Source organism: Pseudomonas sp. m6p (assembly GCF_055760375.1).
On sequence record NZ_CM147084.1, the window covers coordinates 6,536,924 to 6,593,104 of the forward strand.

At 61.5% G+C, this 56,181-nt stretch carries 55 protein-coding genes (2 of these 55 only partly in view); 22 read left to right on the plus strand and 33 right to left on the minus strand.

Translation table 11 applies throughout. The features are described 5' to 3' along the window. The 3 genes from ACYZUM_RS29775 to ACYZUM_RS29785 all read left to right on the plus strand — a co-directional run. Positions 1-346: the final stretch of a transglutaminase family protein gene (locus tag ACYZUM_RS29775; protein WP_108181518.1), read on the plus strand. Its footprint begins 2,930 nt before the window's first position; 346 of the gene's 3,276 nt are visible here — the last part of the coding sequence; the start codon falls outside the window, past its left edge; its stop codon occupies positions 344-346. An 88-nt stretch (positions 347-434) separates the two neighbouring features. Then, positions 435-2,921 (plus strand): circularly permuted type 2 ATP-grasp protein, encoded by a 2,487-nt coding sequence (locus tag ACYZUM_RS29780; RefSeq protein ID WP_108181519.1) that lies wholly within the window; start codon positions 435-437, stop codon positions 2,919-2,921. Beyond that, complete coding sequence (locus ACYZUM_RS29785) at positions 2,921-3,811, plus strand: transglutaminase family protein (protein WP_108181520.1); 891 nt, start codon at positions 2,921-2,923, stop codon at positions 3,809-3,811. The genes ACYZUM_RS29780 and ACYZUM_RS29785 overlap by 1 nt, the downstream gene beginning before the upstream one ends. A gap of 153 nt (positions 3,812-3,964) precedes the next feature. Here the strand turns inward: ACYZUM_RS29785 and ACYZUM_RS29790 are convergent, their stop codons facing one another. Then, positions 3,965-4,156, minus strand: coding sequence for a hypothetical protein (locus ACYZUM_RS29790; RefSeq protein WP_041065655.1), 192 nt, complete (start codon positions 4,154-4,156; stop codon positions 3,965-3,967). A gap of 68 nt (positions 4,157-4,224) precedes the next feature. Next, positions 4,225-4,812 carry an LOG family protein gene (locus tag ACYZUM_RS29795; RefSeq protein WP_041065653.1) on the minus strand — a complete coding sequence of 196 codons (588 nt, stop codon included), beginning with the start codon at positions 4,810-4,812 and terminating at the stop codon, positions 4,225-4,227. A gap of 340 nt (positions 4,813-5,152) precedes the next feature. On the opposite strand from ACYZUM_RS29795, the gene azu reads away from it, so the two are divergent. Beyond that, positions 5,153-5,599 carry an azurin gene (gene azu / locus ACYZUM_RS29800; protein WP_108181521.1) on the plus strand — a complete coding sequence of 149 codons (447 nt, stop codon included), beginning with the start codon at positions 5,153-5,155 and terminating at the stop codon, positions 5,597-5,599. A 198-nt stretch (positions 5,600-5,797) separates the two neighbouring features. Here azu and nadE read toward each other — a convergent pair whose 3' ends face one another. The 3 genes from nadE to ACYZUM_RS29815 all read right to left on the minus strand — a co-directional run bounded on the left by nadE (position 5,798) and on the right by ACYZUM_RS29815 (position 8,958). Further along, positions 5,798-6,625: an ammonia-dependent NAD(+) synthetase gene (gene nadE / locus ACYZUM_RS29805; protein ID WP_108181522.1), complete on the minus strand. Its 828-nt coding sequence runs from the start codon at positions 6,623-6,625 to the stop codon at positions 5,798-5,800. Positions 6,626-6,629: 4 nt separating this feature from the next. Then, positions 6,630-7,853, minus strand: coding sequence for a nicotinate phosphoribosyltransferase (gene pncB / locus ACYZUM_RS29810; RefSeq protein WP_041065644.1), 1,224 nt, complete (start codon positions 7,851-7,853; stop codon positions 6,630-6,632). A gap of 199 nt (positions 7,854-8,052) precedes the next feature. After that, positions 8,053-8,958: a LysR family transcriptional regulator gene (locus ACYZUM_RS29815; RefSeq protein WP_041065642.1), complete on the minus strand. Its 906-nt coding sequence runs from the start codon at positions 8,956-8,958 to the stop codon at positions 8,053-8,055. A 164-nt stretch (positions 8,959-9,122) separates the two neighbouring features. Here ACYZUM_RS29815 and amaB point away from each other — a divergent pair, with 164 nt between their 5' ends. The 9 genes from amaB to ACYZUM_RS29860 all read left to right on the plus strand — a co-directional run bounded on the left by amaB (position 9,123) and on the right by ACYZUM_RS29860 (position 20,311). Beyond that, a complete protein-coding gene (amaB, locus tag ACYZUM_RS29820) occupies positions 9,123-10,613 on the plus strand; it encodes an L-piperidine-6-carboxylate dehydrogenase (protein WP_108181523.1) in 1,491 nt (496 codons plus the stop codon). 224 nt (positions 10,614-10,837) lie between these two features. Further along, on the plus strand, positions 10,838-12,121 hold the full coding sequence (gene amaA / locus ACYZUM_RS29825) for an L-pipecolate oxidase (protein WP_108181524.1): 1,284 nt from the start codon (positions 10,838-10,840) through the stop codon (positions 12,119-12,121). Positions 12,122-12,489: 368 nt separating this feature from the next. Then, positions 12,490-13,623, plus strand: a complete 1,134-nt coding sequence (locus ACYZUM_RS29830; RefSeq protein ID WP_041065631.1) for an ABC transporter substrate-binding protein — start codon at positions 12,490-12,492, stop codon at positions 13,621-13,623. Positions 13,624-13,864: 241 nt separating this feature from the next. After that, complete coding sequence (locus ACYZUM_RS29835) at positions 13,865-14,779, plus strand: ABC transporter permease subunit (protein ID WP_027613532.1); 915 nt, start codon at positions 13,865-13,867, stop codon at positions 14,777-14,779. 3 nt (positions 14,780-14,782) lie between these two features. Next, positions 14,783-16,084: a high-affinity branched-chain amino acid ABC transporter permease LivM gene (livM, locus tag ACYZUM_RS29840; RefSeq protein WP_041065627.1), complete on the plus strand. Its 1,302-nt coding sequence runs from the start codon at positions 14,783-14,785 to the stop codon at positions 16,082-16,084. Next, positions 16,081-16,953: an ABC transporter ATP-binding protein gene (locus tag ACYZUM_RS29845; RefSeq protein ID WP_041065624.1), complete on the plus strand. Its 873-nt coding sequence runs from the start codon at positions 16,081-16,083 to the stop codon at positions 16,951-16,953. The genes livM and ACYZUM_RS29845 overlap by 4 nt, the downstream gene beginning before the upstream one ends. Next, the gene (locus ACYZUM_RS29850; RefSeq protein ID WP_108181526.1) at positions 16,950-17,666 is read left to right on the plus strand and encodes an ABC transporter ATP-binding protein; all 717 of its coding nucleotides are present in this window, start codon (positions 16,950-16,952) and stop codon (positions 17,664-17,666) included. The genes ACYZUM_RS29845 and ACYZUM_RS29850 overlap by 4 nt, the downstream gene beginning before the upstream one ends. 845 nt (positions 17,667-18,511) lie before the next feature. Beyond that, a complete protein-coding gene (locus ACYZUM_RS29855; protein ID WP_047291000.1) occupies positions 18,512-19,276 on the plus strand; it encodes an SDR family oxidoreductase in 765 nt (254 codons plus the stop codon). Positions 19,277-19,405: 129 nt separating this feature from the next. Continuing rightward, complete coding sequence (locus tag ACYZUM_RS29860) at positions 19,406-20,311, plus strand: cation diffusion facilitator family transporter (protein WP_086794257.1); 906 nt, start codon at positions 19,406-19,408, stop codon at positions 20,309-20,311. A 176-nt stretch (positions 20,312-20,487) separates the two neighbouring features. Here ACYZUM_RS29860 and ACYZUM_RS29865 read toward each other — a convergent pair whose 3' ends face one another. The 7 genes from ACYZUM_RS29865 to ACYZUM_RS29895 form a co-directional block, all read right to left on the minus strand. Continuing rightward, on the minus strand, positions 20,488-21,621 hold the full coding sequence (locus ACYZUM_RS29865; protein ID WP_108181527.1) for an AGE family epimerase/isomerase: 1,134 nt from the start codon (positions 21,619-21,621) through the stop codon (positions 20,488-20,490). 254 nt (positions 21,622-21,875) lie between these two features. Continuing rightward, the gene (locus tag ACYZUM_RS29870) at positions 21,876-22,448 is read right to left on the minus strand and encodes a HupE/UreJ family protein (protein ID WP_047291003.1); all 573 of its coding nucleotides are present in this window, start codon (positions 22,446-22,448) and stop codon (positions 21,876-21,878) included. 27 nt (positions 22,449-22,475) lie between these two features. Further along, positions 22,476-23,090, minus strand: coding sequence for an urease accessory protein UreG (gene ureG, locus ACYZUM_RS29875; RefSeq protein ID WP_041065601.1), 615 nt, complete (start codon positions 23,088-23,090; stop codon positions 22,476-22,478). A gap of 11 nt (positions 23,091-23,101) precedes the next feature. Then, positions 23,102-23,776: an urease accessory protein UreF gene (locus ACYZUM_RS29880; protein WP_103368038.1), complete on the minus strand. Its 675-nt coding sequence runs from the start codon at positions 23,774-23,776 to the stop codon at positions 23,102-23,104. After that, positions 23,773-24,273, minus strand: a complete 501-nt coding sequence (gene ureE, locus ACYZUM_RS29885) for an urease accessory protein UreE (protein WP_003221180.1) — start codon at positions 24,271-24,273, stop codon at positions 23,773-23,775. The genes ACYZUM_RS29880 and ureE overlap by 4 nt, the downstream gene beginning before the upstream one ends. 244 nt (positions 24,274-24,517) lie before the next feature. Beyond that, the gene (locus tag ACYZUM_RS29890; protein ID WP_007966952.1) at positions 24,518-25,150 is read right to left on the minus strand and encodes a TetR family transcriptional regulator; all 633 of its coding nucleotides are present in this window, start codon (positions 25,148-25,150) and stop codon (positions 24,518-24,520) included. 173 nt (positions 25,151-25,323) lie between these two features. Further along, the gene (locus ACYZUM_RS29895) at positions 25,324-25,830 is read right to left on the minus strand and encodes a hypothetical protein (protein WP_041065594.1); all 507 of its coding nucleotides are present in this window, start codon (positions 25,828-25,830) and stop codon (positions 25,324-25,326) included. 385 nt (positions 25,831-26,215) lie between these two features. Here ACYZUM_RS29895 and ACYZUM_RS29900 point away from each other — a divergent pair, with 385 nt between their 5' ends. Beyond that, on the plus strand, positions 26,216-28,291 hold the full coding sequence (locus tag ACYZUM_RS29900; protein WP_108181528.1) for an AsmA family protein: 2,076 nt from the start codon (positions 26,216-26,218) through the stop codon (positions 28,289-28,291). 174 nt (positions 28,292-28,465) lie between these two features. Here the strand turns inward: ACYZUM_RS29900 and ACYZUM_RS29905 are convergent, their stop codons facing one another. Next, a complete protein-coding gene (locus tag ACYZUM_RS29905) occupies positions 28,466-28,999 on the minus strand; it encodes a ferritin-like domain-containing protein (protein ID WP_003221186.1) in 534 nt (177 codons plus the stop codon). Positions 29,000-29,090: 91 nt separating this feature from the next. Further along, positions 29,091-30,050, minus strand: a complete 960-nt coding sequence (locus ACYZUM_RS29910) for a LysR substrate-binding domain-containing protein (protein ID WP_262947766.1) — start codon at positions 30,048-30,050, stop codon at positions 29,091-29,093. Between the two features lie 109 nt (positions 30,051-30,159). Here ACYZUM_RS29910 and ACYZUM_RS29915 point away from each other — a divergent pair, with 109 nt between their 5' ends. The 3 genes from ACYZUM_RS29915 to ACYZUM_RS29925 all read left to right on the plus strand — a co-directional run bounded on the left by ACYZUM_RS29915 (position 30,160) and on the right by ACYZUM_RS29925 (position 32,085). Further along, entirely contained in the window at positions 30,160-30,798 is a 639-nt protein-coding gene (locus tag ACYZUM_RS29915) for an FMN-dependent NADH-azoreductase (protein ID WP_108181530.1), read from the plus strand. Further along, positions 30,799-31,104, plus strand: coding sequence for a DMT family transporter (locus tag ACYZUM_RS29920; RefSeq protein WP_108181531.1), 306 nt, complete (start codon positions 30,799-30,801; stop codon positions 31,102-31,104). A gap of 90 nt (positions 31,105-31,194) precedes the next feature. After that, entirely contained in the window at positions 31,195-32,085 is an 891-nt protein-coding gene (locus ACYZUM_RS29925) for an esterase/lipase family protein (RefSeq protein WP_108181532.1), read from the plus strand. A 108-nt stretch (positions 32,086-32,193) separates the two neighbouring features. Here ACYZUM_RS29925 and ACYZUM_RS29930 read toward each other — a convergent pair whose 3' ends face one another. Further along, positions 32,194-33,081 carry a DMT family transporter gene (locus ACYZUM_RS29930; RefSeq protein ID WP_108181533.1) on the minus strand — a complete coding sequence of 296 codons (888 nt, stop codon included), beginning with the start codon at positions 33,079-33,081 and terminating at the stop codon, positions 32,194-32,196. Positions 33,082-33,177: 96 nt separating this feature from the next. Between ACYZUM_RS29930 and ACYZUM_RS29935 the strand changes: the two genes are divergently transcribed. From ACYZUM_RS29935 to ACYZUM_RS29945, 3 genes are all read left to right on the plus strand, one after another. Beyond that, positions 33,178-33,972 carry an AraC family transcriptional regulator gene (locus ACYZUM_RS29935; RefSeq protein WP_108184359.1) on the plus strand — a complete coding sequence of 265 codons (795 nt, stop codon included), beginning with the start codon at positions 33,178-33,180 and terminating at the stop codon, positions 33,970-33,972. 63 nt (positions 33,973-34,035) lie between these two features. Continuing rightward, positions 34,036-34,341, plus strand: coding sequence for a PsiF family protein (locus tag ACYZUM_RS29940; protein ID WP_003221193.1), 306 nt, complete (start codon positions 34,036-34,038; stop codon positions 34,339-34,341). A gap of 169 nt (positions 34,342-34,510) precedes the next feature. After that, positions 34,511-35,524, plus strand: coding sequence for an AI-2E family transporter (locus ACYZUM_RS29945; RefSeq protein ID WP_108181534.1), 1,014 nt, complete (start codon positions 34,511-34,513; stop codon positions 35,522-35,524). Between the two features lie 135 nt (positions 35,525-35,659). On the opposite strand, the gene ACYZUM_RS29950 is transcribed toward ACYZUM_RS29945, so the two are convergent. Then, entirely contained in the window at positions 35,660-36,934 is a 1,275-nt protein-coding gene (locus tag ACYZUM_RS29950) for an Hsp70 family protein (RefSeq protein WP_108181535.1), read from the minus strand. A 291-nt stretch (positions 36,935-37,225) separates the two neighbouring features. On the opposite strand from ACYZUM_RS29950, the gene ACYZUM_RS29955 reads away from it, so the two are divergent. Both ACYZUM_RS29955 and ACYZUM_RS29960 read left to right on the plus strand, forming a co-directional pair. Next, on the plus strand, positions 37,226-38,176 hold the full coding sequence (locus ACYZUM_RS29955) for a DnaJ C-terminal domain-containing protein (RefSeq protein ID WP_041065895.1): 951 nt from the start codon (positions 37,226-37,228) through the stop codon (positions 38,174-38,176). 23 nt (positions 38,177-38,199) lie between these two features. Next, entirely contained in the window at positions 38,200-38,505 is a 306-nt protein-coding gene (locus ACYZUM_RS29960; protein ID WP_003221201.1) for a chaperone modulator CbpM, read from the plus strand. A 138-nt stretch (positions 38,506-38,643) separates the two neighbouring features. Here the strand turns inward: ACYZUM_RS29960 and ACYZUM_RS29965 are convergent, their stop codons facing one another. The 17 genes from ACYZUM_RS29965 to ACYZUM_RS30045 form a co-directional block, all read right to left on the minus strand. Continuing rightward, positions 38,644-39,771, minus strand: coding sequence for a sensor histidine kinase (locus tag ACYZUM_RS29965; protein WP_108181536.1), 1,128 nt, complete (start codon positions 39,769-39,771; stop codon positions 38,644-38,646). A gap of 147 nt (positions 39,772-39,918) precedes the next feature. After that, the gene (gene ureC, locus ACYZUM_RS29970; protein ID WP_108181537.1) at positions 39,919-41,619 is read right to left on the minus strand and encodes an urease subunit alpha; all 1,701 of its coding nucleotides are present in this window, start codon (positions 41,617-41,619) and stop codon (positions 39,919-39,921) included. Positions 41,620-41,800: 181 nt separating this feature from the next. Beyond that, complete coding sequence (locus ACYZUM_RS29975) at positions 41,801-42,109, minus strand: urease subunit beta (RefSeq protein WP_007966984.1); 309 nt, start codon at positions 42,107-42,109, stop codon at positions 41,801-41,803. Beyond that, complete coding sequence (locus ACYZUM_RS29980; RefSeq protein ID WP_108181538.1) at positions 42,106-42,642, minus strand: GNAT family N-acetyltransferase; 537 nt, start codon at positions 42,640-42,642, stop codon at positions 42,106-42,108. The genes ACYZUM_RS29975 and ACYZUM_RS29980 overlap by 4 nt, the downstream gene beginning before the upstream one ends. Before the next feature lie 6 nt (positions 42,643-42,648). Beyond that, on the minus strand, positions 42,649-43,182 hold the full coding sequence (locus ACYZUM_RS29985) for a GNAT family N-acetyltransferase (RefSeq protein ID WP_108181539.1): 534 nt from the start codon (positions 43,180-43,182) through the stop codon (positions 42,649-42,651). A gap of 9 nt (positions 43,183-43,191) precedes the next feature. Next, the gene (gene ureA / locus ACYZUM_RS29990; protein WP_003221215.1) at positions 43,192-43,494 is read right to left on the minus strand and encodes an urease subunit gamma; all 303 of its coding nucleotides are present in this window, start codon (positions 43,492-43,494) and stop codon (positions 43,192-43,194) included. A gap of 149 nt (positions 43,495-43,643) precedes the next feature. Beyond that, a complete protein-coding gene (locus tag ACYZUM_RS29995; RefSeq protein ID WP_108181540.1) occupies positions 43,644-44,483 on the minus strand; it encodes an urease accessory protein UreD in 840 nt (279 codons plus the stop codon). A gap of 30 nt (positions 44,484-44,513) precedes the next feature. Beyond that, positions 44,514-45,212, minus strand: coding sequence for an urea ABC transporter ATP-binding subunit UrtE (urtE, locus tag ACYZUM_RS30000; RefSeq protein WP_096794791.1), 699 nt, complete (start codon positions 45,210-45,212; stop codon positions 44,514-44,516). A gap of 120 nt (positions 45,213-45,332) precedes the next feature. Further along, complete coding sequence (gene urtD, locus ACYZUM_RS30005; RefSeq protein WP_007967933.1) at positions 45,333-46,202, minus strand: urea ABC transporter ATP-binding protein UrtD; 870 nt, start codon at positions 46,200-46,202, stop codon at positions 45,333-45,335. After that, positions 46,199-47,278, minus strand: a complete 1,080-nt coding sequence (gene urtC / locus ACYZUM_RS30010) for an urea ABC transporter permease subunit UrtC (RefSeq protein WP_041068203.1) — start codon at positions 47,276-47,278, stop codon at positions 46,199-46,201. Before urtC ends, urtD begins: the two co-directional genes overlap by 4 nt. Next, complete coding sequence (gene urtB, locus ACYZUM_RS30015) at positions 47,278-48,780, minus strand: urea ABC transporter permease subunit UrtB (RefSeq protein WP_108181541.1); 1,503 nt, start codon at positions 48,778-48,780, stop codon at positions 47,278-47,280. Before urtB ends, urtC begins: the two co-directional genes overlap by 1 nt. Before the next feature lie 249 nt (positions 48,781-49,029). After that, positions 49,030-50,295, minus strand: coding sequence for an urea ABC transporter substrate-binding protein (gene urtA / locus ACYZUM_RS30020; RefSeq protein ID WP_108181542.1), 1,266 nt, complete (start codon positions 50,293-50,295; stop codon positions 49,030-49,032). Between the two features lie 312 nt (positions 50,296-50,607). Continuing rightward, positions 50,608-51,618, minus strand: coding sequence for a FecCD family ABC transporter permease (locus ACYZUM_RS30025; RefSeq protein ID WP_108181543.1), 1,011 nt, complete (start codon positions 51,616-51,618; stop codon positions 50,608-50,610). After that, on the minus strand, positions 51,615-52,562 hold the full coding sequence (locus ACYZUM_RS30030; RefSeq protein WP_041068194.1) for an ABC transporter substrate-binding protein: 948 nt from the start codon (positions 52,560-52,562) through the stop codon (positions 51,615-51,617). Before ACYZUM_RS30030 ends, ACYZUM_RS30025 begins: the two co-directional genes overlap by 4 nt. After that, complete coding sequence (locus tag ACYZUM_RS30035) at positions 52,559-53,347, minus strand: ABC transporter ATP-binding protein (protein ID WP_108181544.1); 789 nt, start codon at positions 53,345-53,347, stop codon at positions 52,559-52,561. Before ACYZUM_RS30035 ends, ACYZUM_RS30030 begins: the two co-directional genes overlap by 4 nt. 172 nt (positions 53,348-53,519) lie before the next feature. Further along, complete coding sequence (locus tag ACYZUM_RS30040; protein WP_108181545.1) at positions 53,520-55,643, minus strand: TonB-dependent receptor; 2,124 nt, start codon at positions 55,641-55,643, stop codon at positions 53,520-53,522. 150 nt (positions 55,644-55,793) lie between these two features. After that, a protein-coding gene (locus ACYZUM_RS30045) for a PepSY-associated TM helix domain-containing protein (RefSeq protein ID WP_108181546.1) crosses the window boundary here: on the minus strand, positions 55,794-56,181 show its end. Its footprint extends 992 nt past the window's final position; the window shows 388 of its 1,380 coding nt (coding positions 993-1,380); its start codon lies beyond the right edge, outside the window — the gene reads right to left on this strand; its stop codon occupies positions 55,794-55,796.

The following is a 56,181-nucleotide window of genomic DNA, read 5'->3' on the forward strand; positions in this document are numbered from 1 at the left end:
CCCGGTGCCGCTGCAACCGACCGGGCGCATCGGCGAGTTCGTCGCCGGTGTGCGCTTTCGGGCCTGGCAACCGGCCAACTGTCTGCAACCGACCATCCCGGTGCACGCGCCGCTGGTATTCGATCTGCTCGACACCTGGATGCAGCGTTCGCTGGGGGGCTGTCAGTACCACGTGGCGCACCCGGGCGGGCGCAATTACGAAACGTTGCCGGTCAACGCCAACGAGGCGGAGAGCCGGCGCATGGCGCGGTTTTTCCGTATCGGACACACGCCGGGAAAACTTCCGATACCCAACCTGACAATCTCCGACGAGTTGCCGATGACGCTCGATTTACGACGTTTCTAAGTCCTGCACGACATGCGGATTTTTCGTATATCCGCACGTCATGTGCCTGCGTTAGTCTGACCGTTCCCTGCTGTCTGCCGAGCTTTCCATGCCTGACCTGCTAGACCGCTACCCGCGCACTGCGGGCACTTATCACGAACTGCTGGATGACAGCGGGGAAGTGCGCCCGCACTGGCGGCGGCTGTTCGATCAATTGCAGCGCAGCACCCCGGTGCAACTCGTGCAGCGGCAGGCGTTGCTCGCCCGACAGATTCAGGAAAACGGGGTCACTTATAACGTCTACGCCGATCCGAAGGGCGCAGACCGCCCGTGGGAGCTGGACCTGCTGCCGCATGTGATCGCTGCTGATGAATGGCAGCACCTGTCGGCAGGGATTGCCCAGCGTGCGCGTTTGCTCAACGCGGTACTGGCGGATCTGTACGGGCCGCAGCGGCTGATCCGCGAAGGGCTGTTGCCGGCGGAGCTGGTGTTCGGCCACAACAATTTTCTCTGGCCCTGTCAGGGCATCGCGCCACCGGAAGAGGCGTTTCTGCATCTGTATGCCGTGGACCTGGCGCGCACGCCGGACGGGCGCTGGTGGGTTACGGCGGATCGTACCCAGGCGCCGTCGGGCGCCGGTTATGCGCTGGAAAACCGCACCATCGTTTCACGGGCGTTTCCCGAGTTGTACCGCGATCTGAAGGTGCAGCACCTGGCCGGGTTCTTCCGCACCCTGCAGGAAACCCTCGCGCGTCAGGCGCCATGTGCTGACGACGCGCCGCTGGTGGTGTTGCTCACGCCGGGACGCTTCAACGAAAGCTATTTCGAACACCTTTACCTGGCACGCCAGCTCGGTTATCCGCTGGTGGAGGGCGGCGACCTCACCGTGCGCGATGCCACGGTGTACCTGAAAACCCTCAGCGGTCTGCGCCGGGTGCACGCGATCATGCGCCGGCTCGACGATGATTTCTGCGACCCGCTGGAGCTGCGCACCGACTCGGCACTCGGGGTGCCCGGCTTGCTGGAGGCGGTGCGTCAGGGCCGGGTGCTGGTGGCCAATGCGTTGGGCAGCGGCGTGCTGGAGTCACCAGGATTGCTCGGATTTTTGCCGAAGATCAATCAGTACCTGTTCGGCGAAGAACTGCTGCTGCCGTCCATCGCCACCTGGTGGTGCGGCGAGGCGCCGGTGCTGGCGCAGGCGCTGGAAAAACTGCCGGAGCTGCTGATCAAACCGGCATTTCCTTCACAAAGCTTCGCGCCGGTATTCGGCCGCGATCTGAGTGAACAACAGCGTCAGGCGCTCGCCGAGCGCATGCAGGCCCGGCCATACGCTTATGTCGCGCAAGAGCTGGCGCAGTTGTCGCAGGCGCCGATCTGGCAAGCCGAAGACGGCCAGTTGCAACCGCGAGCCATCGGCATGCGCATGTACGCCGTGGCCAGTCGCGATGGCTATCGCGTGCTGCCCGGTGGCCTGACCCGGGTGGCCGCCGAGGCCGATGCCGAAGTGGTGTCGATGCAGCGCGGTGGCGCGAGCAAGGACACTTGGGTGCTGGGCGAGCGTGCGCCGAGTGGCGAACAATGGAAAACCCAGCGTAACGTCGGCGTACACGATCTGGTGCGCCGCGATCCGTACCTGCCCTCGCGGGTGGTGGAGAACCTGTTCTGGTTCGGCCGTTACTGCGAGCGTTGTGACGACAGTGCGCGACTGCTGCGGATCATGCTCGCGCGTTATGTCGATGGTGATGATCCGCAAGCCTTGCAGGCAGCGGTGGCGCTGGGCGAGCGTCTTATGTTGTTGCCGGAGGAGGGCGAGTTGCCGGAGCGCTTGCTGGCGGCGCTGCTCGGCGAGGACTGGTCGTTCAGCCTGCGCTCCAACCTGCAGCGCTTGCAGTGGGCGGCCTCGCAGGTGCGCGGCAAGCTTTCGCGGGAGAACTGGCAGGCGTTGGTCGAGTTGCAGCGCGAGGCGCTGGAACTGGACACCGAGGAGCCGGATTTCGGCGAGTTGCTGGATTTCCTCAACCGGCTGGTGATGTCACTGGCGGCGTTGTCCGGGTTTGCCCTCGACGACATGACCCGCGACGAAGGCTGGCGCTTTCTGATGATCGGCCGACGCATCGAACGTTTGCAATTTCTCAGCAGCAGTCTGGCGGCGTTTCTGCGTGGTGCCGGGGCGTTCGATCAGGCCGGGCTGGAATGGCTGCTGGAACTGGGCAACAGCAGTATCACCTACCGTTCGCGGTACCTGGCGGTGGCGCAGTTGATTCCGGTGCTCGACCTGTTGCTGCTCGATGAGCAGAACCCGCATGCGGTGCTGTTCCAGTTGAAACTGGTAACCCGCACGTTAAAACGCTTGAACGATGATTTCGGCGTGCCTCGCGAGGCCGGGCTGGCGCAATTGGTCGAGCGTCTGGCGCGGTTCGATCTGGGCTGTCTGGAGAACCCGCTGTTCGGGGAGAACAGCGTGCGTGCGGCGCTCGATGGTCTGGCGGATCTGCTGCAAGCGATTGCCGAGGCCAGCGCTCAGGTGTCCGATCGTCTGGCGCTGCGCCACTTTGCCCATGTCGATGATGTCAGCCAGCGCACGGTGTCCGTCTGATGAGCGCCCTTTACCAGATCCTCCACGACACCTGTTACCACTACGACAGTCCGGTGTCGCTGGCGCAGCAATTGGCGCACCTGTGGCCGCGTGAGTGCGCATGGCAACGCTGCACCGAGCAGCAATTGCTGATCAGCCCGGAGCCGACCACGCGGCGCGATGAGCTGGATGTGTTCGGCAATCCGCTGACCCGGCTGGCCTTCGAGCGCCCGCACGACGAGTTGCAGGTCAACGCCCGGCTCACGGTTGAAGTGCTGGCGCGACCGCTGGCGGACTTCAATCTGTCCCCGGCGTGGGAGCAGACGCGCAACGCGCTGACCTACAGCAGCCAGCCGTTGTCCGCCGAAATGCTGGAGGCTTGTCGCTATCGCTTTCAGTCACCCTACGTGCATTTGAAGCGCAGCTTCGTCGAATTCTCCGAAAGCTGTTTTCCTCCGGGCAAGCCCCTGTTGCTGGGCGTGCAGGATTTGATGCAGAAGATTTTCAGCGAATTCACTTTCGACGCCGAGGCGACGCAAGTGGCGACGCCGCTGGTCGAGGTGCTGGAGCGCCGGCGTGGCGTGTGTCAGGACTTCGCGCATCTGATGCTCGCTTGCGTGCGCTCGCGAGGGCTGGCAGCGCGTTACATCAGCGGCTATCTGCTGACCCAGCCGCCGCCGGGCCAGCCACGGCTGATCGGTGCTGATGCTTCGCATGCGTGGGTGTCGGTGTTCTGTCCGGTATCGGGCTGGGTGGATTTCGATCCGACCAACAACGTGCAGCCGGCGCTGGAGCATATCACCCTGGCGTGGGGCCGGGATTTTTCCGATGTGTCGCCGTTGCGCGGGGTGATTCTGGGGGGCGGTTCGCATGATCCGGAAGTGCGGGTCACGGTGATGCCATTGGAGTAAGGAATTTCACTGGCGGGAGCCAATGTGGCGAGGGAGCTTGCTCCCGCTCGACTGCGAAGCAGTCGCAAAACAATTTGGGGTCGCTGCGCAACCCAGCGGGAGCAAGCTCCCTCACCACAGATCGCTCCCTCTGGGAGCGAGTCAGCAATCAGCTCAGGCGTCAGGCGCCTGGTCTTTCGGTGCATCAACATCAACTTCATCATCGAGGTCAGTCGCCACTTCACCGTCAGGGTTCAGTGCCGCTTCTTCAGCCATTTGTTTCTTGCGCTGAAGCTTTTCCTCTTTCTTCTGCTCCTTTGCCAGGTCTCGTTGACGTTTGGCGAAGGAGTAATTGGGTTTGGCCATGGGCGATCCTCTGGGGTCGAAGGTGAGGTTGAGCGGCGCGTATTCTGCCCTGTATCGGTGCCTGGCGGTTAGCCGGGTTTTTGGTCGACCCACTTGGGCGTGACGGTCGGCTTCCACTGATCGAGGGCGTCGAGCAGGGTTTGGGGCGATTCGCTCACTTGCAGCATGTCACGGTGTGGCGCGCGAACGAAGCCTTCGCCGACGATATGGTCGAGAAAAGCCGTGAGTTTGCTGTAAAAACCGTTCACTTCCAGCAGCCCCAGCGGTTTGCCGTGGTAGCCGAGCTGGCCCCAGGTCCAGACTTCGAACAGCTCTTCCAGCGTGCCGAGGCCGCCGGGCAATGCGATGAATGCATCGCTCAGTTCGGCCATGCGCGCCTTGCGCGCGTGCATGCCATCGACCACTTCGAGACGGGTCAGGCTTTTGTGGCCGATCTCCTTGTCCATCAGGCTTTGCGGAATGATCCCGATCACTTCGCCGCCAGCGGCCAGCGCGGCGTCCGCCACCAGGCCCATCAGGCCCACGGCGCCACCGCCGTAAACCAGCGTCAGCTGACGCTCGGCCAGCGCGCGGCCAAGGGCCTTGGCGGCTTCGGTGTAAGCCGGATCAGTGCCAGCGTTGGCACCGCAAAAAACACAAACGGATGTGAGAGACATGCCTTCCTCCTGGGTCAATCCGTCACAGGGTAATGGCTGGCACGCCTTGATCCAAGGACTAAACTTCGCGTTCCGGCGATTCAAAGGTACCGCTGGCGCCACAGGCGTAGGCGGCGAGCAAACTGCACAACAGACCGTTAAAGAACATGACCGGCACTCCGTTTCAGTAGATGCGCCGATCATAGGCCCGGCCGGGAAATCTGGCCGGTAGATTGTTTCGATGAGTGTCATAGCCTGAAAGTTGTATACAATTTTTGACTCAAGTCATAGGAACTTGCGAAGATTTCAGGCAGTCTTTCCATCATTCGTGTTTTTGTTAACCCTGCCTTGGAGATTCACCATGTTTTCCAAAGTTGTTGCGGTATCCCTGCTGGCGCTGGCCAGCAGCCAATTGATGGCTGCCGAGTGCAAAACCACCGTTGATTCCACCGATCAGATGTCCTTCAACACCCAGTCGATCGTGATCGACAAGAGCTGCAAGACCTTCACCGTCGAATTGACTCACTCTGGCAGCCTGCCGAAGAACGTCATGGGCCATAACCTGGTGGTCAGCAAAACCGCTGACATGCAGCCGATCGCTACCGACGGCCTGGCCGCTGGCATCGACAAGAACTACCTGAAAGACGGCGACGAGCGCGTTATCGCTCACACCAAGATCATCGGTGCCGGCGAGAAAGACTCGCTGACCATCGACGTATCGAAGCTGACCGCTGGCACTGACTACGGCTTCTTCTGCTCGTTCCCGGGCCACATCTCGATGATGAAAGGCACGATCACTGTTAAGTAATCAACGCCACCGCGTCATCGTTCTTCGCGAGCAGGCTCGCTCCCACAGGGTTTGTGTCGGTCACACATTTTGTGAACAACCGGGACACTGTGGGAGCGGGCTTGCCCGCGAAGAGGCCATCAGCATCGACAGGTGAACTGGCCAAAGAAAAGCCCGCCGAGGATCGCTCCTCAGCGGGCTTTTTCATTCGGTCGCTGATCAAGGCGCAAACGGCATCACACGCTTGTGATGAGTCTTATTGTACGTATTGACGATGATGTCGAACGCTTCCTGACGCACCGGCTCGCCGTGCAGGAAGGCGTCGATCTCGGCGTAGGTCACGCCGTGGGACGCTTCGTCCGGTTTGCCCGGCGACAGGTCTTCCAGATCCGCTGTCGGTACCTTTTCCACCAGCGATTCCGGCGCGCCGAAGCTGCGGGCAATCGCCCGGACCTGGTTTTTCACCAGACCGCTGAGCGGGGCCAGGTCGCAGGCGCCGTCGCCGAACTTGGTGAAGAAGCCCATCACCGCTTCCGCCGCGTGGTCGGTACCGATCACCAGCCCGTGGGCCGCGCCGGCGATGGTGTACTGGGCGACCATGCGCATCCGCGCCTTGGTGTTGCCGAGCACGAAATCCACCGACACCGCGTGTTTGCCTTCGAACGCCGCCACTTCACTGGCCAGCGACTTCACCGCCGGGCCAATGTTGACCGTGTGGCGCTCGTCCGGGGCGATGAAGTCCACCGACGCCTGGGCGTCGTGTTCATCGAACTGGGTTTCGTACGGCAGGCGCACGGCAATGAACTTGTAGGCGTGGTCGCCAGTGCGCTCGCGCAGCTCACGCATGGCGCGTTGGGCCAAGAGACCGGCGGTCAGCGAGTCGACGCCGCCGCTGACGCCCAGCACCAGGGTCTTGAGGCCGGAATTGACCAGGCAATCCTGGATAAAGGTGATGCGTCGGGCGACTTCCGCTTCGAGGGCCTGATGCCCGGCGAATGGCGGTTGCACCTTGAGCTGTTCAGCAATCTCACGCTGTACGGCTTGCATGAATTCACTCCTTGCTAGATAGGCTGGAAACGGCAGGAACCTGGAACACATGTCGCAAATAGGCGACGAAATTCGGGTCTTTACAGTGAGTCTTGCCGGGCTCGTCGGAGATCTTCGCCACCGGCTGGCCGTTGCAGGCGGTCATTTTAAGCACGATGCTCATCGGTTCGACACCCGGAATGTCACAGGTCAGGTTGGTACCGATGCCAAAGCTGACGTTGATCCGCCCGTGCAGCGCGCGGAAGATCTCCAGCGACTTGGGCAGGGTCAGGCTGTCGGAGAACACCAGAGTCTTGCTCATCGGGTCGATGCCGAGCTTGTGGTAGTGGGCGATGCATTTTTCGCCCCACTGCACCGGATCCCCGGAGTCGTGGCGCAAACCATCGAAGAGCTTGGCAAAGAACAGGTCGAAGTCGCCGAGGAAGGCGTCGGTGGTGATGCAATCGGTGAGCGCAATCCCGAGCAAACCACGGTACTCGCGCACCCAGCAGTCGAGCGCGGCGATCTGGCTGTCGATCAAGCGTGGGCCGAGTTGCTGGTGGGCCATGATCCATTCATGGGCCATGGTGCCCAGCGGTTTCATGTCCAGTTCGCGGGACAAGTGCACGTTGCTGGTGCCGACGAAGCGCCCGGGGAAATCGTGCTTGAGCACATTCACCACTTCTTCCTGCACGCGATACGAAAAACGCCGACGGGTGCCGAAATCGGCGACCTGCAATTGCGCCAGTTCGTCGGCCGAGGCGTTGGCGCTGAGCCAGTCGAACTTGCGATACAGCTGCTCACGCGCCTGCACCAGTTCGATTTCGCGGTAGCGATAGCGGTTGCGCACTTCGCTGACGATCGCCAGCAGCGGCACTTCGTAAAGGATCACATGCAGCCACGGGCCGCGCAGACGAATGAACAACTCGCCGTTCTCGATGCCGGTGTGGAGGTAGCGCAGGTTGAAGCGGAACAGTCCGAGAAAGCGCAGGAAATCCGGCTTGAGGAAGGTGATGCGCTCGAGAAAACTCAACTGGTCGGCGCTCAGGCTCAGCTCGGCCAAACGCTCGATCTGGTAGCGAATCTCGGCCAGATACGGCCGCAGATCCTCGCTGTTACGGCAACGAAACTCCCATTCGACTTCGACGTTGGGGTAGTTGTGCAGCACCGCCTGCATCATCGTCAGTTTGTAGAAGTCGGTGTCGAGCAGGTTCTGCACGATGCGATCGGCAAACACACTCTCGCTCATAAACGGGGTCTCCAGGTGCACCACGCAATGCGTGGGATCAATCAATGACGCTAGTGGCGCATATCAGCGGTGGGGATTGCCAGCAATTTTTGGCCTGTAGCGGATTTTGCTTAATGTAGGAGCTGCCGAAGGCTGCGATCTTTTGATCCTGAAAAACAAGATCAAAAGATCGCAGCCTTCGGCAGCACCTACAGGAGAATCAGTGGTCGTCGGGGCTATCGATCTGCTCCAGCATCCACTTCACAAAATCGCGCACCTTCGGCACTTCCGCCGCATGTTCCGGGTAGGCCAGGTAATAGGCGTCGGAGCTGGGCATTGCATGCTGCCAGGGAATGACCAGTTTGCCGTCGGCCAATTCCTCTTCCACCAGAAACCGTGGCAGCAGCGCTACGCCGCAGCCGACCTGGGCGGCGCGGATGCACATATAAAAGGTTTCGAAACGCGGCCCGTGGTAGCTGTGTTCGGTGTGGTAACCCTGACTGTCGAACCAGTCGTGCCAGGCCTGTGGACGCGAGGCGTTTTGCAGCAGCACCAGATCGGTCAGTTGCGTCGGATCGGTGAATGGCTGATCCGGCAGGCTGCCGGGCGCGCAGACCGGCACCAGCTCTTCGCCGAACAGCTTCAGGCATTCGGTGCCGGGGCGCGAACCCTGGCCGAAATAGAACGCCAGATCGCTGCGCCCCTGCAGCAGATCATCCGCCTCCTGCTCGTTGCACAGGTCGAGATGGATCGACGGGTGGCGCAGACGCCAGCCTTTCAGACGCGGAACCAGCCAGCGCGCGCCGAAGGTCGAGGGTGTGGAGACGCGCAGGACTTCGGTCTCGCCGCCGTAGGAACGCAGGTAATGCGTGGACATTTCCACCTGAGTGAGGATTTTTCGGACTTCCACCAGGTACAAATCCCCGGCCGGAGTCATCTGCAAACGCCGACGCACTCGGCGGAACAACAAGTGCTGCAACAATTCCTCAAGCTGCGCGACCTGTTTGCTGACGGCGCTCTGGGTCAGGTTCAGTTCTTCGGCGGCCCGGGTGAAGCTCAGGTGCCGGGTCACGGCCTCGAAGCACTGCAGCGCGGTGATCGACGGCAGGTGGCGTTTGTTCAGCATGGGTGGTCCTTTTTCTTGTCTTTCTATGCGCAGCATGAATAAACGGAATGATATCTCGCGTAAAGGTCGTTTGTTGCCTTGCCTTCGGGAAGCTACAACTAAAGGCCTGCCCGGTCGTGAACATTCGGCCGCACATATTCAGTTTTTCGCTTGAGGAGTGACCCATGGTTGCCGCATTGCTTGATCGTCTTGGTGTGAACCCGGCCCTGTACCAGAACGGCAAAGTGCCGGTGCATTCGCCCATCGACGGCAGCCGCATCGCCGCCGTGAACTGGGAAGGCCCGGCCGAAGTCGAGCAGCACATCAGTCGCGCAGATCATGCGTTCGAGCAGTGGCGCAAGGTGCCGGCCCCGCGTCGCGGCGAGCTGGTGCGTCAGTTCGGCGAGGTGCTGCGCGAATACAAGGCTGACCTCGGCGAACTGGTGTCGTGGGAAGCGGGCAAGATCACCCAGGAAGGCCTCGGTGAAGTGCAGGAGATGATCGACATCTGCGACTTCGCCGTCGGCCTGTCGCGTCAACTGTACGGCTTGACCATCGCCTCCGAGCGCCCGGGCCACCACATGCGTGAAACCTGGCATCCGCTGGGCGTGGTCGGCGTGATCAGTGCGTTCAACTTCCCCGTCGCGGTGTGGGCGTGGAACACCACGCTGGCGCTGGTCTGCGGCAACCCGGTGGTGTGGAAACCGTCGGAGAAAACCCCGCTGACCGCACTGGCCTGCCAGGCATTGTTCGACCGTGTGGTGAAGAACTTCACCGATGCGCCGGCGCACTTGTGCCAGGTGATCATCGGTGGCCGTGACGCTGGCGAAGCACTGGTGGATGATCCGCGCGTGGCGCTGATCAGCGCCACCGGCAGCACCCGCATGGGCCGCGAAGTGGCGCCGAAAGTCGCCGCGCGTTTCGCTCGCAGCATTCTTGAACTGGGCGGCAACAACGCGATGATCCTCGGTCCGAGCGCCGATCTGGACATGGCTGTACGCGCCATTCTGTTCAGTGCGGTCGGCACCGCCGGTCAGCGTTGCACCACCCTGCGTCGCTTGATTGCCCATGAGTCGGTGAAGGAAGAAATCGTCACCCGCCTCAAAGCCGCGTACGCCAAAGTGCGCATCGGCCATCCGCTGGAAGGCAATCTGGTCGGCCCGCTGATCGACAAACACAGCTTCGAAAACATGCAGGACGCGCTGGAGCAGGCACTGAGCGAGGGCGGGCGGGTATTCGGCGGCAAGCGTCAGCTCGAAGAACAGTTCCCCAACGCCTACTACGTGTCGCCGGCCATCGTGGAAATGCCGGAGCAGAGTGACGTGGTCTGCAGCGAAACCTTCGCCCCGATCCTCTACGTGGTCGGCTACCGCGACTTCCAGGAAGCGCTACGCCTGAACAACGCGGTGCCGCAAGGCCTGTCGTCGTGCATCTTCACCACCGACGTGCGCGAGGCCGAGCAGTTCATGTCGGCAGTCGGCAGTGACTGCGGCATCGCCAACGTCAACATCGGCCCGAGCGGCGCGGAAATCGGCGGCGCATTCGGTGGCGAGAAAGAGACCGGTGGTGGTCGTGAGTCGGGTTCCGACGCCTGGCGCGCGTACATGCGTCGGCAGACCAATACCGTGAACTACTCGCTGGAGTTGCCGCTGGCGCAGGGCATTACCTTCGACTGAGTTTGGAATGACGCAGATCCTGGGAGCGGGCTTTTGTGGAGAGGGGATTTATCCCCGATGGGCTGCGCAGCGGCCCCAAAACATGCAATCGCGGAGTTTCAGATACACCGCATGCACTGGTTTTACGGTTGCTATGCAACCGATCGGGGATAAATCCCCTCGCCACAGGGCTTTATCCCACAGGATCAGCAGTGTGTTTGGCAGGTTTCTGTTGGAGTCTGGCAATGCCGTTACGCGAAGAATGTCTGTGGGAAAAACTCACGCCGCAGCGCCCGGATAACACCGCGCTGCGGGGCGAGGTCAAAGTCGATGTCTGCGTGATCGGCGCCGGGTTTACCGGGTTGTCGGCGGCGCTGCATCTGTTGGAAAAAGGCAAAAGCGTCTGCGTGTTGGAAGCGCATCGCGCAGGTCACGGCGGCTCCGGGCGCAACGTCGGGCTGGTCAACGCCGGCATGTGGATCCCGCCGGACGAGATCGAGGCCGGGTTCGGCGAAGCGGTCGGCAGTCAGCTCAACCGCATGCTCGGGGCGGCACCGGCGCTGGTGTTCAGCCTTGTGGATAAATACCACATCGATTGCCAGTTGCGCCGCGAAGGCACCCTGCACATGGCGCACAACGCCAAGGGCGAGGCGGATCTGCGCAGTCGCGAGCAACAATGGAAGCGTCGCGGGGCGCCCGTCGAGTTGCTCACCGGCAAGGCCTGCGAGCAAGCCACCGGCACGCAAAAGATCGCTGCCGCGCTGCTCGACCGCCGCGCCGGCACGCTCAACCCGATGGCCTATGTCACCGGACTGGCCAACGCGGTGAAAGGGCTGGGCGGGCAGATGTTCGATCACTCGCCAGTGACCCGTCTCGAGCGCGTGGGCCAGCAATGGTCAGTGCAGACCGAGCACGGTTCGGTACTCGCCGAGCAAGTGGTGATCGCCTCCAACGCCTACACCGAGGGCGACTGGACCGAACTCAAGCGCAACTTTTTCCCCGGTTACTACTATCAGGTCGCCTCAGTACCGCTGACCGAAGACGCCGCCCATGACATTCTCCCCGGCGGGCAGGGCTCGTGGGACACGCGGCAGGTGCTGAGCAGTATCCGTCGCGACAAGGACGGCCGGTTGTTGCTCGGCAGTCTGGGCAACGGCAACCAGAAACCGACGTGGTTCCTCAAGGCCTGGGCCGACCGGGTGCAGCAGCATTACTTCCCCAACCTGAAACCGGTGGAGTGGGAGTGCACCTGGACCGGGCGCATTGCCTTTACCCCCGATCACCTGATGCGGCTGTTCGAGCCGGCGCCGGGACTGGTGGCCGTCACCGGTTACAACGGTCGTGGCGTAACCACTGGCACTGTGGTCGGCAAAGCCTTCGCCGACTATCTGTGTAACGGAAATCCTCAAGCCTTGCCGATCCCCTTCGCACCGATGCAGCCCCTGGCCGGTGTCGGCCTGCGCAGTTGCCTGTACGAGGCCGGGTTCTCGCTGTATCACGCGGGCCAGTGCCTGCGCATCGTCATCTGAGTGTTGAAATATGTTGCGTAACACGGCGCTTTTCGGCGTAGCGACTAGCCTGTAATGGTGCGGGTTGTAGCAGTCCCGCACCAGCAGTGTGCAGTTCGGTGACGCGAGCTGTTACAGGCTGGTTGCACGTCGTTTGGTGCCGCGGTTGCAATGATGGCGCAAGCGGGTTGCGCCTGAGATTTAAAAAGGTTTCACCTTCCGCGGTTTAGACGGTTGCACGCCCAATGAAAATGGGAACGAAACAGTCGAAATAACAAGAAAGCAGCGACTTTTTGAAGAATAAAAAACCGATGGCACGGCGCTTGCTCAGAGCATTCAGTGAAGTGAAGTCGCAGTGCCAACTAAAAAAAACCTTGGAGCACCACCTCATGTCCCAGACGTTTTACAAGAAAGGCTTTCTGGCCCTCGCAGTGGCTACTGCGTTGGGTGTTTCTGCGTTTGCTCAAGCTGATGTGAAAATCGGTGTAGCGGGTCCAATGACTGGCGCCAACGCGGCATTTGGTGAGCAGTACATGAAGGGTGCACAGGCGGCGGCGGACGCGGTCAACGCGGCGGGTGGCGTCAACGGCGAGAAAATCGTACTGGTCAAGGGCGATGACGCCTGCGAGCCGAAACAGGCAGTGACAGTCGCCAAGGATCTGGTCAACCAGAAGGTAGCCGGCGTGGTCGGTCACTTCTGCTCCTCTTCCACCATTCCCGCCTCGGAAATCTACGACGAAGCCGGCGTTATCGCGATCACCCCGGGTTCCACCAACCCGCAAGTGACCGAGCGCGGCCTGAGCGCCATGTTCCGTATGTGCGGGCGTGATGACCAGCAAGGCATCGTCGCGGGCGATTACATTGTCGATGTGCTCAAGGGCAAGAAAGTCGCCGTGCTGCACGACAAGGACACCTACGGTCAGGGCCTGGCCGATGCGACCAAGGCTCAACTGGAAAAGCGTGGCGTGAAGCCGGTGCTGTATGAAGGCCTGACTCGTGGCGAGAAAGACTTCAGCGCCGTGGTCACCAAGATCCGTGCGGCCGGTGCCGACGTGGTCTACTTCGGCGGCCTGCACCCGGAAGCCGGGCCGCTGGTCAAGCAACTGCGCACCGAAGGCCTGAAAGACGTGAAGTTCATGTCTGATGACGGCATCGTCACCGACGAACTGGTGACCACCGCCGGTGGCCCGCAATACGTTGACGGCGTGCTGATGACCTTCGGCGCCGACCCACGTCTGCTGCCAGACAGCAAGACCGTGGTCGATGCGTTCCGCAAGGCTGGCACCGAACCCGAAGGCTACACCCTGTACGCGTACGCGTCGGTTCAGACCCTGGCGGCCGCCTTCAACGGCGCCAAATCCAACAGTGGCGAAAAAGCCGCCGAATGGCTCAAGGCCAACCCGGTGAAAACCGTGATGGGTGAGAAAGCCTGGGACAAGAAAGGCGACCTTAAAGTGTCCGACTACGTGGTTTACCAGTGGGACGCGAGTGGCAAATACCATCAGCTGGAAAAACAGAAGTAAGGGCTGACGCGATCAGCTTGATCCCCACCAATACCTGTGGGAGCGGGCTTGCCCGCGATGGCGTCAGGTCAGTCGACACACAGGTTGGCTGATCCGCCGCTATCGCTGGCAAGCCAGCTCCCACAGAAGATCGGTGGGTCTGGGCTCATCGCGCTCTGACATTGCTCCGACGTAAATCTGTATTTTTCCTAGAAGAACCGCCCGCCCCGGCGGGCAGGTTCTCATTGCGTGAGATTGCGTTATGGATGGTATTTTCCTGCAGCAACTGGTCAACGGCCTGACCCTCGGGTCGGTCTATGGCCTGATCGCCATCGGCTACACAATGGTCTACGGCATCATCGGCATGATCAACTTCGCCCACGGCGAGGTTTACATGATTTCCGCTTACCTGGCGGCAATCAGTCTGGCTCTGCTGGCTTACTTCGGTATCGAATCCTTCCCGCTGTTGATGCTCGGCACGCTGGTGTTCACCATCGTCGTCACTGGCGTCTATGGCTGGGTAATCGAACGCGTCGCCTACAAACCTCTGCGCAACTCCACCCGACTGGCACCGCTGATCAGCGCCATCGGCATCTCCCTGATCCTGCAGAACTATGCCCAGATCAGCCAGGGCGCCCGCCAACAGGGTGTTCCAACGCTGCTCACCGGTGCCTGGCGCATTGACGTCGGCAGCGGTTTCGTCCAGCTGACCTACACCAAGATTTTCATTCTGGTGGCCGCGTTCGTCGGCATGGGCCTGCTGACCTACGTGATCAAGTACACCAAGCTCGGCCGCATGTGCCGCGCCACCCAGCAAGACCGCAAGATGGCCTCGATCCTGGGGATCAACACCGACCGGGTGATTTCCTACGTGTTCATCATCGGTGCAGCGATGGCAGCTCTGGCCGGCGTGCTGATCACCATGAACTACGGCACGTTCGACTTCTACGCAGGCTTCGTCATCGGCATCAAGGCGTTCACCGCCGCCGTGCTCGGCGGGATCGGCTCACTGCCCGGCGCGATGCTCGGCGGGATCATTCTCGGGATCTCCGAGTCGCTGTTCTCGGGCCTGGTCAACTCCGACTACAAAGACGTGTTCAGCTTCTCGCTGCTCGTACTTGTTCTGGTCTTCCGGCCTCAGGGCCTGTTGGGCCGTCCTCTTGTGTCGAAGGTGTAAGCGATGTCTTCAACCACTCAAAAAAACATCGATATCAAAAAAAGCCTGGTTGAGGCGATTCTGGCCGGCCTTATTGCCTTGATCGTGTTCGGCCCGATTGTCGGTGTCGTGCTCGACGGCTACAGCTTCAACCTCGAACCAACCCGCGTGGCGTGGATCATCGGCATTGTCATGATCGGCCGCTTTGCCTTGAGCCTGTTTCTGCAGACGCCCAAGGGCCTGAAGATCCTCGACGGATTCGAGAGCACCGGTTCCGGTGTACATGTGCTGCCTGCCGATCACAAATCACGCCTGCGCTGGATCATTCCACTGCTGATTGTGCTGGCGGTGATTGTGCCGTTTGTCTCCAACTCGTACCTGCTGGGCGTGGTCATCCTCGGGCTGATCTACGTGCTGCTGGGGCTGGGGCTGAACATCGTGGTTGGCCTCGCCGGTCTGCTCGACCTCGGTTACGTGGCGTTCTACGCCATCGGTGCCTACGGTCTGGCGCTCGGTTATCAATACCTCGGGCTGGGCTTCTGGACTGTGCTGCCGCTGGCGGCGATCACCGCGGGTCTGGCCGGCTGCATCCTCGGTTTTCCGGTGCTGCGTCTGCACGGTGACTATCTGGCCATCGTGACCCTGGGCTTCGGTGAAATCATCCGCCTGATCCTCAACAACTGGCTGTCGCTGACCGGCGGGCCGAACGGCATGCCGGCGCCCTTGCCGACGTTCTTCGGCCTGGAATTCGGCAAGCGGGCCAAGGATGGCGGGGTACCGTTCCATGAGTTTTTCGGCATCGCCTACAACCCGGACGTGAAGTATTACTTCATCTATACGGTGTTGTTCCTGGTGGTGCTGGCCGTGCTGTACATCAAGCATCGTCTGGTGAAAATGCCGGTGGGCCGCGCCTGGGAAGCCTTGCGCGAAGATGAAATCGCCTGCCGCTCGATGGGCCTGAACCACGTACTGGTCAAGCTCTCGGCGTTCACCATCGGTGCGTCGACCGCAGGTCTGGCCGGGGTGTTCTTCGCCACCTATCAAGGCTTCGTCAACCCGACCTCGTTCACCTTCTTCGAATCGGCGCTGATCCTCGCCATCGTCGTGCTCGGCGGCATGGGCTCGACCATCGGCGTAGTGATCGCAGCGTTCGTGCTGACGGTTGCTCCGGAACTGCTGCGCGGCTTCGCGGAATATCGCGTGCTGCTGTTCGGCATCCTGATGGTGTTGATGATGATCTGGCGACCTCGAGGGCTGATCCGCATCAGCCGTACCGGGGTCACTCCACGCAAAGGTGCCATTCACTATGAGAGGACTGCGCCATGAGTGAAGTCGTACTCTCTGTGGAAAAACTGATGATGCACTTCGGTGGCATCAAGGCCTTGAGCGATGTCAGCCTCAAGGTCAAACGCAACTCGATTTTTGCCCTGATCGGGCCGAACGGTGCCGGCAAGACCACGGTATTCAACTGCCTGACCGGGTTCTACAAGGCCTCCGGCGGCAAGATCGAACTCAACGTGCGCGGCAAGCAGACCAACGTCATCCAATTGCTGGGCGAGTCGTTCAAACCGACCGACTTCGTCTCGCCGAAAAGCTTCCTCAGTCGCCTGTATTACAAGATGTTTGGTGGCACGCATCTGGTGAACCGCGCCGGTCTGGCCCGGACCTTCCAGAACATTCGCCTGTTCAAGGAAATGTCGGTGCTGGAAAACCTGCTGGTGGCGCAGCACATGTGGGTCAACCGCAACATGCTCGCCGGCATCCTCAACACCAAGGGCTACCGCAAAGCGGAAAGCGATGCGCTGGACTGCGCGTTCTACTGGCTCGAAGTGGTCGATCTGGTGGACTGCGCCAACCGCCTGGCCGGTGAGCTGTCCTACGGTCAGCAACGTCGTCTGGAGATCGCCCGGGCCATGTGCACGCGGCCGCAGATCATCTGCCTCGACGAACCGGCCGCCGGCCTCAACCCTCAGGAAACCGAAGCGCTGAGCGCGATGATCCGGCTGCTGCGCGACGAGCATGATCTGACCGTGGTGCTGATCGAACACGACATGGGCATGGTCATGAGCATTTCCGACCACATCGTGGTGCTGGATCACGGCGTGGTCATCGCCGAGGGTGGACCCGATGCGATTCGCAACGATCCAAAAGTGATTGCCGCCTACCTGGGCGCCGACGAAGAGGAACTGGTATGAGCAAACCGATCCTCGAACTCAAAGGCCTGGACGTGTTCTATGGCCCGATCCAGGCCCTCAAAGGCGTGTCGCTTGAGATCAACGAAGGCGAGACGGTCAGCCTGATCGGCTCCAACGGCGCGGGCAAATCGACGCTGCTGATGTCGATCTTCGGCCAGCCACGGGCGGCGGGCGGACAGATCCTCTATCAAGGCATCGACATCACCCACAAGTCCTCGCACTACATCGCCTCCAACGGCATCGCGCAGTCGCCGGAAGGGCGGCGGGTGTTCCCCGACATGACCGTCGAGGAAAACCTGCTGATGGGCACCATCCCGATTGGCGACAAGTACGCCAAAGAGGACATGCAGCGCATGTTCGAGCTGTTCCCGCGGCTCGAAGAGCGCCGCACTCAGCGGGCGATGACCATGTCCGGCGGCGAACAGCAAATGCTCGCCATTGCCCGCGCCTTGATGAGTCGGCCGAAGCTGTTGTTGCTTGATGAACCGAGCCTGGGCCTGGCGCCGATCGTGGTGAAACAGATCTTCGCCACCCTGCGTGAACTGGCGAAAACCGGCATGACCATTTTCCTCGTCGAGCAGAACGCCAACCATGCGTTGAAGCTGTCGGACCGGGCGTATGTGATGGTCAATGGCGAGATTCGCCTGACCGGTACCGGTAAAGAGCTGCTGGTGAACGAGGAGGTGCGTAACGCTTATCTGGGCGGGCACTGACCCAACCGTTGTCATGCACAGCCCCGGCGACGCGAGTCCCGGGGCTTTTACATCTCAAACCACCACAACCCCTGTAGGAGCTGCCGAAGGCTGCGATCTTTTGATCTTCAAAACAACATCAAAAGATCGCAGCCTTCGGCAGCTCCTACATGGAATCAAGCCAGGACATCAAGCACATTCTGAAATTGTGGAAAACAAATTCCCATCGCTGTCAAAGCGCGACATATAGACGCTGCAAATGGCTGTTTTTCCACAGTTTTGACTTGTCCCCGTTTGCTGTGGAGCTGGCTGTGAATAACGTGGGAGTAGCTGGCTGAAGCCCTTGTGTGACGTGGCTTGCAGGCGGGTGATCGCTTTTTGATCAGGCGTTTTTGCGGGAGCCGAAGACGCTGTTGTCAACCTTTTTCTGGGCCGCGCAGTAGAGGCAATTCCATGTGAACAAGCCTGTGGATAAGTCTGTGACTAAACTCTGGAAAGACCGCGCTGAGGGCCGTAATTACTGGCCTCGCGCAATCACCGCACTGACCGGCCGGTCGTGCAAAATGCCATCTCCGGCACAACCGCGGCTTCAGGGTCAAGCAAAAAACTTTCTATTTTCCGCGCAAAGCCTTGTGTGGCGCGGCTTTGCGCGTTTCTACTTGCCCCCGGAAACTGTGGAAGGGACTGTGGATAACGTGCGTGCACATGGCTACAGGCCACGGCAGGTATGGCGTAGCGACGGTTGATCAAAATTTGATCGGAATATGTCCCGGTGCGGGTGTTGCTCGTAAATGCCGGGCCGGGCATGCTGGCTGCTGATTTTCTATTCCAATGGCTGCGCTGGCGGCCGACGCAAGGAGAACACGATGTCCAACACCCTGTTTATTACCGGCGCAACCTCCGGTTTTGGTGAAGCCTGTGCCCGTCGATTTGCCGAGGCTGGCTGGAAACTGGTGTTGACCGGTCGTCGTGCAGAGCGTCTGAATGCCCTGTGCGCCGAACTGTCGGAGCAGACTGAAGTGCATGGCCTGGTACTTGATGTACGTGACCGCAAGGCGATGGAAGAGGCAATTGCCAATCTGCCGCCGTCGTTCGCCAAGCTGCGTGGCCTGATCAACAACGCCGGGCTGGCGCTGGGCGTCGATCCGGCACCCAAATGCGACCTCGACGACTGGGACACCATGGTCGACACCAACGTCAAAGGCCTGATGTACAGCACTCGCCTGCTGTTGCCACGGTTGATCGCTCACGGCCGTGGCGCCGGCATCGTCAACCTCGGCTCCATCGCCGGTAACTATCCGTACCCGGGCAGCCACGTGTATGGCGCGACCAAGGCGTTCGTCAAGCAATTCTCGCTGAACCTGCGCTGCGACCTGCAGGGCACCGGCGTGCGCGTCAGCAACATCGAGCCGGGCCTGTGCGAAAGCGAGTTCTCGCTGGTGCGTTTTGCCGGTGACCAGGAACGCTACAACGCCACCTACGCCGGGGCCGAGCCGATCCAGCCGCAGGACATCGCCGAAACGATTTTCTGGGTGCTCAACGCGCCAGCACACATCAACATCAACAGCCTGGAGCTGATGCCGGTGAGCCAGACCTGGGCCGGGTTCGCCATCGAGCGTAACAAGGCGTAAGACCGCATAATGGCCATCGCTGGCTTGCCAGCGATGAGGCCGTAACAGGCAAAACATGGCGGTAAGGTAAACTCATCTCCGACAAACCCCACCGCACCCCGCGGTTCAAAGGTTTTTAGAGGAGGCTACGTGAGTAACCGAGGTGAGCAGTCGTTGCTCAAACAATCGACCATCCTGATGTTCGCGGTGTCGATTGCCGGGATCGTCACCGGTTTTGTTTCAGGTTCGCAATCCATCCTTTTCGATGGTTTTTTCTCGCTGATCGCAACGTTCATCAAAGTACTGATGTTGATCACCGCCAGGTTGATCGCCAAAGAAAGCAATCATCGCTTCCAGTTCGGTTTCTGGCATCTGGAGCCGATGGTGCTGCTGATCGAAGGCAGTTTCCTGCTGTTGATCGCTATCTATGCGTTTCTCAACGGTGTGTTCGGCATCATCAACGGCGGCCGCGACATCGAGCTGGGCTTGGTGATCATTTATGCGGCGGTGTTCACCGTCGTCGAGTTCGCCTACTTCTTCTACGTGCGTCGGCGCAATCGCAAACTCAAGTCCAGCCTGATCCAGTTCGACAACATCAGCTGGCTGGTGGACGCGATGCTCTCGGTCGGCCTGTTGATCAGTTTTCTCGTGGCGCTGCTGCTCAAGGCCCAGGGCTTTGAGGCGTGGGCGAAATTTGTCGACCCGCTGATCCTGATCGTGCTGGCGCTGACCATGTTGCCGCCGGCGTTCAAGATCCTCGGCCCGGCGCTGCGCGATGTGCTGGGTATTGCCCCGGATACGCTGGATGATCAGGTGCGTCAGGTCATGGAGGCGGCGAAGGTCGAACACGGTTTCGACGATTACGTGACCTACGTGCAGAAGCACGGACGGGCGCGGTTCATCGAGATTCATGTGGTGTTGCCGGCGAATTACCGGTTGCACAGCGTTGGGCAACTGGATGCGTTGCGGGAGGAGATTTCGGCGCAGTTGGGCGAGCCGGATGCGGCGCGCTGGTTGACCATCAGCTTCACGGGCGACAAGAAGTGGATTGCGTGATGTAACCCCCCATTTAGGCTGACAACACATTTGTGGCGAGGGGATTTAGCGAAACGTCGCACCGCCCCGATGGGCTGCGCAGCGGCCCTGCTGTTTTAGGGGCGCTTCGCGCCGTCGGGGATAAATCCCCTCACCACAGTAATCCCTTTGCAACAGCAATCCCATTTTTCATGAGATCAGCGCAGGTATTCAGCCAATCCGCTATAGCACGTCGCCAAGTGATAAGGCGTGGTCGATGGCATGTCCTTGCGGCTGACCTCACCCAGTTCATCCCGGCACTCATGCCACCCGCCCGCATGCAGAAACCGTTGCTGCAGCGCCTGCAACTGGCGCAGTACCGCGGCTTCGCTGTCCGGACGCAAGGTCAGGGCGCGCAAATATTCTGCCTGTGCCCAGATGCGTTGGGTCGAATCTTTCGGGCGACCATCCCGTTGCAGATCGAGCATTGCCCGCACTGCGCCTGAAGTTTGTTCAACGCCGAATTGTTCGGTGAAAGCGAATGCCCGGTCCAGCGCCGCGTGCAGTTTCGAGCCGCGCAGCAGTGATGACGACTCCAGCAGGAAATACCATTCGAACTGATGCCCCGGCTCGTACCAGTTATCCACAGCGCCCAGCGGTTTCTCCATCAGCACGCCGTGCTGCGGATCGACGAAGTGTTGCTGCATGCCTGTGCATAATTCGACGAGCGCGTGCTGCGTTGCCGCATCCTCGCGCACGGCGAGGGTGGCGAGGAACGCTTCGGCCAGGTGCATCAGCGGGTTTTGCAGCGGACCGCTTTGCAGGTTGCTCCAGTCGCGGTCCAGGCACGCTTCGTACAAGCCATCGCCAGTGGCGAAGCGCTGGGCGATCACTTCCAGTGCAGCGTTGAGCGTGGATTCCACCAACGGCTCGCGGGACTTGGCCCAGTAATGGGCGCAGGCGAACAGGATGAAGGCGTGGGTGTAGAGGTCTTTGCGCTGATCCAGCGGCTGGCCTTGCGCGTCGATGCTGTAGAACCAGCCGCCGTGCTCGGCATCATGGAAGTGCCGTTGCAGCGAGCGGAACAGCGCGGCGGCGCGCACCTCGGCGTTATCCACAACCCCGATCCGGCTGGAAAACAGGTACAGCTGCCGTGCGCAGGCCATCGCCCGGTAGCGTTGCGGTGGCAAGGGTTGGTGCGCCGCGTCGAGTGCCTCGTAAGGCAGCGCCATGTCGGCGTTCCAGCCCGGGCCTTGCCAGAGCGGCACGATCACGTTCAGAAAGTGCTGTTGCACGTCGCTGAACAGGGCGGTCAATTCGGGCAGGGAGGTGGAGCGGCAAGCATGGGGCATTGGCGGACGTCGTCACGGCTGGGGCGATTGCGCGACATGGTAGCAGAGCGGCGGGCCTTAGAGACGCGGAGTCTGTCAGTCCGCCTTCGCGAGCAAGCCCGCTCCCATAATTGAATCGGATTCGCAGCTTGATTCTGTAGGAGCTGCCGCAGGCTGCGATCTTTTGATCTGGCTTTTAACAATCAAAGTCAAAAGATCGCAGCCTGCGGCAGCTCCTACAGGAGAGTGCAGTCCAATTGTGGGGGCGATAAAGATCAGCCGGCCAGCAACCAGGCGCCAGTCACCGCCGAAGCAGCACCTGCCACTCGCACCAACGGCGCAGCAGCCTGCGGCAGAACACGAACCACGGCATAACCCGCCGCATGCAGCGCCGCCGTCGCCGCGACAAAACCGGCGGCATACGCCCAAGGACTGCTCATGTCCGGCAGTTCCAGGCCATGCGCCACACCGTGGAACAGCGCAAACAGCGCCGTTGCCGCCACCGCCATCACCAGCGGTGGACGCACCGCCAGTGCCACTGCCAGACCCAGCGCCAGCACCGAAGCGGCGATCCCGCTTTCCAGCGCCGGCAACTCCAGCCCTTCAAAACCGAGCATGCCGCCGATCAGCATGGTGCCGACAAACGTGCACGGTAGCGCCCAGCGCGCCGCGCCTTGTTGCTGCGCCGCCCACAGGCCGACCGCAATCATCGCCAGCAAGTGGTCGAGGCCGCCGATCGGGTGGCTGATACCGGCGACCAGCCCACTGTCGCCGTGGCCCGGGTGGGCGAAGGCGAGGGCCGGGGTCAGCAGCAGCGCCACGGCGCCGAGAATGCGTTTGAGTGTCATGGAGAAGCTTCCTTGTTGGTCAATGAATCAGGCGGCGTTCAGCAGGCCTTGGCGTTCGATGAAGGCAATGATGTCTTCCAGGCCCTGGCCGGTTTTCTGGTTGCTGAAGACGAACGGCTTGCCGTTACGCATGCGCTGGGTGTCGCTGTTCATCATTTCCAGCGACGCGCCGACCAGCGGCGCCAGATCGATCTTGTTGATCACCAGCAGATCGGACTTGCAGATCCCCGGCCCGCCCTTGCGCGGCAGCTTGTCGCCGGCAGAGACGTCGATCACGTAAATGGTCAGGTCTGACAGCTCCGGGCTGAAGGTTGCCGACAGGTTGTCACCACCGGATTCGACCAGAATCAGGTCCAGCCCCGGAAAGCGTCGGTTCAGTTGATCGACGGCTTCGAGGTTGATCGAGGCGTCCTCGCGGATTGCCGTGTGCGGGCAGCCGCCGGTTTCCACGCCGATGATGCGTTCCGGTGCCAGTGCTTCGTTGCGCACCAGAAAGTCGGCGTCTTCGCGGGTGTAGATGTCGTTGGTGACGACGGCCAGGTTGTAGCGATCACGCAGCGCCAGACACAGGGCCAGGGTCAATGCGGTTTTGCCGGAACCGACCGGGCCGCCGATGCCGACGCGCAGGGGTTGTGTGTTCATGGTTTGTTCTCCTAAGAGCGAAACAGTCGGCTGTACTGGCGCTCATGCGCCATGCACGCCAGGGACAGGCCGAACGCGGCGCTGCCGATGTGTTCGGGATTAATGCGGGTGGCGTCCTGCTGCGCTTGTTGCAGCAGCGGCAGCAGTTCGCTGGTCAGGCGCTGGGCGGCTTGCTGGCCCAGCGGCAGGGTTTTCATCAATACCGCGAGCTGGTTTTCCAGCCAGCTCCATAGCCACGCGGCGAGCGCATCCTGTGGGCTGATTTGCCAGGCACGGGCGGCGAGTGCCCAGCCGAGGGCCAGATGCGGTTCCGCGCATTGCTCAAGAAAGCGGCGGGCCGGCGCGTCGAGTTCCGGCAGACCGTTGAGCAACTGCTGCAGCGAGTAACCCATCTGCCGACTCTCCAGATGCAACTCGCGGGTCTCGCGGCTGGCGCGGTGGGTTTCGCAGAGATGCAGCAACTCGGGCCAGTTTTCCTCGGCCGCAGCCTGACAATGGGCGAGCAGCAGCGGCGCTTCGAAACGGGCGAGGTTGAGCAGCAGTTGATCGCTGATCCAGCGCCGGGCGCTGTCCGGGTTGTTCACGCGGCCGTTATCCACCGCCATTTCCAGGCCTTGCGAATAGCTGTAGCCGCCAATCGGCAGTTGCGGACTGGCCAGGCGCAGCAGCGCCCAGGCCGGATTCACAGGCGAACGCCGAACTGATGGAGTTTGGGCGCGTAATTGAAATCTTCGTCGCCATGCCGCGAATGGTGATGGCCGCCGCCGTAGGCACCGTGCTCCGGCTGGAACGGCGCTTCAATCGCTTCGACCTGCGCGCCGAGCTGTTCGAGCATGGCCTTGAGCACGTAATCATCGAGCAGACGCAGCCAGCCATCGCCGACTTGCAGAGCGACGTGGCGGTTGCCCAGGTGATAGGCGGCGCGGGTCAGTTCAAAGGCATTGGCGCAGGTGACGTGCAGCAGTTGCTCGGGGCGGGCGCAGACGCGAACGATGCGGCCGTCTTCGGCCTGCAGGCATTCGCCGTCGTATAACGGCGCCTGACCACGCTCCAGAAACAGCCCGACGTCTTCGCCATCGGCACTGAAACAGCGCAGACGGCTTTTGCTCCGCGCTTCGAAGGTCAGGTGCAACTCGGCGGACCAGACAGGTTGAGGGTCGATTCTGCGATGAATCACCAGCATCGGAAAGCTTCCAGCAGTGGACTGTAGAGAGGGCTAGAGCAAGGGGCTTGCCAACCGTGCGAGATGTAGGAAATCCCTGTCGGAGCGTAGAGGATGTTTCAAGATGTTGCAGAATTTTGGAAGATTTTGGTGCGTGAAGATTTTTACATGCACCAATTTGTGGCCAATAAAAAAGATCGCAGCCTTCGGCAGCTCCTACAGGGGGTTGGTGTAGGAGCTGCCGAAGGCTGCGATCTTTTGATCTTTACTCGGTGCTGCCCAGCCCTTGCCAGTGCTTGAGGCCGATAAAGATGAAGCGCAATTGCTGGGTGATCTTCGCCTGGGGTGTCAAATGTTCCGGCAGGGCCTCGGCAGGCGGGTCGATGATGTCCGGCAGGGTGGCGAACACCGATTTGACGATCAGGTCGGCTATCACGCTCAGGCCGGCTGCATCCAGATGTTGCAACTTGGGCATCAGCGTCAGGTCGGCGGCGAGGTCGGCGCTGATGTTCTCGCGCAGACGACCGATCGCCTGACGCACCGGCAGCGAGCCGCCGTACTGTTCGCGGGCGAGAAACAGAAATTGCGAGCGGTTGGCGCTGACCACGTCGAGGAAGATCCGCACCGACGCATCGATAATGCCGCCCATGACGAATTCGTTGTGGCGCACCAGGCGGATGGTCTCGCGGAAGGTCTGGCCGACTTCACTGACCAGCACCAGCCCCAGCTCGTCCATGTCGGCAAAATGCCGATAGAAACCGGTGGGCACGATGCCGGCGGTCTTGGTTACTTCGCGCAGGCTCAGGCTGCCGAATCCTCGGCCGCTTTCCATCAAATGGCGGGCAGCGTCCATCAGGGCATTGCGGGTCTGTTGTTTCTGTTCGGCGCGGGGCAGCATCGCAAAGGCGTTTTCTTGAGCGGGACAAGCGCCGCACTCTAGCAAATCGGCTTTGCTGGCGTCGAACGGCAGGGGGAATGTCAGCGGTAAAAAAGGGTTTTGCAGATTGCCAGTGCTGAAAAAGTCAAAAGCCCAATCCGGTGATTGGGCTTTTTTTCCAGGCCGCCATGGGCTTAGCTCAAAGCGCTGTTGCGTTCGATCACACGGTCACCACCACCTTCGGCAACGGCTTGGCCCAGTGGGGTTTTGTCGAAACCGTCTTCGGCAAGGGTCTGGCCCTGTGGGGTGCGGTCACCACCACCTTCAGCGAGGGTCTGGCCTTGTGGAGTGCGGTCGCTGCCATCGGAAGCCAGGGTCTGACCTTGTGGAGTCTTGTCATAGCCGTCTTGCACCAGACCTTTCTCTTCCAGACGATCACGGCCACCTTCTGCTACAGCTTGGCCTTGTGGCGTCTTGTCGTAGCCATCTTGTACCAGGCCTTTTTCTTCCAGACGATTACGGCCGTTTTCAGCCAGGGTCTGGCCTTGTGGTGTGCGGTCGCCGCCATCAGCAGCCACAGTCTGGCTGAACACCGAGTGGCTGGATTTCACTTGTGGGGTAGCCTGATCGGCAGCGGGCAGGGCGAAAGCAGTGCTGGCTAGCATCGACAGGGTAAGGCTGAGCAGTAATTGGCGTTTCATGATGGGTTGCTCCTTGGGAGGGCGATAAAGTGGGTACGAAGCCAATGCTACTCTCGATAAGTCGATATAAAAGTTCATAAACGCAATGGTAATAATCAACAGAATTGATTGTTCTGCCGAGGCGCTCTAGCTCGGGCGTTTGCGGGCGGCGGTTTTGCACCGCAGTGGGTATTTTCGACTCACTCGCGCCTCGCAAATGTGCGGGTGGCGGTAACGCTGTTCGACCAATCGGTCAGCATTCGGGCGATTTTTTGCCACGGAATCTATATTCCGATTAAACCTGCGCACTGTTTGCCAGTCGTAGAATTCATGAGGGCCGCTTTGGCCCGCCGTTTCAGCTGTGCGTCGCGAAGTCGGCGTGCGGTCGTCATCAGGAGTTTTGTGCATGACGCGCACCGGGAAAATCTTCAGTTGGACCTTCGCCATCCTCGTACTGCTGCTGGCGGTACTCGTTCTGATCATCGTGTTCTTCGATTGGAACCGGATCAAACCGCCGCTCAACGCCAAAGTTTCGGAAGAACTGCATCGACCGTTTGCCATCAATGGCAACCTCGCGGTGATCTGGCAGCGTGAGCCGGACGAGGGCGGCTGGCGGGCCTGGGTGCCGTGGCCGCACGTGGTGGCTGAAGACCTGACGCTGGGTAATCCGGACTGGTCGAAGCAGCCGCAGATGGTCACGCTCAAACGCGTGGAGCTGCGCATCTCGCCGCTGGCCCTGCTGGCGCAACGGGTGACGATCCCGCGGATCGACCTGACCGAACCCAATGCGCAACTGCAACGCTTGGCCGATGGGCGCGCCAACTGGACCTTCAAGTTCGACCCGAAAGACCCGAACGCCGAACCGTCGAACTGGGTGGTGGACATCGGCGCCATCGGTTTCGACAAGGGCCATGTCACGCTGGACGACCAGACGCTGAAGACCAATCTCGACGTGGTGATCGACCCGCTGGGCAAACCGATTCCGTTCAGCGAAATCGTCGGTGACAAAGCCGCGAAAACGGCCCAGGACAAAGGCACCGCGCCGCAGGACTATGCGTTCGCGCTGAAGGTCAAAGGCCAGTACCACGGCCAGAATCTCACCGGCCAGGGCAAAATCGGCGGGTTGCTGGCGTTGCAGGACGCGAACAAACCGTTCCCGCTGCAGGCCCAGGCGAAGATCGGCGCCACCAGCCTCGAACTCGCCGGCACGTTGACCGACCCGCTCAACCTCGGTGCTCTCGATCTGCGGCTGAAACTGGCCGGTGCCAGCCTCGGCAACCTCTATCCGCTAACCGGCGTGACCCTGCCGGACACGCCGCCGTACTCCACCGACGGCCATCTGATTGCCAAATTGCATGACGCCGCCGGGGCGAAATTCACCTACGAGCAATTCAACGGCAAGATCGGCGGCAGTGACATTCATGGCGATCTGACCTACGTCGCCAGTCAGCCTCGGCCAAAACTCAGTGGCGCGCTGCTGTCCAATCAACTGCTGTTCGCCGACCTCGCGCCGCTGATCGGCGCCGACTCGAATGACAAGCAAAAGGCCCGCGGCGGCGAGAGCAAGCAGCCGACCGACAAAGTGCTGCCGGTTGAAGAGTTCAAGACCGACCGCTGGCGCGCGATGGATGCCGACGTCGAGTTCACCGGCAAACGCATCGTGCACAGCGAAAAACTGCCCTTCACCGACCTTTATACCCACCTGAAACTCAACGACGGCGAGCTCAGCCTGGAACCGCTGCGCTTCGGCGTGGCCGGCGGCAATCTGGACGCGCAGATCCGCCTCAACGGTCGCGCCGAACCGCTGGAAGGGCGGGCCAAACTGACCGCGCGCGGGTTCAAACTCAAGCAGTTGTTCCCGACCTTCGAACCGATGAAAACCAGTTTCGGTGAGCTCAATGGCGACGCCGATATCAGCGGCCGCGGCAATTCGGTGGCCAAGCTGCTCGGCGGCGCCAATGGCCAGTTGAAGATGCTGATCAACGACGGCGCGATCAGCCGTGAGCTGATGGAATTGGCAGGGCTCAACGTCGGCAACTACGTGGTCGGCAAGATCTTTGGCGACAAGGAAGTGAAGATCAACTGCGCGGCGGCGGACTTCGACATCAAGACGGGTCTGGCGACCACTCGGCTGTTTGTGTTCGATACCGAGAACGCGATCATCTACATCGACGGCACGGCGAACATGGCCACCGAGCAACTGGACCTGACCGTGACCCCGGAATCCAAGGGCTGGCGTCTGATTTCGCTGCGTTCACCGCTGTACGTGCGCGGCAAGTTCATCAAGCCGGACGCCGGGGTCAAGGCTGTACCGTTGATGCTGCGCGGGGCGGGAATGGTTGCACTGGGCGTGATCGCTGCACCAGCGGCGGGGCTGCTGGCGCTGGTGGCGCCGAGTGGCGGGGAGCCGAATCAGTGTGCGCCTCTGCTTGAGCAGATGAAGGCGGGCAAGGCGCCCGTGACCGTCAAGCCAACCAAGTAAGGCAAGAGCAAAAGATCGCAGCCTGCGGCAGCTCCTACAGTGGAATGTAGGAGCTGCCGCAGTCTGCGATCTTTTTGTTTCTGTAGCGTCCCCTTCGCGAGCAGGCTCGCTCCCACATTTGAAATGGATTCCAGTGTGGGAGCGAGCTTGCTCGCGAAGGTGGTTTTGAAAGGCTTACAGGTCTTTCAGAATGTCGGCCATGTCATCGGCGTGCTCTTCTTCCTGCGCGAGGATGTCTTCGAAGATGCGCCGAGTCGTCGGGTCTTTTTCGCCGATGTACTGAATGATCTCGCGGTAGCTGTCGATGGCGATCCGCTCGGCCACCAGGTCCTCATAGACCATTTCCTTCAAGGTGTTCCCGGCCACGTATTGGGCGTGGGACATTTTCGACAGCAGGTCCGGATTGAACTCCGGCTCGCCGCCCAGTTGCACGATGCGCTCGGCCAGACGGTCGGCGTGTTGTGCTTCCTGGGTGGCGTGTTCGAGAAATTCGTCAGCGGCCACATTGGCTTTCAGACCGTTGGCCATGAAGTAGTGGCGCTTGTAGCGCAGCACGCAGACCAGTTCGGTGGCCAGCGATTCGTTGAGCAGGCGCAGCACCTCTTCACGGTTGGCACTGTAGCTTTCGGTTACCGCGCCGTTCTCGACGTGTTGCCGCGCACGTTCGCGCAGGGTTTTGACATCCGACAAGTGCAGGTCATCGCTCATTTCGATCTCCAGGAGGCTAATCCAATGGGCGCCACGCTCTACAGGCGTGATCGCTTACCCTGGTTGTGAGTCCTGCGCGATGCAAAAAGTTTTACGAGATTTGCGCCGTCCCCCCTGTAGGCGCTGCCGAAGGCTGCGATCTTGGCGTCAGTCCGGACAACGCGGCCTCCTCCTGCAACCAGGCAAAAAACGCCCGCACCGGCGGATGGCGCTCCCGTCCCGGCACACACAGCGCGCTGTAGCCGGCACCCTCAACCTGCACCTGCCCCTTGTACGGCACCAGTAAACCGCTGGCGACGCTCTGCGAGACCAGAATATTGCTCGCAAGGACCAAGCCTTGCCCGGCAATTGCCGCTTGCAAGGCGTAGTGCTCTTCGTCGTATTCGCGCATTGCGGGATGCTGGTTCAGCCAGTTCTCACCTGCGCGGGCGCACCACGCTTCCCAGCCGTGGGCATACAGCTTCGAGTTGTGCCAGCGCACGCTGATCAGCGCCGGCGTGCGCCGGGCGGCCAGCGCCACCTGCTCCGGTGAGCCGTACACGCCGAACGCCTCATCGAACAGGCACAAGCCGTAAAGATTGGGGTAGTCGTCAAGGCTGTAGCGCAGCACCAGATCGACGCTGGCGTCCTGATGCAAGTCGATGACTTCGCAGTGGGTATCGAGGCGCACGTTGATGTTCGGGTGCTGCGCATAAAAGCGCCCGAGGCGCGGTACCAGCCATAGCGCGGCGAAGGCGGCCGTGGTCGACAGCGTCAGGCTGCTGCCGCTGCGTTGCGGGCGCAGGGTATCGACGCTTTGCGCCACTTCCAGCAGCGCGCCGTGCAGGCTGCGAAACAGCCGCTCGCCACCTTCGGTCAGGCGCACCTGACGCGGCAAACGTTCGAACAGGGCGACGCCGAGCCAGTCTTCCAGCGTACGGATCTGATGAGAGATTGCCGTGGGCGTGACCGACAGCTCTTCGGCGGCGGCCTTGAAACTCAGCAGGCGCGAAGCGGATTCGAAGGCGCGCAGAGCGGTCAGCGGCAACGAGGCGAACATTGAAAACTCCATGGATGAAATGAATTCATCCCGACTGATTTTTGCTCATTTGAACGGACGCGGTCACGCCCTTCAAGCTGCAAGCCACAAGCCGTTTGATTCTAGTCCGGAGCAAATACAGATGAGCAAAATTCTTGCAATACATGCCAGCCCACGGGGTGACCGTTCGCATTCACGGCGCCTCGCGGAAAGCTTTCTCAGCGCCTGGCGATTGCGCCATCCGCAGGCGCAGATCACCCGCCGTGAAGTCGGGCGCGCGCTGATCCCGCCAGTCAACGAAGCGTTTGTCGCTGCCGCGTTTCATCCTGAGCCCGAGGCGCGTCCACTGTCGATGCAGGCCGATCTGGCGCTCAGCGATCAATTGGTCAGCGAGTTGTTCGAGCATGACCTGCTGCTGATTTCCACGCCGATGTACAACTTCAGCGTGCCCAGCGGCCTCAAGGCCTGGGTCGATCAGATCGTGCGCCTGGGCCTGACGTTCGACCACACCCTCGACAACGGCGTGGCCCAGTACACCCCGCTGCTGCTGGGCAAGAAAGCGTTGATTGTCACCAGTCGCGGCGGATTCGGTTTCGGCCCCGGCGGTGAACTGGAAGCACTGAACCACGCCGATCCGTGGTTGCGCACCGCGCTGGGCTTTATCGGTATCAACGACGTCACGGTGGTCGCGGCCGAGGGCGAGGAGTCGGCCGAGCGCACCTTCGCCGTGTCAGTGGCCGAGGCCGAGCAGCGTTTGCTCGACCTCGCCCGGACGTTCTAAGTGGCCTGGCTGTTCCTGCTGATCGCCGCCGGGTTCGAAGTCACGTTTGCCATGGGCATGAAGTACGCCGAAGGCTTCACCCGGTTGTGGCCGTCGCTGATCACGGTGCTCGCGGCGATTGGCGGGGTTTACTTCCTGACGCTGGCCCTGCGCGAGTTGCCGGTGAGCATTGCCTACCCGATCTGGACGGCGATCGGCTCGCTGGGCACGGTGTTTCTCGGCTTTGCCCTGCTCGGCGAGAGCCTGACTCTGGTCAAACTGCTGTCGGTGGGGCTGATTGTGGCGGGGGTGGTGGGCCTGAAGTAGGCTGAGGGTGCCGTTGTCATCATCAAGGAGGAGGCTTGGCGGATGTTTTGCACGTCAGGCCTCCACTCACGACCACAAGGATGTTTGCCCATGTCACAAAGTACGGCGACACGTTATCCACTGGTGCTGGTGCCGGGCATGCTCGGGTTTATCCGGCTGCTGCTGTATCCGTACTGGTACGGGATCATCAAGGCGTTGCGCCGTGGCGGGGCGACGGTGATTGCGGTACAGGTGTCGCCGCTCAACTCCACCGAGGTGCGCGGCGAGCAACTGCTGGCGCGGATTGACGAGATTCTGCGCGAGACCGGCGCCGCCAGGGTCAATCTGTTCGGTCACAGCCAGGGTTCGTTGACCGCCCGTTATGCCGCCGCCAAACGGCCGGATCTGGTCGCCTCGGTAACGTCGGTGGCCGGGCCCAATCACGGTTCGGAACTGGCCGACTATCTGCAGCAACACTACCCGGCGAACACCGCCAAGGGCCGTCTGCTCGAAGCGCTGCTGCGTGTTGTCGGCTGGCTGATGGCATTGCTGGAAACCGGTTATCACGGGCCGAAACTGCCGGTGGATATCCACGCCTCGCACCAATCGCTGACCCGCGAGGGCGTGGCGCTGTTCAATCAGCGTTATCCACAGGGCCTGCCCGAGACCTGGGGCGGTCACGGGCCGGAAGAGGTCAACGGCGTGCGCTATTACTCGTGGTCGGGCACATTGCAGCCGGGCAAGACTGACCGCGGTGGCAACCTGTTCGACGGCACCAACCGCAGCTGCCGGTTGTTCGCGAAAACCTTCGTGCGTGAGCCGGGGCAGTGTGACGGGATGGTCGGGCGCTACAGCTCGCACCTCGGCACGGTGATTGGCGACGACTATCCGCTGGATCACTTCGATATCGTCAACCAGTCGCTGGGGCTGGTGGGCAAGGGCGCAGATCCGGTGCGGTTGTTTGTCGAGCATGCGGCGCGGTTGAAGGCTGCCGGCTTGTAAAAGCCAAGACAAGATCAAAAGATCGCAGCCTGCGGCAGCTCCTACAAGGTTTCAGCGTTCATCCACGCGATCACCTGTAGGAGCTGCCGCAGGCTGCGATCTTTTCCATCAGGCAACGCTGAGTTTGCGGCCTAGAACGGTGGTCCAGCGCTCCGACAGAATCACCCCACCCAACGTCAACACCCCACCCACCAGGTGATACATCGCCAACTGCTCCTTCAACACCACCGCCGCAATCAGCGCGGTAATCAACGGCAACAAGTTAAAGAACAAGGTCGTGCGGCTCGGCCCAAGACGCTGCACCGCCTGCATCCACGCCAGCGGCGCGAGCATCGAGGCCAGCAGGCACGCGTACAGCACCAGCGGAATGTTCTGCGCGGTGAAGCCGGTTTTCGGCGAGGCGGCGTACAGCGGAAACAGCACCACAATCGCCACCAGAACCTGCAGGTACAGCAATACCAGCGGCGGCAGGCGCAGCTGCCATTTTTTTAGCAGGGTGCTGTAGATCGCGTAGGCCAGGGTGGCGATCAGCATCATCGCGTCACCCAGGTTCACTCCATGTTGCAGCAGCGCGCCGAGGCTGCCGGACGATACCACCACCAGCACGCCGGCGAACGACAGCACCGCGCCGAACAATGCCCCAGCGGTCAGGCGCTGGCCGAGGCTGATGATGGCCATGGCCAGCGACATCAGCGGCATCAGCGACAAAATGATGCCCATGTTGGTCGCCGTGGTCAGGGTCGCGGCGAAGTAGGCCAGGCTTTGATAGACCGCCATCCCGAGCACGCCGAGGATGAAGATCTTGCCCAGATTCGGGCGGATCTGCGGCCAGTGTGCGATCACCGCTTTGAGCATGAACGGGGTGAACAGCAGGCCGGCGAGCAGCCAGCGGTAGAAACCGATCTCGGCGGGGAAGATCGCCCCGACCGCCAGTTTGTTGATCACGGTATTGCCGGCCCAGATGAAAATCGCCAGCAGGGGAAACGCGTATTGCATGAGTTAAAACCAGAACGTTGATGAACCGTGATTATCCCCTGTCTGGATGCAGCCCTATACTGCGAACCGGACAACCTGCCTCTGCAACCGGACAGCATGAACAGTAAACACATCGATCTGCTGGATTTCAGCGAACTGCCGTCAGCGGTGTACTTCCGCTACGCCGACTTCAACACCCATGAATACGCCGCGCCGCACCGCCATCCGTGGGGCACGCTGGAGTACGCGGCCCACGGCGTGCTGCACATGGACGTCGACGGCAGCCGCTTCATGTCGCCGCCGCAGTACGCGGTGTGGGTGCCGCCGCAGGTCGAGCACAGTTTTTACAGCCATCAACCGGTCAACTACCGCGCGGTGTGCCTCGATCCGAAGGTTTGCGCCGATCTGCCGCCGCGCGCCTGCACGCTGGCAATCAGCGACATCCTCAAGGCGATTCTCAAGGACTTCGCCGCCCGCGACGTGAAGATCCCCGAACTCGACGCCGACCAGCGTCTGGCCCAGGTGCTGGTCGATCAACTGCAACAGGCGCCGGTACATGAGTGCTATCTGCCGTACGCGAGCCATCCCGGGTTGCTGGCGATTCTCGATGCATTACAGGCCGATCCCGGCAATAACCAGCCGCTGGCGCACTGGGCGGCGCAGGTACACGTCAGCGAGCGCACGTTGGCCCGGCAGTTCGTGCGCGAGTTGGGCATGAGTTTCGGCGAATGGCGTCAGCGCCTGCGTTACCTGGCTGCCATCGAGGCACTGGAAAGCACGAAGAGCGTGCAGGAGATCGCCTTCGATCTGGGTTACAGCAGTGGCTCGGCCTTCATCGCCATGTTTGCCCGTCAGGCCGGCTGTACCCCGGAACAGTATCGGCGCAGCCACCTGGAAGGCAGGAAGGTGTAACAAGATTTGGCTACACTTCAGCGGAGGCCGCATCCATCGATGCGGCGACAAGGAGAAAACTCCATGAAGATGTTGCGTGTGCCTTTGTTGATGATCGGTCTGCTCCTGTGTTCCCAGGGTTTCGCCGCCACGGCGCAACAGAACAAAATGACCACCTGCAATGCCGACGCTACCGCCAAGAGCCTCAAGGGCGACGAGCGCAAGACTTTCATGAGCACCTGCCTCAAGGCTGCACCGGCCGCCAATGACGCCAAAGTGCTGACCCCGCAGCAGGAAAAAATGAAGACCTGCAACGCCGACGCGAAAACCAAGGCCCTGACCGGTGATGCGCGCAAGACCTTCATGAGTGATTGCCTGAAGAAAAAATAAGATCAAAAGATCGCAGCCTGCGGCAGCTCCTACATGAGACCGCGATCCTGTAGGAGCTGCCGCAGGCTGCGATCTTTTCGGCGCGACCAGGATGCGGGGCATCTACTCGCTTCGGCGCCGGATCGCTGGCAGACTGCCAATCCTTTTACGCCGTTCGTTTTGAGGCTGTATGCCAACGTTTTCTGAGCGTCATGTTGTGTTTTGGGTCAGTTGCATCATTATTTTTGGCGGTTTGCTGCTGGCATTGCCGCTGCGCTTGTTGCCCAGCCTGCTGGCCGGTTTGCTGGTGTTCGAGCTGGTCAACATGCTCACCCCGCAACTGCAACGATTGATCGAAGGCCGGCGCGCGCGCTGGCTGGCGGTGGCGCTGCTGGGCACCCTGGTGGTCAGCGTGCTGGCGCTGATCTTTGCCGGTGCTATCAGTTTCCTGCTGCACGAAGCGGAAAACCCGGGCGCCTCGCTCGACAAATTCATGGGCGTGGTTGATCGCGCGCGCGGGCAACTGCCGCCGTTTCTCGATGCCTATCTGCCGGCCAGTGCTGCGGAGTTCCGCGTGGCGATTGGTGAGTGGGCGAGCAAACACCTGGCTGACCTGCAACTGGTGGGCAAGGACGCGGCGCACATGTTTGTCACCCTGTTGATCGGCATGGTCCTCGGCGCAATCATTGCCCTGCAGCGGATACCGGATGTGACCAAGCGCAAGCCGCTGGCCGCCGCCCTGTTTGATCGCCTGCACCTGCTGGTGCAAGCCTTCCGCAACATTGTCTTCGCGCAGATCAAGATTTCCCTGCTGAACACCTTCTTCACCGCGATCTTCCTCGCGGTGATCCTGCCGCTGTTCGGCATCAAGCTGCCACTGACCAAGACCCTGATCGTCCTGACCTTCCTGCTCGGCCTGCTGCCGGTGATCGGCAACCTGATGTCGAACACGCTGATCACCATCGTCGGCCTGTCGCTGTCGATCTGGGTGGCGGTGGCGGCGCTGGGTTACCTGATTTTTATCCACAAGCTCGAATACTTCCTCAACGCGCGCATTGTCGGCGGGCAGATCAGTGCCAAGTCGTGGGAGTTGCTGCTGGCGATGCTGGTGTTCGAAGCCGCGTTCGGCCTGCCGGGGGTGGTGGCGGGTCCGATTTATTACGCGTATCTGAAGAGTGAGTTGAAGCTGGGCGGGATGGTTTGATTCAGAATTTGTAGTGTTTGAGCTGGCCTCTTCGCGAGCAGGCTCGCTCCCACATTTTGAGCGCATTCCTTCAGTTGAAATGCGATCCACTGTGGGAGCGAGCCTGCTCGCGAATGGCGCACTGCCGATTCCGGATCAGGCCGTCGCGCCGTAACGCTTCATCGCCTCGATCGCCAGACCGCTGCCAATGCTGCCAAAGATATTGCCTTCCACATGTCGCGCATTCGGCAGCATCGCCGAGACGCTGTTGCGCAGCGCCGGAATGCCGCTGGAGCCGCCAGTGAAGAACACCGTATCGACCTGACCCACCGAGACGTTGGCATCGTTCAACAGCTGCGTGACGCTGCCGCGCACGCGCTCAAGCAGCGCGTCGATCGACGATTCGAACAGAGCGCGGCTCAGTTCCACGCTCAGGCCCGGCTCGATGCGGTCCAGCGGCACGTGGCGGCTGTCGGCGTGGGTCAGCTGGATCTTGGTTTCTTCGACTTCCATCGCCAGCCAGTGCCCGGCGCGCTGTTCGATCAGCTTGAACAGGCGATCAATGCCGCCAGTGTCCTCGATGTCGTAGCGCATGCTGCCCAGCGCCAGGGTGGACTTTTGCGAGTACACCGAGTTGATGGTGTGCCAGGTCGCCAGGTTCATGTGGTGGCTGGTCGGCATGTAGGCGCCGCTCTTCATCCGGCTGCCGTAGCCGAACAGCGGCATCAGGCCTTGCAGGCTCAGTTGTTTGTCGAAATCGGTCCCGCCGATGTGCACGCCGCCGGTGGCGAGGATGTCGTCGTGACGGTTGTCCATGCCACGACGCTCGGGCGACAGGCGCACCAGCGAGAAGTCGGAGGTACCCCCGCCGATGTCGACGATCAGCACCAGCTCTTCTTTTTCGATGGTCGACTCGTAGTCGAAGGCGGCGGCAATCGGTTCGTACTGGAACGACACGTCCTTGAAACCAAGCTTGCGTGCCACTTCGACCAGGGTGTCTTCGGCTTCCTGGTCAGCCAGCGGGTCGTCATCGACGAAAAACACCGGGCGGCCCAGCACCACTTGTTCGAACTCGCGACCGGCGGCCGTTTCGGCACGGCTCTTGAGCTGGCCGATGAACAGCCCCAGCAGATCCTTGAACGGCATCGCCGTGCCGAGCACGCTGGTGTCGTGCTTGATCAGCTTGGAACCCAGCAGGCTCTTGAGCGAGCGCATCAGCCGGCCTTCGTAGCCTTCCAGGTATTCGTGCAGGGCCAGGCGACCGTACACCGGGCGGCGCTCTTCGATGTTGAAGAAGACCACCGACGGCAGGGTGATCTTGTCGTCTTCCAGCGCGATCATCGTTTCCATGCCGGGGCGCAGCCAGCCGACGGTGGAGTTGGAGGTGCCGAAGTCGATACCGCAGGCACGGGCTGGAGAGGCGTTGTTCATGTCTTTCGGGTTCCGGTCAAAAAACGGCCGCGCAGTGTATGTCAGTGCGCGGCAGATTCGAAGGCCGGTCATCTGCTATTTCACGACTAAGCTTCTTGAAAGTCGCAGCTTCGCCCCAAACTTGCTGGCATGGGCCGGCAGACATACCGGCGGTCGCAAGAACCGTCGTCCACTGCCGATAAACTTCTGCTGCGCCACCCGGTCACAAAGTTGAGATCGGTCAACCCGGCACGTGCGAATGAGCGCATGCTGGTCTCGGCGCGAAATCGATAACGGATGGTGATTCCTTCGATGGACTTCAAAGACTATTACAAGATACTCGGCGTGGAGCCGACAGCGGACGACAAGGCAATCAAGGCTGCCTATCGCAAGCTGGCGCGCAAATACCACCCCGATGTCAGCAAGGAAAAAGACGCCGAGGCCAAGTTCAAGGACGCCTCGGAAGCCTATGAAGCGCTGAAGAGCGCCGACAAGCGCGCCGAGTACGACGACCTGCGCCGTTATGGCCAGCATGGTCAGCCGTTCCAGGGCCCGCCGGGCTGGCAGAGCCGTGGTGGCTTTGGCGGCGGTGGTGGCGACACCGGCGACTTCTCGGACTTCTTCAGTTCGATCTTCGGCAATCGCGGCGCCGGTTTCGGTGGCGGCGAAGGTCGGCAACAACGCAGTGCAGGACGGCGGGGACAAGACGTGGAAATGGAACTGCCGATCTTCCTTGAGGAGACGCTGTCGAACGAATCGAAGAAGGTCAGCTTTCAGGTCCCGCAATACAACGCCAACGGTCAGCACGTCAGCAACACCAGCAAAAGCCTGAACGTGAAGATCCCGGCGGGCGTCACCGACGGCGAGCGCATCCGCCTCAAGGGGCAGGGCGCGCCGGGCATCGGTGGCGGGGCCAATGGCGACCTGTATCTGACCATTCGCTTTGCGCCGCATCCGAAATTCGATGTCGAAGGCGAAAACCTGATCATCACCTTGCCATTGGCACCGTGGGAGCTGGCGCTGGGCACCGAGGTGGCCGTGCCGACCCTGACCGGCAAGATCAACCTCAAGGTTCCGGCCGGCAGCCAGAACGGCCAGCGCATGCGCGCCAAGGGCCATGGTCTGAAAAACAAGGCCGGTGAGCGCGGTTACCTGTTCGTGCAGCTCAAGGCTGTGATGCCGAAAACCTCGGACGACGAGGTCAAGGCGCTGTGGCAGGAACTGGCGAAGAAAGCCGCGTTCAACCCACGCGAGAACTTCTGAATCCGACGACGGAGTAGCCCATCATGAGCAGCCCCCTGATCGTTCAACTGGACATGGCAGAATTCTGTGAGGCGGCCGATCTGTCGGACGTCTACGTGATCGAAATCGTCGAACACGGCATCCTCGAACCTCAGGGCGCGCAGCCCCGGGAATGGCGGTTCACCGACTACGAGCTGAGCCTGGCCAAACGCGCCGCGAAGTTGCGGCGCGAGCTGGAGCTGGAGTGGGAGGGCGTCGCCCTGGCCCTGAATCTGCTGGAGGAGGTGCATGAGTTGCGGGCGGAGAACCGGATGCTCAGGCAGCGCTTGGGGCGGCTGGTGGTCGAATAGGTTTTCGGTAGTATTGGCCGGCCTCATCGCTGGCAAGCCAGCTCCCACAAGGAACTATGTCGTACACAAAGTTTGTATTCGACGCCGGATCTGTGGGAGCTGGCTTGCCAGCGATGAATTCACCGCAGATTTCCCTGCTTAAACCTTTCTTGGCAACACCACACTGAACAGCGTCCCGTCAGCCTCGCTCGAGCTGACGTCGATTGTCCCGCCATGGGCGCTCACCACTTCCTTGACGATGAACAAGCCCAACCCGAGGCTGGTCGACGGCTGCCCGAGTTCTTCGTCGGCGCTGCGCACCAGCGGGTCGAAAATCGTGCCGATCGCCTCTTCGGAAATCGGTGTGCCGTAGTTGTGCACCGTCAGGCACACGTTGTCGTCCTCGCCACGCAGATCAAGGGTCACGTCGCGTTGGCTGGTGCCGTGCTGCAAGGCGTTGCCGATCAGGTTTTGCAGGAGCTGGTCGATTCGCCCGGCGTCCCACACCCCACGGGTGTCGCCGTGCACCGTGAGCTTCGGATCGGATAGCGGATTACCGGCGCAGGCTTCGGCAATCGCCGCCCGCGCCGCAACGGCCAGGTCCATCGCTGCCGGCTCGATCGGCAGGCTACGGCCGAGGCGACTGCGCACCAGCTCCAGCAGGTCGCTGACCATCGTCGCCATGTGCCGCGCGCCACGCTTGATGTGCTGGGCGCAGGCCAGGGCATCGCCTTCAAGGCTGGATTTGCGCAGCAGCAGTTCGGTGGACATGCTCACCGCCTGCAGCGGCGCGCGCAGGTCATGGCCGAGAATGGCGAGGAAAATGTCGCGCGAACGGTTGACCTGCTCGGCGTAGGCTGCGGTGGATTCGGCGAGGGCTTCGTCGATGGCTTCGTTGAAGCGGATCATGTCCTGGAAGTAGGTCACGTCCGGCGACTCAAGGCTGTTGACCCACAGGCGGATCACACAGGCGCGCAAATGGCGGAATTCGCTGGTCATCTGCACCAGATCGAAACCGACGGTGTGGCGCAGTTCGCCATGGCTGGCGCCGGCCTCGTCCAGACTCGGGGTTTTTTCCGGGCCCTCGCCCTTGGCTTTGGCAGCCTGTTCGGCGGGGCTTTGTGGCTTGCTCATGTCACGGGCGGCGGCCCGCAGAATCTCGCTGGCGTGATCGCGCAGCGCAGTGGAATCCAGATGGTCGGCCGCCGGCGTGATGGTCGCGGCGAACTGTTCCCATTCATCGACGATAGGCTCGATGTTGGCCAAGATGAACTCGGAAAGACGCATGGGCAGTTCCTGAAAATAGGCGGAGCGAATCGAATATTAGCCCCTTTGGCGGGAAATACACGACCGTTTGCGCATCGGTTTTCCTGCCCCATGAAAAAGGCCCCCGGCCCGTGCGCAAGACGCGGGTCGGGGGCCTTTTGCCGTGTGTCAGAACAGGAAGTAACGCTGAGCCATCGGCAAGGTTTCCGCCGGTTCACACCACAGCAGCACACCGTCGGCCTTGACCTGATAGGTCTGCGGATCGACGTCGATGTTCGGCAGGTAATCGTTGTGGATCAGGTCGGTTTTCTGCACATCGCGGCAGCCTTTGACCACGGCGATTTTCTTCTTCAGTCCCAGTGCCTCGGGCAGCCCTGCCTCCTGTGCGGCCTGGCTGATGAACGTCAGGCTGGTGGCGTGCAGCGAGCCGCCGTAGCTGGCGAACATCGGGCGGTAGTGCACCGGTTGCGGGGTTGGGATCGACGCATTGGCGTCGCCCATCAGGCTGGCAGCGATGGCGCCGCCCTTGAGGATCAGCGTCGGTTTTACGCCGAAGAACGCCGGGCGCCAGAGCACCAGGTCGGCCCATTTGCCGACCTCCACCGAGCCCACCTCATGGCTGATGCCGTGGGTGATCGCCGGGTTGATCGTGTATTTGGCGATGTAGCGCTTGGCGCGGAAGTTGTCGTTGCCTTCGCCGTCCTGGGGCAGCGGGCCGCGCTGCTTTTTCATCTTGTCGGCGGTCTGCCATGTACGCGTGATGACTTCGCCGACACGGCCCATGGCCTGGCTGTCGGAGCTGATCATCGAGAACGCGCCGAGGTCGTGGAGGATGTCTTCGGCGGCAATCGTCTCGCGGCGGATACGGCTTTCGGCGAACGCCACGTCTTCGGCGATGCTCGGGTCGAGGTGGTGGCAGACCATCAACATGTCGAGGTGTTCGTCGATGGTATTGCGGGTGAACGGCCGGGTCGGGTTGGTCGAACTCGGTAGCACGTTAGGGAAACCGCAGGCCTTGATGATGTCCGGCGCGTGACCGCCACCGGCACCTTCGGTGTGATAGGTGTGGATGGTGCGGCCCTTGAACGCGCCCAAGGTGGTTTCGACGAAGCCGGACTCGTTGAGGGTGTCGGTGTGGATCGCCACTTGTACGTCGTACTGGTCGGCGACGCTCAGGCAATTGTCGATGCTCGCCGGGGTGGTGCCCCAGTCTTCGTGCAGTTTGAGGCCGATGGCCCCGGCCTTGACCTGCTCGATCAACGGCTCCGGCAGGCTGGCGTTGCCCTTGCCGGTGAGGCCGATGTTCAACGGGAACGCGTCGGCGGCCTGCAGCATGCGCGCCAGGTGCCACGGCCCGGAGGTGCAGGTGGTGGCGTTGGTGCCGGTGGCAGGTCCGGTGCCGCCACCGATCATGGTGGTGACGCCGCTCATCAGCGCTTCTTCGATCTGCTGCGGGCAGATGAAGTGGATGTGCGTGTCGATGCCGCCGGCAGTGAGGATCATGCCTTCACCGGCGATCACCTCGGTGCTGGCGCCGATGGCGATGGTCACGTTCGGTTGTACGTCCGGGTTACCGGCCTTGCCGATAGCAGCGATGCGCCCGTCCTTGAGACCGACGTCGGCTTTGACGATGCCCCAGTGGTCGATGATCAACGCATTGGTGATCAGCGTGTCGACCACTTCGGCGGCGAGCAACTGGCTCTGGCCCTGGCCGTCACGGATGACTTTGCCGCCGCCGAACTTCACTTCTTCGCCGTAGGTGGTGAAGTCTTTTTCGACTTCGATCCACAACTCGGTGTCCGCCAGGCGCACCTTGTCGCCGACGGTGGGGCCGAACATGTCGGCGTAGGCTTGCCGGGAAATCTTCATTTCAATTCCTTGCAAAAATTTATTGTGGCGAGGGGATTCATCCCCGATCGGGTGCGAAGCACCCGCCATTCAGCAAAAGTGATTTTGTGGTGGGGCAGGTGGCGGTTGGCGACCGCTGCGCGGTCGATCGGGGATGAATCCCCTCACCACAGATAAACCCCTCACCACAGGTGAATCTGCTTCAGTCGAGATCACCCATGACCCGCCCGGCAAAGCCGAACACCCGCCGATGCCCGGCGTACTCCACCAACTCGACCTCGCGGCTCTGCCCCGGCTCGAAGCGCACGGCGGTGCCGGCCGGAATGTTCAGGCGCATGCCACGGCTGGCGGCGCGGTCGAAGGTCAGCGCGTCATTGGTTTCGAAAAAGTGATAGTGCGAACCGACCTGAATCGGCCGGTCACCGCTGTTGGCGACTTTCAGGCTGAGGGTGCGGCGGCCGACATTCAGTTCGATGTCGCCGGGCTGGATCTGGTACTGGCCGGGAATCATGGCCGGGCTCCTTGCAGAATCTTGTAGTAGAGGGCGGTCGGACGGTACGTGCCGTGCGGGTCGCAGGCGTAATCGGGAATTTCACCGGCGCGGGTGTAACCCAGGGCCTTGTAGAACTCTTCGGCGGGCGAGCCGGCCTCGGTGTCGAGGTAGAGCATGCCGCGCTTGTGCTTGGCCGCTTCGAGTTCCAGCGCGTTCATCAATTGCTGACCGAGGCCTCGCCGCCGCGCCTGTTCGCGCACCAGCAGTTTTTGCACTTCAGCGCGATTGAGGCCGTTGGCTTTCTGGCACAGGCCCAACTGCACGCTGGCCTGCACCTCTTCATCCTTGACCACCACCCAGAGCAACACGCTGCCCTTGTTCACGTGTTGCTGCACTTCATCGAAGTAGGCGCGAGCCTGCGCGGCATCAAGGTCGGCCATGAAGCCGACGCTGGCGCCATAACCCACGGCGTCGAGCAGCAGATCAATCAGGCCCTGACGATAGTGCGCAAAACTTTCCGCATTGACGCGTCGCAGTTGGGCGGGGTTCATCGCGTGTCACTCCTTGTTGGCGAGCGGCGGCTGCGCGCCAGGGTTGAGGATCAGTTGCATGAAGGTCAGGTCGAGCCAGCGGCCGAACTTGGTGCCGACTTGCGGCATCTGTCCGGTGATGCTGAAACCGGCGCGTTCATGCAGACGAATGGAAGCGGCATTGCCACTTTCGATGGCGGCGACCATCACATGCTTGTCGCAGGCTTTGGCCCGCTCGATCAGCACGCTCATCAATTGCGGGCCAAGGCCATTGCCGCGCTGGTCGCTGCGCACGTAGACCGAGTGCTCGACGGTGTGACGGAAACCGTCGAACGGCCGCCAGTCGCCAAAGGAAGCGTAGCCGAGCACCACGTTGTCGGCGTCGACGATCACCAGAATCGGATAGGCCTGGGCCTGACGGGCGCTGAACCACGCCTGGCGGTTGCCGAGGTCGACCGCCGATTCGTTCCAGATCGCCGTGGTGTTGAGCACCGCGTCGTTGTAGATGTCACGGATCGCCGGCAGGTCGGCGTGCAGGGCATCGCGAATGGTGTAGGTCATGGCGAGTCCTCAAACGATCGGTTGGTGGACGGTGACCAGTTTGGTGCCGTCGGGGAACGTCGCTTCGACCTGGATCTCCGGGATCATTTCCGGAATGCCTTCCATCACTTGCTCGCGGCTCAACAGGGTGGTGCCGTAGTGCATCAGCTCGGCCACGGTCTGGCCGTCACGGGCGCCTTCGAGCAGCGCGGCGGAGATGTAGGCCATGGCTTCCGGGTAGTTGAGCTTCACGCCACGGGCCAGTCGGCGCTCGGCGACGAGGCCGGCGGTGAAGATCAGCAACTTGTCTTTTTCGCGTGGGGTCAGGTCCATTTGTTTTTCAAATCTCGGCAGAAGAAAGTTAAGTCGTACGCTCTGTAGGAGCTGCCGAAGGCTGCGATCTTTTGATCTTGATTTTTTACAGCAAGATCAAAAGATCGCAGCCTTCGGCAGCTCCTACAGAGGAATACGGGGAGTGCATTTCAGGTATTCCAGATTCGTGGTGGCTGGGCCTCGCGGCCGAGCAGGGCCGGGCGCAGCAGGCGCCACAGGTCGATCAGCCAGGCGCGGGCCAGCAGTGCCTCGCTCGCCAGGCAGCGGGCAACCAACAGCCCCGGCAACTGGGTCAAATCCCCGCGCACGGCATGCGTCAGCGAACGACAGCGCTCCAGCAGCTCGGCGTCGATTTCACCGGTGACCAACAGCGTGGCGAACACCGGATCGCCATTCAGACCGATGGGCGAATCCAGCAAACCGTCACCGCCAGTAATCCTCTGACGTTCGTGCCAGAGCAATCGCCCGTCACGACGGATATCCAGATGCGCTTGAAAGTGTCCGAGGTCGAAGCGCTCGCGACTGGCCGGTCGGCCCAGCGCCACCACGTCCCAGTAGAACAGCCGCGCATCGCCTTCAAGTTCGATCGAGGTGGTGAGTTCGGCCTGGGCGGCGCTGTAGACGATGGTTTCCTGCGGCAGCCACTCCAGCGTCGCACCTGCGGCCACTTTCAAATCGAGTTGCTGATAGGCCGGCCCCGCCGCGCGATACCACTTGGCCGCGCCGGGGCTGGTGATCTGCGCCCAGGCGTCTGCTTCGACGCGGGCGCTGATGTTTAGCCGGTCACCGCCGGCGATCCCGCCCGGCGGGTGGACGATGATGTGCTGGCAGACCTCAGGGCCTTCGGCGTACAGGTGCTTTTGCACGCGCAGCGGGCCGAGATGCCGGCGCTGAACCGGGCGCGTGCAGTCGCCGAAGCGGGCGTAGGCCAGTTCCAGCTCGGCGTGCCAGCTCGGGGTAAACAGGGCAGTGGGAAGCGGTAAGTTCATGGTTTGTGATTATCGTTAGGAAGCTACAGATTAAATTGTTACCAGACCTCGTACACCCTCGGCCTCCATATTTTCGCCGCGACCCTGTTGCACGATCTCGCCCCGGGACATCACCAGATATTGATCGGCCAGCTCCGCAGCGAAATCGTAGAACTGCTCCACCAGCAAAATGGCCATGTCGCCCCGCGCCGCGAGCTTTTTGATCACCGCGCCGATCTCCTTGATCACCGAGGGCTGGATGCCTTCGGTGGGTTCGTCGAGGATCAGCAAACGCGGACGACTGGCCAGGGCGCGACCGATAGCGAGCTGCTGTTGCTGGCCGCCGGACAGGTCGCCGCCGCGGCGCTGCTTCATTTGTAGCAGCACCGGGAACAATTCGTAGATGAAACTTGGGACTTCCTTCGCTTCACTGCCGGGAAACCGCGACAAACCCATCAGCAGATTCTCTTCCACCGTGAGCCGGCCGAAGATTTCCCGGCCCTGTGGCACATAGGCGATACCGGCGTGTACCCGCTGGTGCGGCTTGAGCGTGGTGATCGCTTTGCCTTCCCAATTCACCACGCCTTCCTTGGCCGGCAACAGGCCCATCAGGCATTTGAGCAGGGTGGTCTTGCCCACGCCGTTGCGCCCGAGCAGGCAGGTGACTTCGCCGACTTTTACGTCGAATGAGAGGCCACGGAGGATGTGGCTACCGCCGTAGTACTGGTGCAGCTTGTCGACTTGCAGCATTCTCAAAATCTCCTCAAATCCCTGTGTAGGAGCTGCCGAAGGCTGCGATCTTTTGATCTTGTTTTTAAGATCAAGATCAAAAGATCGCAGCCTTCGGCAGCTCCTACAGGGGATGGATCATCAGCGGCCGAGGTAGACCTCGATCACCCGCTCGTTTTCCTGCACCTGTTCCAGCGACCCTTCCGCCAGCACGCTGCCCTGATGCAGCACCGTCACATGGTCGGCAATCGAGCCGACGAAGCCCATGTCGTGCTCCACCACCATCAGCGAATGCTTGCCGGCCAGCGACTTGAACAGCTCGGCGGTGAATTCGGTTTCGGCATCGGTCATGCCCGCCACCGGTTCGTCGAGCAGCAGCAGTTGCGGGTCCTGCATCAGCAACATGCCGATCTCCAGAAACTGCTTCTGCCCGTGTGACAGCAGGCCCGCCGGGCGATTGACCGAGGTGGTCAGGCGAATGGTGTCGAGCACTTCGCTGATCCGGTCTTTCTGCTCGCCGCTCAACTTCGCCCGCAAACTGGCCCACACCGACTTGTCGGTTTTCTGCGCCAGTTCCAGGTTCTCGAACACGCTCAGCGCTTCGAACACTGTGGGTTTCTGGAACTTGCGACCGATCCCGGCCTGGGCAATCTGCACTTCGCTCATCTGCGTCAGGTCGAGGGTTTCGCCGAACCAGGCCTTGCCGTGACTGGGGCGGGTCTTGCCGGTGATCACGTCCATCAGCGTGGTCTTGCCCGCGCCGTTGGGGCCGATGATGCAGCGCAACTCGCCGACGCCGATGTACAGGTTCAGATTGTTCAGGGCGCGAAAACCGTCGAAGCTGACGCTGATGTCTTCCAGGGTCAGGATCGTGCCGTGGCGGGTATCGAGGCCCGGGCCGACGCGCTGGCCGAGGCCGATCGAGTCGCGGCTGGTGCCCTCATCCTTGTTCGGTTCCACGGGGAAAAACGCCGGTTCGAGCATGAATTCAGCACTCGCAGTGACTCTCATTGTTCACCTCGTTTCTTCAGCAGGCCGATCACGCCTTTGGGCAAATACAACGTCACGACGATGAACAGCGCGCCGAGGAAGAACAGCCAGTATTCAGGGAAAGCCACGGTGAACCAACTCTTCATGCCGTTGACCACCCCGGCGCCGAGCAGCGGTCCGATCAAGGTTCCGCGTCCGCCAAGGGCGACCCACACCGCCGCTTCGATCGAATTGGTCGGCGACATTTCGCTGGGGTTGATGATCCCCACTTGCGGTACGTACAACGCCCCGGCCAGACCGCACAGCACCGCGCTCAAGACCCAGACAAACAGCTTGAAACCGCGCGGGTCGTAGCCGCAGAACATCAGGCGGTTTTCCGCATCGCGCAGCGCGGTCAGCACCCGGCCGAACTTGCTCTGCGCCAGACGCCAGCCGATGAACAGACTCGCCACCAGCAACAGCACGGTGGCCAGAAACAGCACCGCGCGGGTGCCCGGTTCAGTGATGCCGAAGCCGAGAATCGTGCGGAAGTTGGTGAAGCCGTTGTTACCGCCGAAGCCGGTCTCGTTGCGGAAAAACAGGAGCATGCCGGCGAAGGTCAGGGCCTGGGTCATGATCGAGAAATACACGCCCTTGATCCGCGAGCGGAAGGCAAAGAAACCGAACACCAGCGCCAGCAGACCTGGCGCCAGCACCACCAGACACATCGACCAGATAAAACTGCTGGTGCCGCTCCAGTACCACGGTAATTCGGTCCACGACAGAAAGGTCATGAACGCCGGTAAGCCGTCACCGGCGGCCTGGCGCATCAGGTACATGCCCATCGCATAACCGCCGAGGGCGAAGAACAGCCCGTGGCCCAGCGACAGCAGCCCGGCGTAACCCCAGACCAGATCCAGCGCCAGAGCAACGATGGCGTAGCAGAGGATTTTGCCGACCAGCGTCAGGGTGTAGGCCGAGACGTGCAGCGCGCTGTCCGCCGGCAACAGCGAGAGCAACGGCAGGGCGATCAACAGCGCGAGGATCACCGCGCCGATGGCAAGCGTGAGTTTCGGGCCGGCCTTTTGCGTGGCCGTGACAAGTAGAGGCTGGTTCATCAGTCGATCACCCGTCCTTTCAGTGCGAAGAGGCCTTGCGGACGTTTCTGGATGAACAGAATGATCAGCGCGAGGATCAGGATCTTGCCGAGCACCGCACCGATCTGCGGTTCGAGAATCTTGTTGGCGATGCCCAGGCCGAACGCCGCCAGTACGCTGCCGGCGAGTTGGCCGACACCGCCCAGCACCACCACCAGGAACGAGTCGATGATGTAGCTCTGGCCGAGGTCCGGGCCGACGTTGCCGATCTGGCTCAGCGCCACGCCACCGAGGCCGGCGATGCCCGAACCGAGGCCGAAGGCGAGCATGTCGACGCGCCCGGTGGGCACGCCGCAGCAGGCGGCCATGTTGCGGTTCTGCGTGACCGCGCGGACATTGAGGCCGAGGCGGGTCTTGTTCAGCAGCAGCCAGGTCAGCGCCACCACGAACAAGGCGAAGGCGATGATCACGATGCGGTTGTACGGCAGGACAAGATTCGGCAGCACCTGAATCCCGCCGGACAGCCACGCCGGATTCGCCACCTCAACGTTCTGTGCACCGAACAGCAGGCGCACCAACTGGATCAGCATCAGGCTGATGCCCCAAGTGGCGAGCAGGGTTTCCAGCGGTCGGCCATAGAGGTGTCGAATCACCGTGCGCTCCAGCGCCATGCCGATTGCTGCGGTGACGAAGAACGCCACCGGCAACGCAATCAGCGGATAGAACTCGATCGCCTGTGGCGCGTAGCGCTGGAACAGCAACTGCACCACGTAGGTCGAGTAGGCGCCGAGCATCAGCATCTCGCCGTGGGCCATGTTGATCACCCCGAGCAGGCCGAAGGTGATCGCGAGGCCGAGGGCCGCGAGCAGCAGAATCGAGCCGAGGGACATGCCGCTGAACGCCTGACCCAATACTTCACCGATCAGCAGTTTGCGCTTGACCTGCGCCAGGCTGGTTTCGGCGGCGGTACGCACACCGGCATCGCTTTCGACGCCAGGTTCGAGCAGTCCTTCGAGGCGGGTGCGGGCCAGCGGATCGCCGGTTTCGCCGAGCAGGCGTACGGCGGCCAGACGCACCGCCGGGTCGCTGTCCACCAGTTGCAGGTTGGCCAGCGCCAGGCTCAGGGCGGCGTGGACGTTCTCGTCTTTTTCGCCAGCCAGTTGCTGGTCGAGGAATTTCAGCTGCGCGGGTTTCGCGCTTTTCTGCAATTGCTGCGCGGCAGTCAGACGGGTTTTGGCGTCGGCGGCGAGCAATTGGTGGCTGGCCAGAGCGGTGTCGATCAGACCCCGCAGGCGGTTGTTCAGGCGCAGGGTTTTGGTTTGGCCCTCGAGGGTCAATTCGCCTTGCTGCAGGGCGTTGATCAGTTCGACACGCGCCGGCTCGGGCTGCGCAGCCCAGGCTTCCAGCAGTTTGGCTTGCTGCACGGGATTGGCGGCGACGAAGTCTTCGGCGTCGCTGGCGTGGCCGGCCATCGGCACCAACAGTGCGAGGGCGAGGATGAAGCGGTAAAGGGTAGTCGGCATAAAGAGTCGCCTTGCGCGGACTAATGGTGGGCGCAGTCTTTGTGGCGAGGGGATTCATCCCCGATGGGTTGCGAAGCAGCCCCAAATCCAGCGGTCGCGGTGTATCAGATTGATCGCGTCGACTGATTTCGCGACTGCTTCGCGACTGCTTCGCAGCCGGTCGGGGATGAATCCCCTCACCACAAAATATTGTTCCCACAGAGGGATTGTGTCGGGCCGAAAATGCTCATCAGCCCGACACCCAATGGCTCAGTTGCTCTTCACCGCATAATCCGGTTTCTTGTCGTTGCCATCGATAAACGGACTCCACGGCTGCGCACGGATCGGGCCTTCGGTCTGCCACACGACGTTGAACTGACCATCGTTCTGGATCTCGCCGATCATCACTGGTTTGTGCAGGTGGTGATTGGTCTTGTCCATGGTCAAGGTGTAACCCGAGGGTGCGGCGAAGGTCTGGCCGGCCAGCGCTTCGCGGACTTTGTCGACGTCGGTGGACTTGGCTTTCTCCGCCGCCTGCGCCCACATGTGGATGCCGACGTAGGTGGCTTCCATCGGGTCGTTGGTCACCGCTTTGTCGGCGCCCGGCAGGTTGTGTTTCTTCGCGTAAGCCTTCCAGTCAGCGACGAACTTTTTGTTCACCGGGTTCTCCACGGACTCGAAGTAGTTCCACGCCGCAAGGTTGCCCACCAGCGGTTTGGTGTCGATGCCGCGCAGTTCTTCTTCACCCACGGAGAACGCCACCACCGGTACATCGGTCGCCTTCAGCCCCTGGTTGGCCAGCTCTTTGTAGAACGGCACGTTGGAGTCGCCGTTGACCGTCGAGATCACAGCGGTCTTGCCGCCGGCGGAGAATTTCTTGATGTTGGCGACGATGGTTTGATAGTCGCTGTGACCGAACGGGGTGTAGACCTCTTCGATGTCCTTGTCGGCCACGCCTTTGGAGTGCAGGAACGAGCGCAGGATCTTGTTGGTGGTGCGCGGGTAGACGTAGTCGGTGCCGAGCAGGAAGAAACGCTTGGCGCTGCCACCTTCTTCGCTCATCAGGTATTCAACGGCCGGGATCGCTTGCTGGTTCGGCGCGGCGCCGGTGTAAAACACGTTCGGCGACATCTCTTCGCCTTCGTATTGCACCGGGTAGAACAGCAGGCCGTTGAGTTCTTCGAACACCGGCAGCACCGATTTGCGCGACACCGAGGTCCAGCAGCCGAACACCACCGCGACCTTGTCCTGAGTCAGCAACTGCCGGCCTTTCTCGGCGAACAGCGGCCAGTTCGACGCCGGGTCGACCACCACCGGTTCGAGCATCTTGCCATTCACCCCGCCCTTGGCGTTGATCTCCTCGATGGTCATCAGCGCCATGTCCTTGAGCGACGTTTCGGAAATCGCCATGGTCCCGGACAACGAATGCAGAATCCCCACCTTGATGGTCTCGGCGGCCTGGACAGTCCAGGTCATGCCCATCGCGGCAATGGATGCCGTGAGTGTGAAAGCCTTGATCAAACTGCGACGCTTCATTGTGCGATCTCCATGAACGTTAAAGTTTTTTATGGTTGGCAGATGCGGACGACTGAAGGGTGTTTTGCAAGGGCTGTGCCCGGTCGGGATCGGGCAGGAAAATGTCGGTTTAGAGCGGTCGCGCGTGGGTGGGGTGCACCATGAAGGGACGCGGAGAGAGCGTTGGTGCAGGCGGCCGCGCCAGATTGGGGCGCCCACAATTCCTGTAGGAGCTGCCGCAGGCTGCGATCTTTTGACCTTGATTTCTAATGATCAAAAGCAAGATCAAGAGATCGCAGCCTGCGGCAGCTCCTGCAGGGGGATTGTGTTGTGTCAGCGGCGGCGCATCAGGCCGATGAAGAACAGGCCGCCGATGGCCGCGGTGGCAACGCCGATGGGCAGGTCTTCCGGCGCGATCAGGGTTCGCGCGGCCACATCGACCCACACCAGAAACAGGCTGCCGAGCAGTACGCAGGCCGGCAGCAGACGGCGATGTTCGGCACCCACCAGACGCCGGGCAATGTGCGGCACCATCAGCCCGACAAAGCCGATCGAGCCACTGATCGACACCAGCACTCCGGTCATCAACGAGGCGATCACAAACACCCGCAAACGCACCGCCCGGGCATTCAGGCCGAGGGTCACGGCGGTCTGCTCGCCAGCCATCAGTGCATTCAACGGGCGGGCCATGCCCAGCAGCAGACCGAGGCCGAGCAACACGCTCAGCGCGGGTATCGCCAGCAGCTCCCAACGCGCTAGGCCAAGGCCGCCGAGCATCCAGAACATCACCGCCGAGCTGGCGCGATGGTCGCCCATGAACAACAGCAGGTTGGCGATCGCCATCATCACGAACGACACCGCCACGCCGCACAGCAGCAAGCGGTCGCTGTCGAGTCGACCCTGCCGATTGGCGATGCCCAATACCAGAAACATGCTCAGCAATGCACCCATGAAGGCGGCAATCGGCAAGGTCAGCAGGCCAACGATTTCACCAATGTGCAGCACCACGATCACTGCGCCGAGGGTCGCGCCAGAGGTGACGCCGAGCAGGTGCGGATCGGCCAGTGGATTACGCGTCACCGCCTGCAGCACCGCGCCGATCAACGCGAGCCCGGCACCGACCAACGCCCCGAGCAGCATGCGCGGCACGCGGATCAGCCAGACGATGTGCTCCTGCCCGGCGCTCCAGCTCATCTCGCCGAAACCGAAGGCCTTGTGCAGCAGAATCCGCCACACCACCTCCACCGGCACCCGCGCCGGGCCAAAGCCGAGCGAGACCACGCACGACACCAGCAACACGGCGCCGAGGGCGATCAGCAACAAGGCGTAGCGACGGTCGATCATTCGCCGTGGAACCCTTTGGCCAGGGTTTCCACCGCCAGCACGTTATCGATCCCCGGCGTGGCCTGCACGTAAGGGATGACAATGAAGCGCTGGTTCTTGATCGCATCGACCGATTGCAGCGCCGGGTTCTTCAGCAGAAATTCGATCTTCTGCTCGGCAGTGATTTCGCTGTAGTCGACGATCACGATCACCTGCGGATTGCGTTCGACCACGGTCTCCCAGTTGACCCGGGTCCAGCTCGCGTCGACGTCATCGAGAATGTTGCGCCCACCCGCCGCATCGATCAGCGCCTGCGGCATGCCGAGTCGGCCGGAGGTCATGGCGCGGTCTTCGCCACTGTCGTAGAGGAACACACGCGGCTTGTCGGCGGGCAGGTCTTTACGGATCTCGGCGACCTGATTCTGCATGTCGGCGATCAGTGCGTTGGCGCGATCCTGTACGTCGAAAATCTTCCCGAGGTTGCGCAGGTCGTTGTAGGTGTCATCCAGCGTCGCCGCCGGACGCTTCATCACGAAGGCGCAGGACTCGGTCAGCTCATACACGTTGATGCCCAGTGGTTGCAGGGTCTGCGGGGTGAGATCGCCGCCGACGCGCATGCCGTAATCCCAGCCGGCGAAAAAGAAATCGACGTTGGCGTTGAGCAGGGTTTCCACCGACGGATATTTCGCGGCCAGCTCCGGCAAGCCGTCGAGCAGCGACTGCATCTGGGGCGTCACCGACTTCCAGCCGCTGACGCCGCTGTAGCCGGCCATGCGCGGTTTGAGGCCGAGGGCGAGCATCATCTGAGTCATGTTGATGTCGTGGCTGACCGCGTGCTTCGGCGCCTCGTTGAAGGTCACTTCGCGGTTGCAGCTATGGACGGTCAGCGGGTATTTGGTGGCTTCGGCCAAGGCCTGGGCACTGCACAATAGAAGAGCGACGCAAAGCAGGGAACGCACAGTCATGGTCGGGTTATCCAGGTGATTCGCGGGTAGCCGTGGAGGGGGTGGGAGTCGATCAACGCCTCGACGCCGAACACGTCGCGCAGCAACTCGGTGGTCAGTACTTCTGGCGGCGTGCCGCTGGCGACGATCCGGCCGTGATTGATCACGTACAGCCGGTCGCAGAACGCGGCGGCCAGGTTCAGGTCGTGGATGCTGGCGAGGGTGCCGATCTGCAGACGTTTGACCAGTTGCAGCAGTTCGAGCTGATAACGCGGGTCGAGGTGGTTGGTCGGCTCGTCGAGGATCAACAGTTGCGGTTGCTGGGTCAGGGCGCGGGCAAGGATCACCCGCTGCTTCTCACCGCCGGACAGGGTGGCGAACGCGTGGTCTTCGAAGCCGTCGAGGCCGACGGATTTGAGCGCTTGCGTCGCCAGATTGCGATCTTCCAGCGTGTCGCCATCGAACAGGCCTTTGTGCGGCGTGCGACCCATGGCGACCACTTCTTCGACGGTCAGGCCAAAGGCATCGGGGAATTCCTGCAGAACCACGGCGATGCGTTGTGCGCACCAGCGCGAGGATTGCTTCCACACGTTGTGGTGATCGAGTCTGACCTCGCCGCTTTCCGGCTGACTGAAGCGATAGGCGCAGCGCAGCAGGCTGGTCTTGCCGCTGCCGTTGGGGCCGATCAGCCCGACAAACTCACCGGCGGCCACCTGCAACGAGGCATCACGCAGCTGGAACTGGTGATGGCAGTGGCCGTGGCCCAGGGGTGTCCAGGCAAGGTTGGCGAGATTTAGCGAGGTCATCAAATTCCTGAATTCATTACATCATTTGTGGTGAGGGGATTTATCCCCGATGGACCGCGCAGCGGTCCCAAAACCTGTAATCACGATTTGTCAGAAGACTGTATTCATCGGATTGCGACGGCTTCGCCGCCGATCGGGGATAAATCCCCTCACCACAGGAATGTTTGAGCTTTTAAAAGGTGTAATCAGCGGTGACGAAGAACGACCTCGGCTCGCCGAGGATCCATTGCTGGCCGTCATTGTATTGGCTTTGTGCGTACCGGCGGTCAAACAGATTGTTCAGCTGCAGGCCCAGCGTGGTGTTGCGCAAGGCTTGCCACGACAGCGTCGCATCGACCACGGTGTAACTGGGCAGCTCGTTGCGGTTGGCCATGTCGGCGTAGCGCGCGTCGACATAACGCACGCCGGCGCCAGCCTTCAGATCATCGCTGAGGTTTTTATTGAGCCACAGATTGGCAGTTTGACGCGGTACATCCACCGGACGATTGCCGTTGTACGACAGCGTCTGTCCGTTGACCACTTCGGAGAAGTCATCGTACTTGGCCTTGACGATGGCGGCGTTGGCCTGCAGTTGCCAGGCGTGCGGCAGTTGCAGGTCGAGGCTGGCTTCAAGACCGTTGGACGATTGCTGACCGACTTGCTGCTTGAGCGTCGGGTTACCCGGATCGTCGGTCAGCAGCTTCTTTTTGACGATGCGATAGGCCGCCAGGGTGAACTCGCCGCGTTGATCCCAGAACAACTGCTTCATGCCGACCTCGGTCTGGCGTGCCGTGGACAGGTCGTATTGCTGCTGACTCGGGCTCAGGGATATCAGGCCACCAATGCCGTCGGTGCTGGTCGCGACCTGAGCGTAAAACGAAGTCTCGGGCGTCAGGGCAAACACCAGTCCAGCCTTCCAGTTATTGCCGGTCAGGGTCTTGTCGCTCTGGCTGTCGTCGACCAGGTTGTTGCGATCCACCTGTACATAGTCACGGCGCACGCCGGTCACCAGCGACCAGCGCTCGCTGAGTTGTGTGCGGTTTTCGCCGAACACTGACATCTGTCTGGTGGTGCTGTCGAACTGGTCGCGGTACGGGTTGGCGCTTTCGAAATAGCCCGGTTGCGGGTGATACAGATCCAAGGGCTGACCGTTGGGCAACACATCGTTGAACGGCGAGTTGCTGTTGAGCTGGAAACGGATGCGGTTGTAATCGACGCCAGTCACGGTCTGGCTGTCGAGGCCGAACAGCGAGTGCTTGAAGGTGAAGGTCTGGCGGTCACCGACCTGTTCCTGTTGGTGGCCGATGCCGAAGTAGCCGCTGCGGCTGAGCTGTTGCGTGGCGGTGTCGAAGTTGTAGTTCTCGGCGTTCTGCCAGCGGCGCCGGGCCTTGAGGTAATACAGCTCGTTGCTGGCACTGACGGCATCGTTGATCTGCCAATCCGTGGTCAGGCGCGTCCACTGATCGTTGTAGTGCTGCTGGTCGTCGCGCACGTTGTAGTTCTTGTTGCGCAGGCTGTCTTTCAATTGGCCGTTGATCAACGGCGTGCCGAAGTCGTTCTGCGGGCGCTGATCGCCGTAATCGTGGGCGAGGGTGAAGGCCAGGTCTTCGGTGGCCTGCCAGCGCAGCGCGGCGCTGATGAAATCGCTTGATGAATCACCGCGATCAATCCAGCCGTTGCTGCGCAGGCGATTGAGATTGAGCCGATAGCTCAGGGTGTCGCTCAGCGAACCGCCGCTGTCGAATGCCTGCTGCTGACGGTCGTAGGAGCCGTAGCCGAGGCGCAAGTGGTTTTCGATGTCGCCCTCGAACGGTTGCTTCGCAATCACGTTGACCACCGCACCGGTCGCGCCTTCGCCGTACAGCACCGAGGCCGGGCCACGCAGCACGTCGACGCGCTGCACCGACCAGGTGTCGACCGGAAAGGTCACGGTGCCCATGCCGGTGTACATGCGGTTGCCGTCATACAACTGCATCACTGAACTCTGCCCGGTAAAACCGCGCGCCTGCAACGAGGTGCCGCCATCGCCCGGGGTGCCGGTGCGGCTGATGCCGGTGCTGCGCGACACCGCGTCCTGCACGCTGCGATCGCCACGGGCGCGAACCTGCTCGCCGCTGAGGCTTTCGACGCTGGCCGGGGTTTCCAGGGCCGTCAGGTTCAGGCGCGAACCGGCGGAGGTCGGCGTGGTCAGGCTGACATTTTCTTCGTCAAGCGCAGGCGCGGTGATGGTGCCCGCGGGCAGCGTCAACGGCTGGCTGTCGGCGTTGGCGTTGTTCAGGGCGAACAGGCAGAGGCTGGACAAGAGGTACTTGTTCATCGGGGCGGTGAATCACTTCTTCAAAAGAAAGCCCGCAACTTTTGATCGCGGGCAGAGCGGCACACTTGCGTTATACAGTAACACTAAAATCTGCCGGAGTTTAAACCCCGGCAGTTTAAAGATCTGTCTGAAACGCGCATCTCGCCTGCTTCACGTTGAAGTTGAGGCAGATTCAGCTTGGCGGCCCAGACGCGACAACAGCAGGCGATCCAGCAGCCAGACCAGCACCAGCGAAGCGCCCACCAGCGGAAAGATCACGGCCAGAGCGAGCATGATCGCCACGCCGGTTTTCCATTTCGGCAGGTCATGGCGCAGCGGCGGCACGCCGAACTTGCCCTGCGGACGGCGCTTCCACCAGATCACCACACCGCTGACGGCGCTGAGCAGAATCATCAGGCAGATCAGCAGCACGACGATCTGGTTGAAGGTGCCGAACATCTTGCCCTCATGCAGCATCACACCGATTTCCGTGGCCCGTGCCACCGCGCCGTACTGCTCGAAACGCACATCGGCGAGGACCTTGCCGGTGTACTGATCG

Bases quoted from the DNA above. Each gene is read 5' to 3' on its own strand.
- ACYZUM_RS29780 (WP_108181519.1), top strand. From the start codon at position 435: ATGCCTGACCTGCTAGACCGCTACCCGCGCACTGCGGGCACTTATCAC.
- ACYZUM_RS29785 (WP_108181520.1), top strand. From the start codon at position 2,921: ATGAGCGCCCTTTACCAGATCCTCCACGACACCTGTTACCACTACGAC.
- ACYZUM_RS29790 (WP_041065655.1), bottom strand. From the start codon at position 4,156: ATGGCCAAACCCAATTACTCCTTCGCCAAACGTCAACGAGACCTGGCA.
- ACYZUM_RS29795 (WP_041065653.1), bottom strand. From the start codon at position 4,812: ATGTCTCTCACATCCGTTTGTGTTTTTTGCGGTGCCAACGCTGGCACT.
- azu (WP_108181521.1), top strand. From the start codon at position 5,153: ATGTTTTCCAAAGTTGTTGCGGTATCCCTGCTGGCGCTGGCCAGCAGC.
- nadE (WP_108181522.1), bottom strand. From the start codon at position 6,625: ATGCAAGCCGTACAGCGTGAGATTGCTGAACAGCTCAAGGTGCAACCG.
- pncB (WP_041065644.1), bottom strand. From the start codon at position 7,853: ATGAGCGAGAGTGTGTTTGCCGATCGCATCGTGCAGAACCTGCTCGAC.
- ACYZUM_RS29815 (WP_041065642.1), bottom strand. From the start codon at position 8,958: ATGCTGAACAAACGCCACCTGCCGTCGATCACCGCGCTGCAGTGCTTC.
- amaB (WP_108181523.1), top strand. From the start codon at position 9,123: ATGGTTGCCGCATTGCTTGATCGTCTTGGTGTGAACCCGGCCCTGTAC.
- amaA (WP_108181524.1), top strand. From the start codon at position 10,838: ATGCCGTTACGCGAAGAATGTCTGTGGGAAAAACTCACGCCGCAGCGC.
- ACYZUM_RS29830 (WP_041065631.1), top strand. From the start codon at position 12,490: ATGTCCCAGACGTTTTACAAGAAAGGCTTTCTGGCCCTCGCAGTGGCT.
- ACYZUM_RS29835 (WP_027613532.1), top strand. From the start codon at position 13,865: ATGGATGGTATTTTCCTGCAGCAACTGGTCAACGGCCTGACCCTCGGG.
- livM (WP_041065627.1), top strand. From the start codon at position 14,783: ATGTCTTCAACCACTCAAAAAAACATCGATATCAAAAAAAGCCTGGTT.
- ACYZUM_RS29845 (WP_041065624.1), top strand. From the start codon at position 16,081: ATGAGTGAAGTCGTACTCTCTGTGGAAAAACTGATGATGCACTTCGGT.
- ACYZUM_RS29850 (WP_108181526.1), top strand. From the start codon at position 16,950: ATGAGCAAACCGATCCTCGAACTCAAAGGCCTGGACGTGTTCTATGGC.
- ACYZUM_RS29855 (WP_047291000.1), top strand. From the start codon at position 18,512: ATGTCCAACACCCTGTTTATTACCGGCGCAACCTCCGGTTTTGGTGAA.
- ACYZUM_RS29865 (WP_108181527.1), bottom strand. From the start codon at position 21,621: ATGCCCCATGCTTGCCGCTCCACCTCCCTGCCCGAATTGACCGCCCTG.
- ACYZUM_RS29870 (WP_047291003.1), bottom strand. From the start codon at position 22,448: ATGACACTCAAACGCATTCTCGGCGCCGTGGCGCTGCTGCTGACCCCG.
- ureG (WP_041065601.1), bottom strand. From the start codon at position 23,090: ATGAACACACAACCCCTGCGCGTCGGCATCGGCGGCCCGGTCGGTTCC.
- ureE (WP_003221180.1), bottom strand. From the start codon at position 24,273: ATGCTGGTGATTCATCGCAGAATCGACCCTCAACCTGTCTGGTCCGCC.
- ACYZUM_RS29890 (WP_007966952.1), bottom strand. From the start codon at position 25,150: ATGCTGCCCCGCGCCGAACAGAAACAACAGACCCGCAATGCCCTGATG.
- ACYZUM_RS29895 (WP_041065594.1), bottom strand. From the start codon at position 25,830: ATGAAACGCCAATTACTGCTCAGCCTTACCCTGTCGATGCTAGCCAGC.
- ACYZUM_RS29900 (WP_108181528.1), top strand. From the start codon at position 26,216: ATGACGCGCACCGGGAAAATCTTCAGTTGGACCTTCGCCATCCTCGTA.
- ACYZUM_RS29905 (WP_003221186.1), bottom strand. From the start codon at position 28,999: ATGAGCGATGACCTGCACTTGTCGGATGTCAAAACCCTGCGCGAACGT.
- ACYZUM_RS29910 (WP_262947766.1), bottom strand. From the start codon at position 30,050: ATGGAGTTTTCAATGTTCGCCTCGTTGCCGCTGACCGCTCTGCGCGCC.
- ACYZUM_RS29915 (WP_108181530.1), top strand. From the start codon at position 30,160: ATGAGCAAAATTCTTGCAATACATGCCAGCCCACGGGGTGACCGTTCG.
- ACYZUM_RS29925 (WP_108181532.1), top strand. From the start codon at position 31,195: ATGTCACAAAGTACGGCGACACGTTATCCACTGGTGCTGGTGCCGGGC.
- ACYZUM_RS29930 (WP_108181533.1), bottom strand. From the start codon at position 33,081: ATGCAATACGCGTTTCCCCTGCTGGCGATTTTCATCTGGGCCGGCAAT.
- ACYZUM_RS29935 (WP_108184359.1), top strand. From the start codon at position 33,178: ATGAACAGTAAACACATCGATCTGCTGGATTTCAGCGAACTGCCGTCA.
- ACYZUM_RS29940 (WP_003221193.1), top strand. From the start codon at position 34,036: ATGAAGATGTTGCGTGTGCCTTTGTTGATGATCGGTCTGCTCCTGTGT.
- ACYZUM_RS29945 (WP_108181534.1), top strand. From the start codon at position 34,511: ATGCCAACGTTTTCTGAGCGTCATGTTGTGTTTTGGGTCAGTTGCATC.
- ACYZUM_RS29950 (WP_108181535.1), bottom strand. From the start codon at position 36,934: ATGAACAACGCCTCTCCAGCCCGTGCCTGCGGTATCGACTTCGGCACC.
- ACYZUM_RS29955 (WP_041065895.1), top strand. From the start codon at position 37,226: ATGGACTTCAAAGACTATTACAAGATACTCGGCGTGGAGCCGACAGCG.
- ACYZUM_RS29960 (WP_003221201.1), top strand. From the start codon at position 38,200: ATGAGCAGCCCCCTGATCGTTCAACTGGACATGGCAGAATTCTGTGAG.
- ACYZUM_RS29965 (WP_108181536.1), bottom strand. From the start codon at position 39,771: ATGCGTCTTTCCGAGTTCATCTTGGCCAACATCGAGCCTATCGTCGAT.
- ureC (WP_108181537.1), bottom strand. From the start codon at position 41,619: ATGAAGATTTCCCGGCAAGCCTACGCCGACATGTTCGGCCCCACCGTC.
- ACYZUM_RS29975 (WP_007966984.1), bottom strand. From the start codon at position 42,109: ATGATTCCCGGCCAGTACCAGATCCAGCCCGGCGACATCGAACTGAAT.
- ACYZUM_RS29980 (WP_108181538.1), bottom strand. From the start codon at position 42,642: ATGAACCCCGCCCAACTGCGACGCGTCAATGCGGAAAGTTTTGCGCAC.
- ACYZUM_RS29985 (WP_108181539.1), bottom strand. From the start codon at position 43,182: ATGACCTACACCATTCGCGATGCCCTGCACGCCGACCTGCCGGCGATC.
- ureA (WP_003221215.1), bottom strand. From the start codon at position 43,494: ATGGACCTGACCCCACGCGAAAAAGACAAGTTGCTGATCTTCACCGCC.
- ACYZUM_RS29995 (WP_108181540.1), bottom strand. From the start codon at position 44,483: ATGAACTTACCGCTTCCCACTGCCCTGTTTACCCCGAGCTGGCACGCC.
- urtE (WP_096794791.1), bottom strand. From the start codon at position 45,212: ATGCTGCAAGTCGACAAGCTGCACCAGTACTACGGCGGTAGCCACATC.
- urtD (WP_007967933.1), bottom strand. From the start codon at position 46,202: ATGAGAGTCACTGCGAGTGCTGAATTCATGCTCGAACCGGCGTTTTTC.
- urtC (WP_041068203.1), bottom strand. From the start codon at position 47,278: ATGAACCAGCCTCTACTTGTCACGGCCACGCAAAAGGCCGGCCCGAAA.
- urtB (WP_108181541.1), bottom strand. From the start codon at position 48,780: ATGCCGACTACCCTTTACCGCTTCATCCTCGCCCTCGCACTGTTGGTG.
- urtA (WP_108181542.1), bottom strand. From the start codon at position 50,295: ATGAAGCGTCGCAGTTTGATCAAGGCTTTCACACTCACGGCATCCATT.
- ACYZUM_RS30025 (WP_108181543.1), bottom strand. From the start codon at position 51,618: ATGATCGACCGTCGCTACGCCTTGTTGCTGATCGCCCTCGGCGCCGTG.
- ACYZUM_RS30030 (WP_041068194.1), bottom strand. From the start codon at position 52,562: ATGACTGTGCGTTCCCTGCTTTGCGTCGCTCTTCTATTGTGCAGTGCC.
- ACYZUM_RS30035 (WP_108181544.1), bottom strand. From the start codon at position 53,347: ATGACCTCGCTAAATCTCGCCAACCTTGCCTGGACACCCCTGGGCCAC.
- ACYZUM_RS30040 (WP_108181545.1), bottom strand. From the start codon at position 55,643: ATGAACAAGTACCTCTTGTCCAGCCTCTGCCTGTTCGCCCTGAACAAC.